Annotated in this window: 46 protein-coding genes, 3 pseudogenes and 1 other annotated feature (1 of these 50 only partly in view); of the genes and pseudogenes, 34 read left to right on the top strand and 15 right to left on the bottom strand. The window is 43.6% G+C overall.

Annotated features, from left to right (window positions below):
* Positions 1–39 precede the first annotated feature (39 nt).
* Positions 40–300 (top strand): hypothetical protein, encoded by a 261-nt coding sequence (locus R5H20_RS16100; protein WP_006637745.1) that lies wholly within the window; start codon positions 40–42, stop codon positions 298–300.
* A 383-nt stretch (positions 301–683) separates the two neighbouring features.
* Entirely contained in the window at positions 684–1049 is a 366-nt protein-coding gene (locus R5H20_RS16095; RefSeq protein ID WP_006637744.1) for a VOC family protein, read from the top strand.
* Positions 1050–1212: 163 nt separating this feature from the next.
* Here the strand turns inward: R5H20_RS16095 and R5H20_RS16090 are convergent, their stop codons facing one another.
* Positions 1213–1998 (bottom strand): thermonuclease family protein, encoded by a 786-nt coding sequence (locus R5H20_RS16090; RefSeq protein ID WP_006637743.1) that lies wholly within the window; start codon positions 1996–1998, stop codon positions 1213–1215.
* Between the two features lie 130 nt (positions 1999–2128).
* Here R5H20_RS16090 and R5H20_RS16085 point away from each other — a divergent pair, with 130 nt between their 5' ends.
* From R5H20_RS16085 to R5H20_RS16050, 8 genes are all read left to right on the top strand, one after another.
* Positions 2129–2641 (top strand): hypothetical protein, encoded by a 513-nt coding sequence (locus tag R5H20_RS16085; RefSeq protein WP_006637742.1) that lies wholly within the window; start codon positions 2129–2131, stop codon positions 2639–2641.
* 252 nt (positions 2642–2893) lie between these two features.
* The gene (locus R5H20_RS16080) at positions 2894–3307 is read left to right on the top strand and encodes a YjdF family protein (RefSeq protein WP_006637741.1); all 414 of its coding nucleotides are present in this window, start codon (positions 2894–2896) and stop codon (positions 3305–3307) included.
* Between the two features lie 681 nt (positions 3308–3988).
* Positions 3989–6796, top strand: coding sequence for a sigma-54-dependent transcriptional regulator (locus tag R5H20_RS16075; RefSeq protein ID WP_006637740.1), 2808 nt, complete (start codon positions 3989–3991; stop codon positions 6794–6796).
* A gap of 189 nt (positions 6797–6985) precedes the next feature.
* On the top strand, positions 6986–7429 hold the full coding sequence (gene levD, locus R5H20_RS16070; RefSeq protein ID WP_006637739.1) for a PTS fructose transporter subunit IIA: 444 nt from the start codon (positions 6986–6988) through the stop codon (positions 7427–7429).
* On the top strand, positions 7426–7917 hold the full coding sequence (locus tag R5H20_RS16065) for a PTS sugar transporter subunit IIB (protein WP_006637738.1): 492 nt from the start codon (positions 7426–7428) through the stop codon (positions 7915–7917). The genes levD and R5H20_RS16065 overlap by 4 nt, the downstream gene beginning before the upstream one ends.
* Before the next feature lie 14 nt (positions 7918–7931).
* Complete coding sequence (locus R5H20_RS16060) at positions 7932–8735, top strand: PTS mannose/fructose/sorbose transporter subunit IIC (RefSeq protein ID WP_006637737.1); 804 nt, start codon at positions 7932–7934, stop codon at positions 8733–8735.
* A gap of 23 nt (positions 8736–8758) precedes the next feature.
* Complete coding sequence (gene levG / locus R5H20_RS16055; protein ID WP_006637736.1) at positions 8759–9586, top strand: PTS fructose transporter subunit IID; 828 nt, start codon at positions 8759–8761, stop codon at positions 9584–9586.
* 214 nt (positions 9587–9800) lie between these two features.
* Complete coding sequence (locus R5H20_RS16050) at positions 9801–11834, top strand: glycoside hydrolase family 32 protein (protein ID WP_006637735.1); 2034 nt, start codon at positions 9801–9803, stop codon at positions 11832–11834.
* A gap of 184 nt (positions 11835–12018) precedes the next feature.
* Here R5H20_RS16050 and R5H20_RS16045 read toward each other — a convergent pair whose 3' ends face one another.
* The 3 genes from R5H20_RS16045 to R5H20_RS16035 all read right to left on the bottom strand — a co-directional run bounded on the left by R5H20_RS16045 (position 12019) and on the right by R5H20_RS16035 (position 15183).
* Complete coding sequence (locus R5H20_RS16045) at positions 12019–13200, bottom strand: Gfo/Idh/MocA family protein (protein ID WP_087962505.1); 1182 nt, start codon at positions 13198–13200, stop codon at positions 12019–12021.
* Positions 13201–13209: 9 nt separating this feature from the next.
* Positions 13210–14151, bottom strand: a complete 942-nt coding sequence (locus R5H20_RS16040) for a sugar phosphate isomerase/epimerase family protein (protein ID WP_006637733.1) — start codon at positions 14149–14151, stop codon at positions 13210–13212.
* Positions 14152–14274: 123 nt separating this feature from the next.
* On the bottom strand, positions 14275–15183 hold the full coding sequence (locus R5H20_RS16035; protein ID WP_006637732.1) for an AraC family transcriptional regulator: 909 nt from the start codon (positions 15181–15183) through the stop codon (positions 14275–14277).
* Positions 15184–15812: 629 nt separating this feature from the next.
* On the opposite strand from R5H20_RS16035, the gene R5H20_RS16030 reads away from it, so the two are divergent.
* From R5H20_RS16030 to R5H20_RS16010, 5 genes are all read left to right on the top strand, one after another.
* A complete protein-coding gene (locus R5H20_RS16030; protein WP_006637731.1) occupies positions 15813–17207 on the top strand; it encodes an MFS transporter in 1395 nt (464 codons plus the stop codon).
* A 42-nt stretch (positions 17208–17249) separates the two neighbouring features.
* The gene (xynB, locus tag R5H20_RS16025; protein ID WP_006637730.1) at positions 17250–18851 is read left to right on the top strand and encodes a xylan 1,4-beta-xylosidase; all 1602 of its coding nucleotides are present in this window, start codon (positions 17250–17252) and stop codon (positions 18849–18851) included.
* Positions 18852–19491: 640 nt separating this feature from the next.
* Complete coding sequence (locus R5H20_RS16020; protein WP_006637728.1) at positions 19492–20766, top strand: Glu/Leu/Phe/Val family dehydrogenase; 1275 nt, start codon at positions 19492–19494, stop codon at positions 20764–20766.
* A 306-nt stretch (positions 20767–21072) separates the two neighbouring features.
* Positions 21073–22797: a M20/M25/M40 family metallo-hydrolase gene (locus R5H20_RS16015; RefSeq protein WP_006637727.1), complete on the top strand. Its 1725-nt coding sequence runs from the start codon at positions 21073–21075 to the stop codon at positions 22795–22797.
* Positions 22797–24215: an amino acid permease gene (locus tag R5H20_RS16010; protein ID WP_006637726.1), complete on the top strand. Its 1419-nt coding sequence runs from the start codon at positions 22797–22799 to the stop codon at positions 24213–24215. The genes R5H20_RS16015 and R5H20_RS16010 overlap by 1 nt, the downstream gene beginning before the upstream one ends.
* A gap of 37 nt (positions 24216–24252) precedes the next feature.
* On the opposite strand, the gene R5H20_RS16005 is transcribed toward R5H20_RS16010, so the two are convergent.
* Both R5H20_RS16005 and R5H20_RS16000 read right to left on the bottom strand, forming a co-directional pair.
* Positions 24253–24420: a TetR-like C-terminal domain-containing protein gene (locus R5H20_RS16005; protein ID WP_224254426.1), complete on the bottom strand. Its 168-nt coding sequence runs from the start codon at positions 24418–24420 to the stop codon at positions 24253–24255.
* 3 nt (positions 24421–24423) lie between these two features.
* Positions 24424–24750 carry a TetR/AcrR family transcriptional regulator gene (locus R5H20_RS16000; protein ID WP_224254425.1) on the bottom strand — a complete coding sequence of 109 codons (327 nt, stop codon included), beginning with the start codon at positions 24748–24750 and terminating at the stop codon, positions 24424–24426.
* A gap of 406 nt (positions 24751–25156) precedes the next feature.
* Between R5H20_RS16000 and R5H20_RS15995 the strand changes: the two genes are divergently transcribed.
* From R5H20_RS15995 to R5H20_RS15980, 4 genes are all read left to right on the top strand, one after another.
* Complete coding sequence (locus R5H20_RS15995) at positions 25157–26395, top strand: cytochrome P450 family protein (RefSeq protein WP_006637725.1); 1239 nt, start codon at positions 25157–25159, stop codon at positions 26393–26395.
* A 247-nt stretch (positions 26396–26642) separates the two neighbouring features.
* Complete coding sequence (locus tag R5H20_RS15990) at positions 26643–27836, top strand: FAD/NAD(P)-binding oxidoreductase (protein WP_006637724.1); 1194 nt, start codon at positions 26643–26645, stop codon at positions 27834–27836.
* A 66-nt stretch (positions 27837–27902) separates the two neighbouring features.
* Positions 27903–29327 (top strand): MBL fold metallo-hydrolase, encoded by a 1425-nt coding sequence (locus tag R5H20_RS15985; protein WP_006637723.1) that lies wholly within the window; start codon positions 27903–27905, stop codon positions 29325–29327.
* Positions 29328–29878: 551 nt separating this feature from the next.
* Positions 29879–30706 carry an alpha/beta hydrolase gene (locus R5H20_RS15980; RefSeq protein WP_095259997.1) on the top strand — a complete coding sequence of 276 codons (828 nt, stop codon included), beginning with the start codon at positions 29879–29881 and terminating at the stop codon, positions 30704–30706.
* Between the two features lie 428 nt (positions 30707–31134).
* On the opposite strand, the gene R5H20_RS15975 is transcribed toward R5H20_RS15980, so the two are convergent.
* From R5H20_RS15975 to R5H20_RS15965, 3 genes are all read right to left on the bottom strand, one after another.
* Entirely contained in the window at positions 31135–31752 is a 618-nt protein-coding gene (locus R5H20_RS15975) for a hypothetical protein (protein ID WP_006637721.1), read from the bottom strand.
* Positions 31753–32085: 333 nt separating this feature from the next.
* Positions 32086–33333: a tyrosine--tRNA ligase gene (gene tyrS, locus R5H20_RS15970; RefSeq protein ID WP_006637720.1), complete on the bottom strand. Its 1248-nt coding sequence runs from the start codon at positions 33331–33333 to the stop codon at positions 32086–32088.
* Between the two features lie 44 nt (positions 33334–33377).
* Positions 33378–33591 (bottom strand) — a binding site (T-box leader).
* Entirely contained in the window at positions 33566–34099 is a 534-nt protein-coding gene (locus R5H20_RS15965; protein ID WP_006637719.1) for a MarR family transcriptional regulator, read from the bottom strand. It overlaps the preceding feature by 26 nt.
* Before the next feature lie 320 nt (positions 34100–34419).
* On the opposite strand from R5H20_RS15965, the pseudogene R5H20_RS15960 reads away from it, so the two are divergent.
* A pseudogene (locus R5H20_RS15960) lies at positions 34420–34842 on the top strand (DinB family protein).
* A gap of 404 nt (positions 34843–35246) precedes the next feature.
* Here R5H20_RS15960 and R5H20_RS15955 read toward each other — a convergent pair.
* Positions 35247–35879: a type 1 glutamine amidotransferase family protein gene (locus R5H20_RS15955; protein ID WP_006637718.1), complete on the bottom strand. Its 633-nt coding sequence runs from the start codon at positions 35877–35879 to the stop codon at positions 35247–35249.
* A gap of 75 nt (positions 35880–35954) precedes the next feature.
* A complete protein-coding gene (locus tag R5H20_RS15950) occupies positions 35955–36917 on the bottom strand; it encodes a helix-turn-helix transcriptional regulator (protein ID WP_006637717.1) in 963 nt (320 codons plus the stop codon).
* A 301-nt stretch (positions 36918–37218) separates the two neighbouring features.
* Between R5H20_RS15950 and R5H20_RS15945 the strand changes: the two genes are divergently transcribed.
* From R5H20_RS15945 to R5H20_RS15925, 5 genes are all read left to right on the top strand, one after another.
* Entirely contained in the window at positions 37219–38019 is an 801-nt protein-coding gene (locus R5H20_RS15945) for a MurR/RpiR family transcriptional regulator (RefSeq protein ID WP_006637716.1), read from the top strand.
* A gap of 129 nt (positions 38020–38148) precedes the next feature.
* A complete protein-coding gene (locus tag R5H20_RS15940) occupies positions 38149–39726 on the top strand; it encodes a PTS transporter subunit EIIC (protein WP_006637715.1) in 1578 nt (525 codons plus the stop codon).
* On the top strand, positions 39726–41087 hold the full coding sequence (locus R5H20_RS15935) for a 6-phospho-alpha-glucosidase (RefSeq protein WP_006637714.1): 1362 nt from the start codon (positions 39726–39728) through the stop codon (positions 41085–41087). The genes R5H20_RS15940 and R5H20_RS15935 overlap by 1 nt, the downstream gene beginning before the upstream one ends.
* Positions 41088–41367: 280 nt before the next feature.
* Positions 41368–41703, top strand: a complete 336-nt coding sequence (locus R5H20_RS15930; RefSeq protein WP_006637713.1) for a PadR family transcriptional regulator — start codon at positions 41368–41370, stop codon at positions 41701–41703.
* Between the two features lies 1 nt (position 41704).
* Positions 41705–42226: a DUF2812 domain-containing protein gene (locus R5H20_RS15925; RefSeq protein WP_006637712.1), complete on the top strand. Its 522-nt coding sequence runs from the start codon at positions 41705–41707 to the stop codon at positions 42224–42226.
* A 124-nt stretch (positions 42227–42350) separates the two neighbouring features.
* Here R5H20_RS15925 and R5H20_RS23625 read toward each other — a convergent pair.
* Both R5H20_RS23625 and R5H20_RS15920 read right to left on the bottom strand, forming a co-directional pair.
* A pseudogene (locus tag R5H20_RS23625) lies at positions 42351–42528 on the bottom strand (sigma factor-like helix-turn-helix DNA-binding protein); the annotation flags it as partial.
* A gap of 96 nt (positions 42529–42624) precedes the next feature.
* A pseudogene (locus R5H20_RS15920) lies at positions 42625–43528 on the bottom strand (gluconate:H+ symporter).
* Positions 43529–43808: 280 nt separating this feature from the next.
* Between R5H20_RS15920 and R5H20_RS15915 the strand changes: the two are divergent.
* The gene (locus R5H20_RS15915) at positions 43809–44198 is read left to right on the top strand and encodes a tautomerase family protein (protein ID WP_006637709.1); all 390 of its coding nucleotides are present in this window, start codon (positions 43809–43811) and stop codon (positions 44196–44198) included.
* Positions 44199–44874: 676 nt separating this feature from the next.
* On the top strand, positions 44875–46656 hold the full coding sequence (locus R5H20_RS15910) for an acid phosphatase (protein ID WP_006637708.1): 1782 nt from the start codon (positions 44875–44877) through the stop codon (positions 46654–46656).
* Between the two features lie 196 nt (positions 46657–46852).
* On the opposite strand, the gene R5H20_RS15905 is transcribed toward R5H20_RS15910, so the two are convergent.
* Positions 46853–47647, bottom strand: coding sequence for an SDR family NAD(P)-dependent oxidoreductase (locus R5H20_RS15905; protein ID WP_006637707.1), 795 nt, complete (start codon positions 47645–47647; stop codon positions 46853–46855).
* A 72-nt stretch (positions 47648–47719) separates the two neighbouring features.
* A complete protein-coding gene (locus tag R5H20_RS15900; protein ID WP_006637706.1) occupies positions 47720–48733 on the bottom strand; it encodes an AraC family transcriptional regulator in 1014 nt (337 codons plus the stop codon).
* Positions 48734–49490: 757 nt separating this feature from the next.
* On the opposite strand from R5H20_RS15900, the gene rhaB reads away from it, so the two are divergent.
* From rhaB to R5H20_RS15865, 7 genes are all read left to right on the top strand, one after another.
* Entirely contained in the window at positions 49491–50954 is a 1464-nt protein-coding gene (gene rhaB, locus R5H20_RS15895; protein WP_040348201.1) for a rhamnulokinase, read from the top strand.
* A complete protein-coding gene (gene rhaA, locus R5H20_RS15890; RefSeq protein WP_006637704.1) occupies positions 50938–52200 on the top strand; it encodes an L-rhamnose isomerase in 1263 nt (420 codons plus the stop codon). Before rhaB ends, rhaA begins: the two co-directional genes overlap by 17 nt.
* A gap of 16 nt (positions 52201–52216) precedes the next feature.
* Positions 52217–53038, top strand: a complete 822-nt coding sequence (rhaD, locus tag R5H20_RS15885; protein WP_006637703.1) for a rhamnulose-1-phosphate aldolase — start codon at positions 52217–52219, stop codon at positions 53036–53038.
* A 25-nt stretch (positions 53039–53063) separates the two neighbouring features.
* Positions 53064–53378 carry an L-rhamnose mutarotase gene (gene rhaM / locus R5H20_RS15880; protein WP_006637702.1) on the top strand — a complete coding sequence of 105 codons (315 nt, stop codon included), beginning with the start codon at positions 53064–53066 and terminating at the stop codon, positions 53376–53378.
* Between the two features lie 78 nt (positions 53379–53456).
* The gene (locus R5H20_RS15875; protein WP_006637701.1) at positions 53457–54749 is read left to right on the top strand and encodes an MFS transporter; all 1293 of its coding nucleotides are present in this window, start codon (positions 53457–53459) and stop codon (positions 54747–54749) included.
* Between the two features lie 319 nt (positions 54750–55068).
* The gene (locus R5H20_RS15870) at positions 55069–56223 is read left to right on the top strand and encodes an iron-containing alcohol dehydrogenase (protein ID WP_029419297.1); all 1155 of its coding nucleotides are present in this window, start codon (positions 55069–55071) and stop codon (positions 56221–56223) included.
* 743 nt (positions 56224–56966) lie between these two features.
* Positions 56967–57671 carry the 5' portion of an NAD(P)/FAD-dependent oxidoreductase gene (locus R5H20_RS15865; protein WP_006637699.1) on the top strand. 345 nt of this gene lie beyond the right edge of the window, so 705 of the gene's 1050 nt are visible here — the first part of the coding sequence; its start codon is at positions 56967–56969; its stop codon lies beyond the right edge, outside the window.

The following is a 57671-nucleotide window of genomic DNA, read 5'->3' as shown; positions in this document are numbered from 1 at the left end:
GCTGGTTCCCCTTGGCGACATGTTTGAAAGGCGGCGCTTATGTTGAATTTGCTGTTTCTCGTCTGTCTGTGTCCTGCTGCATCAGCGCTTGCGGGACATTTTCTCTGGCTCGTGTTGGCTCACCTGCTGTTAGTTGTTTTCACCATTATTCCACAGATTATCGTTCCCTTTGCGACCGGTCTGTTCAATGAAAATGAGAGAGGGAAGGTGCTTGGCAGCGTTGCGTTCGGCCTGGTATGCGGAATAACCCAAATCAAAAAACGTTCGTTAATAAATTTAGATACATATCTTAGGGTGTGAAACTTTATTTAAATAGAGCAACTTTTTTGTGTTTTAAGAAAATTTTTATATAATTCTACATAATTCGTTTGAATTTGACAAAATTCATGGTTTTTCACCTATTGTAAATAAATGCTTTTAAATTATAATTGAATAGTCGGAAAAGTGCAAATGTTCTAAGAGGATTGAACCAATAATAAATAATCGATCCTGGCTCTTATTAAAATCAATAAAGAAATATAGGGGCATAGACTTACAGCGTTCCCGATGGTATGTCAAGGAAACTACTATGGAATCAATTGATGGTGATTTCGTTATTCGCTTAGACAGCCCTCCTCTTCTAGAAAAGTTAACTATCCTAGTAATGATAAGAAATTTATTAATCCAGAAAGTAGGTGTAAAAGATGAAAGCCAAGGTTTGCATGGTATCCATTAAAGTAACACATATGAAAGAAGCGAAGAATTTTTATTGTGAAAAGTTGAATTTTAAATTAGAAAAAGAGTATGGAGAAAATATCATTGAATTAAATGTCAATGGTTTTCCAATCATTCTTGAGAAGGCTTCGAAACCGAACACCTTAGAGTATGGAGAAAATTCACAAATCGTTCTTGGATTACAGACCGATGATATTAATAAGGACCTGAATCATCTGAAAAAAAACGGTGTAAAAGTTTTATACGAAGAGCCGCAAAAATGTCCACCGGGTCTTTTTACGGTCATTGTGGATCCGTTCAATAATAAAATTGAGCTGCTTGAATTTTCTAAATGAATGGCAAACATTTGAAAACAAAAAATTGACTATTGTAATATATCTGAGCGATGGAGGCTGCGGCGTTGCAACGCGGCTTAATGTGCAGAGATTGGATTTTTAAGAGCGAATCTGCCATCCGCATAGAAAAAGAATAGCCCGGACCCGGGCTATTCTTTTTTAACTACCGCTCACAGGCGTAATTGTCATGGTCGCGGTCCATTTTAGCCTGGTAGGCAGGGTGGGATTTTGGGACGCCGTTTGGATATTTTTTTCTCAGTTCAGTGCAATTTGTGAACGTTTCTTTAGCGTCTGATGACGGAGCTGCATCCTTTGAATGAGCCCCGCTTGCTGCGGCATCTTTTGAAAGAGCGCTTTTCGGCGCAGAAATTGATGTTTGCGCTGTTTTCGATTTTCCGGCAGCACATCCATTAAATCCTTTGTCAGTCACATAGCCGGACTTGCTCCAAATGGCAATTTGTTTCTTCTTAGCGGCCTTTTCATCCTTTTGATATTGATCTAAGTATTTTGTATTTGGAGGATATACGTAAGCTACCCTTGCAAGGCCCTCTTTTAAAAGCTGTTCTTGGACTGATTGACCGTCCGCATACACATAAGCCAGCAATCTGCCGTATTTGTCGGTGCGGTCGCCTTTATCAAATTCCAATTCCAGCTTGCCGCTGCTGACCAATTTTTTGTTTTCGCTGGAAGCGTCTTTTCCATATGGCTGAACACATGAGTTTGGTTTTTTTGTTTCCGGCGTATCAATCAGCAAATAACGGACCGTTTTCTCTTTTCCCTTATATTTTACTTTAATCGTGTCGCCATCGACTGCACGTATAAGTGTGACAGCCACACGGTCTGAGTGTCGGCCGTCTTCTGTTTTTTTCGAAGAAACGGCGCTGGAATTGCAAGCCGCCAATGAAACACTTAATATAAGCGCAGCAATAGCCAAAACACATTTTTTCATAGCAGAATTCCCCCTGAGCTGTTATCTGAACAAAATCTATCATCGGCTAAAACAGCCGAATTTTCAAGGCGGATGTTTTATTTTAGAAATTTCTTTGGATATTCTGCGAGTTTTGCAGTAGGATCATGATATGAAGAATAATAGAAAAATCCAGCTTGAAAAGCTTCTGAAAGAAAACAAAATCAAACAGGCAAAAAAACAGCTCATCGCGGACTTGAAGAAATACCGCGGCATTGATATTTCCCAGAACGAATTTGTTGATGGCCAATTATCCAGGGAAGCCCATCAAAAGGTTTATCAGCTGGTGAAAGCCGATGAAATCAAAACGATCACATTCGCCTATCACGAAGAAGAGCTGAAGTCAAAGATTGCCCTTATATATAAGGGCTTTGAGAATTTCAGTGAAGAAACGGTTCTGTTTTATCCTTTTACATTCTGTTTTTACGTGAAGAGCAGCCATCACCTTTATCTGGAGCATCCAATTGCTATAACAATGCCGCTATATGCAACCAAAAGGATGATCGCAAAACTGGTGCCGGACATCTACGATGATGTGGTTGTTGTGTCAGAAACATTCGAATTCGGCTTTGTTCTAAGCGAAGACGAATACTCGGATGTAACCATTCATTATTGGGGAATATAAGCTGGCGAAAAAGGACGGAAACGTGCAACAGAGAGCCTTTTGCGATACATGATTTCCCGTGTGGCAAGATGCACGTTTTGCACGCTGCAAAGTGCATCTTGGAAACATCTATAAATTTTGATAAATTAATCATGAAGAATGAAAAAACACAATCCGGTTGGTAGTCCGGATGCATTGTGATAATGTCAGTAACCTTCCCCTCCTCGGGATGTCCATCATTCTTCGGCAATAAATGTAGAGGAGGGAATCGTTATGAAATTAACGATTTACTATGACGGCCAGTTTTGGATCGGCATCATTGAGATTGTGCAGGAAGGGAATGTAAAGGCATTCCGCCATCTGTTTGGCCGGGAGCCGAAGGATGTGGAAATCCTCAATTTTGTTCACCATCAGCTTTTACAGGTGATCTCCCAAACCGAACAAGAAGGGATTGGGATAAAAGCTGAAGCCAAAAAGAAGATAAACCCGAAAAGACTGCAGCGCCAGGTTGCAAAGGAAATGAAGAGCACCGGCGTGTCAACAAAGGCGCAACAGGCAATCAAACAAGGGCTGGAAGCAAAAAAAGCGATGAACAAACGGTTGAATAAAGAGCAGCGGGAAAAAGAAAAGGAACAAAAGTACAGATTGAGAAAACAAAAAGCGAAAGAGAAGCATAGGGGAAAGTGAAAAATTTGTTTTAGAGCCTCCCGGAGACACTGTGATCCTTTGGCTAAGCCGTTTAGACGGCCCTCAATACGTGAGGGCCGTCTTTATTTTTTTCAGAAATCCCCGTTTTAACTCTTAAAACCAGCCTTTAGTCAGAATTCCTGCCGCCACTTTCATATCATGAATTTCAGCTTCTCTCTTAAAATTTTTCCGTTGAGATATAAGTCATAAATCGGGATGATCCATTTAGAATGTAATGGAGGGGGAGTCTTCATTTTGTATTAGGTTTTTTGTCGCGGCTGATGAGGTTTGTTTTGATAGATATCAGATTTTTTCACCAATCAATTTCAGAGGAGTGATACACTATTTACAGGCTATGACTTTGGAAAGGGTGAAGAGAGATGTAGTGATATAAAAGCACGAATGAAGTCCTTTCCGGGGATGGGAGGCGTGGGTGATGTTGATTGCTCTGACATGTGAGAACTAAAGAGAATCGTCTCCTGAATGTCAACATACGACATCATGATGCGGGCAGCTTTTCACGGCAGGTAAAAAACATTCTGAATTTTCGGGGTATTGGATTCGTTCAAGATGGAGAGAAATGCGTCATTCAAACGTAATAAGAAGGGAAAAACGCTGTTCTATCTTGATGACAATCGTAATGTCTAACAGCTTATCTAATAAGGACAAAGGATGATATTCATGAAAAGAATCGATAAAATATACCATCAGCTTATGCACAATTTTCGGAACGTAACCTTGGATCAGCTTTTACAGGTACAGGGGCATTCAGCCAAGGAAATCGCCGAACAATTGCAAATGGAGCGTTCCAATGTCAGCTTTGAATTGAACAACCTTGTCCGTGCCCAAAAGGCCGTAAAGATTAAAACATTCCCCGTTCGCTATGTTCCGGTAGAGATCGTCGAAAGAATATTTAACATGGAATGGAATAAAGAGAAGATGGAAGTGGAAGATCTTCATCAGCTTCAAGGCAATCATAAAAGGATACGCCGGAAAATTTCTACGAATCCGCTGGAGCTGATGATTGGGGCGAAAGGCAGCTTAAAGAAAGCCATTTCCCAAGCAAAGGCGGCTGTCTTTTATCCGCCTCACGGCCTGCATATGCTGCTTTTAGGTCCGACAGGTTCCGGCAAATCGCTGTTTGCCAACCGGATTTATCAATTCGCTATCTACTCTGACATCTTGAAGCCCGGCGCTCCATTTATTACGTTTAACTGTGCAGATTACTATAACAATCCGCAATTATTGCTTTCTCAATTATTTGGACATAAGAAAGGGACATTTACAGGCGCTGACGAGGATAAAGTCGGCTTAGTCGAACAGGCCGATGGAGGCATTCTGTTCATGGATGAAATCCACCGCCTTCCGCCTGAAGGACAGGAAATGCTGTTTTATTTTATTGACAACGGCACTTATAACAGGCTTGGGGAAACAGAGCACAGAAGAACATCGAAAGTATTGTTTATTTGCGCTACGACAGAAAACCCCAGTTCCGTATTATTGAAAACTTTTTTGCGGAGAATTCCGATGACCATACATATTCCTTCCCTTGAAGAGCGGTCTCTTAAAGAAAGAATCGAATTGACAACATTCTTATTGGGAAAAGAAGCGGAGCGGATCAAGAAAAATTTAAATGTGCACATTGATGTATATAATGCGCTGATTCATTCTGCAAAGTTCGGGAACGTTGGGCAGTTGAAATCAAATGTACAGCTGGTTTGTGCACACGGATTTTTAAATCATCTTGATAAGGATGATGTTGTGGAACTGACCGTCCGGGATCTGCCGGATGAAATCAAGCAAGACTGGATTTCCAGCAGCAAAAATATTGAAAGAAGCAAAATGATTTCTGAATATGTCAATATTACAACCATCATATCGCCGATTGTAGAAGATGAAACAACCAAACTTGACGATGATCTTTCATTTAATTTGTATCATTTAATTGAAGAAAAAGTAAAAAATCTAAACAAAGAAGGCTTATCAAAAAAGGAAATCAACCAATATATTTTAACGGATATCCATTTGCACGTCAGAAGTTTTTTTAAACAAAGAACATTTCAAAACCACCACTTATTGAAATTTGTCGATGACAAGGTGATACAAATTACGAAAGAGCTTAAAGAAGTTGCGGAACACGAGCTCAATTGCAGATTTGGCCGCAAATTCATCTATTTCCTAAGTATGCATATCGATGCCTTTCTAAAACGGGGAAAGCAAATCGATGTATTAAATGAACAGGAGACTGACGAGATCCGTGATACCCATGTGAAAGAATATCAGGTCGCACTCATCTTTAAGGATAAAATTCAAGAATATTTTAGAGTCATTGTTCCGGAAATAGAAGTCATTTATTTAACAATGCTGATCCAGTCGATCAAATCATTGGAAGAGAACAAAAGAGTGGGGATTGTCGTTGCCGCGCATGGCAACAGCATGGCAAGCTCCATGGTTGAAGTCGCCATTGAACTGTTGGGAAGCACACCTATCGCGGCAGTCGATATGCCCCTGACGGTTTCCCCGTCGGAAATCATCGAAAGCCTGGCGGCGAAAATTAAGCAGATGGATGAAGGAGAAGGGGTATTAATGCTTGTGGACATGGGCTCGCTCGCGATGCTTGAAAGCAAGCTCGAAGAAAAAACAGGCGTGAACATCAAGACGATCAGCAATGTTACGACATCTATGGTGCTGGATGCTGTTAGAAAGGTAAACTATTTGAATTTAAATTTGCATGCAATATATGATTCGGTTACAAAGGATTTTATCGAGCTGTGGGATCGGCAGCCTGCCTCAGCCGGCAAAAAGAAGGCGTTGGTCTCTATCTGTACGACAGGGAGCGGAACGGCAAAAAAACTGGAAGAAATCTTGACAACAATCGTTAATAAGGCCTCTGACGAACCGATCAGCATTCTGACGGTTTCATCAATGAAATTAGCCAACAGGATAAAAGAAATCGAAAAAGAGTATGAGATTCTTGCCACGGTTGGAACGAAGGATCCTAAGATCAATGCTCCGCACGTCTCTCTGGAAGTATTAATTGGAGGAGAAGGGGAGAAGGTGATTCAGCAGGCGATTACAAAAGGCGGCATCCCGATGAGCGATGGATTTACCGGTACAAATATTATTGTGCGGGAGCTTTGCGAGGATAGCTTGAAAAAGTATCTTGTCTTTTTAAACCCGTATCATATGATAGACATGTTGTTGGAGTGGCTGCAAACCATCCAGGATGAGCTTGGCATTATTTTAAATAATACCGTCATGATCAAAGTGATTATGCACACCGCTTTTGCCTTTGAAAGGGAGGTCAAGCAGAACCCGATCGCATTTTCAGAGGAAGAAGAAATCAACGGCCAGCTGGAAAAAGTTTATCACATAACAGAGCGGACATTACACCCTTATGAACAAAAGCTGGGATTGAAAATCAGCGATGATGAAAAATTATTTATCGCCGCAATTTTTGCGGAAGAATTGCAGGGCCAGCTGTTTTAACAGCCGTTTTTAACCTTGAACCTGTATTAAATGGAGCGCCATTTTAATACAGGTTTATTTTTTTGTTTACATGTGTTTCAAAAACAAAAAAATCTGGCTCCCGCTTGATTGAAAACGCTTAATACAACTGTGTTGGCACGATACTTGCATAATAAATAGGCGAACGAAAAAGGAGAGGAGCAAACATGTATGATTTCAGTCATTATCAGTGGTCATGGCAATTTTCCCTTAGCATTAAAGGAGTCCTCGGGAATGATTTTTGGCGAAGAAGACAACCTGGTCGCGGTGCCGTTTTTAAAAGGAGAAGGCATCCAAACATTGCAGGACAAATATAACCAGGCGCTAAAGGATATTCCGGAGGAACATGAGGTGCTTTTTTTGGTCGATATTTTTGGAGGCACCCCCTATAATGCGGCCACCCCTTTCATTGTGAAGGACCAAAGAATCGATATGGCCGCGGGAGTGAACCTGCCGATTTTGCTGGAAGCATTAGGCCTGAGAGCACATATGCCGCTCAAGGAATTGCTAAATAAATTGAAAACCATCAGTCAAGAAAGCTTTCAAGTCTGCAGCGAACATTTAGAAAAAATGAAGATCACCGCCAATCATGAAAGAGAGGATGAACTACTATGAAGATTGTATTAGCCAGAATCGATGACCGCTTTATCCACGGGCAAGTATTGACAAGGTGGATTAAAATCCATGCAGCTGATCGGATCATCGTGGTGTCAGATGATGTTGCAGCAGATGACATGAGAAAAACGCTGATTCTTTCTGTCGCCCCTTCAAACGTCAAAGCCAGCGCCGTTTCTATATCCAAAATGGCAAAGGCATTTCATAGTCCGCGCTATGAAGATACAACAGCGATGCTTTTATTTGAAAACCCGAGCGACATTGTCTCTCTCATTGAAGCGGGCGTCCCCATCAAAACCGTCAATGTCGGAGGCATGCGTTTCGAGAATAACCGCAAGCAGATTACAAAATCGGTAAGTGTAACCGAAAAAGATATAGAAGCGTTTGAAACATTACATGAATTAGGTGTGAAACTCGAATTGAGGCAGCTCCCTTCAGATGCCAGCGAAGACTTTATGCAGATTTTAAGAAGCGTAACAAAATCTTAAAGGGGGATGAGATGATGTCTACTATACAAATTATTTTGTTGTTAATCATTGCAGCCATTACCGGTATAGGAAGTGTTTTGGATGAAGGGCAGACACACCGTCCGCTGATCGCCTGCACATTGGTCGGTTTGGTGCTCGGGGATTTAAAAACGGGAATCATTTTGGGCGGAACCCTTGAGCTGATGGCGTTGGGCTGGATGAATGTCGGGCTTGCCATGGCGCCGGACACAGCCATCGCTTCTGTGATTTCAACCATTTTAGTCATTACTGCCGATCAGGGGATCGGCGAAGGAATTGCCGTCGCCGTCGCTTTGGCCGCAGCAGGGCAAGCGCTGACCATTTTTGTCCGTACGCTCACAGTCTTTTTGATTCACCGCGCTGACAAATATGCCAAGGATGGAAATATGAAAGGAATTGAAATCATGCATATCACCGCTATGGTGTTTCAGGCGCTCAGAGTCATGATTCCGACATTGATTGTAGCATTGATCAGCGTCAGCGCCGTTCAGGCTTTCCTGGGAAATATTCCTGAAGTCATCACAAAAGGTTTGCAGGTGGGCGGAGGAATTATCGTTGTCGTAGGGTACGCGATGGTGATCAATATGATGAACATTCCGTATTTGAAGCCTTTCTTCTATATCGGCTTTTTATTGGCGGCATTTACCGACTTCAATTTGGTTGGATTCGGCGCTCTGGGACTATGCCTGGCGCTCTTATATCAACAAGTCATGCAAAAAAACAGCGCCCAGGGAGCAGTCGCCGCAGCAGCGGACAACAACCTGGCCGTCTATGATGACGATGACGACCTTGATGCCTAAACAATGAGGAGGGACATATAGGAATGGAGACAGAAAAAAGATTAACCAAAAAAGAAATATTCAGCATGTTTATTCGTTCGAATTTTTTGCTCGGCTCATTTAACTTTGAGCGTGTGCAGGCATTGGGATACTGCTATGTGATGATCCCGGCGATTAAAAAATTGTACGGCCCGGGGGCGAAAAGAAATGAAGCATTGCAGCGCCACCTCGAATGGTTCAATACACATCCGTGGCTGACAGCGCCCATTTTCGGTGTGTCGGCTGCCATGGAAGAAGAGATGGCCAACAAAAAAGGGATAGATGCAAAAGCCATCAGCGGCATGAAAATCGGTTTAATGGGGCCGCTGGCGGGTGTAGGCGACCCGATTTTCTGGGGAACATTGCGCCCGGTATTGGCGGCTTTGGGAGCCTCGCTCGCTCTGGGGGGAAATATAGCCGGACCTTTGCTGTTCTTTTTCTTAATCAATGCCATAAGATTAAGTACAAAATATTATGGCTTAAAGTACGGCTATGTCAAAGGCATGGAGATTTTGCAGGATTTGGTTGGAAATCGCATTCAAAAACTGACGGAAGGCGCTTCAATACTCGGATTGTTTGTGATGGGGGCGCTCGTCTCCAAGTGGACCACCATCAACATTCCGATCGTCGTCTCCAGAATTAAGAATGATTCCGGGAAAGTTGACGTTCAAACTGTGCAAAATATTTTGGACAGCATTATGCCGGGAGTGCTGCCGTTAGGATTGACGCTGCTCGTAGCGTGGATGCTGCGCAAAGGAGTGAATCCGCTCCTCATTATACTTGGCATTTTTATGATCGGTATTCTTGGCTATTGGGCTGGAGTCCTGAAATAAGCGCTTTAGTTGAACGTATAAGGCCTTTTTCTGATTATTATAATCGCAAATTTGTTACACACGCTGCCCCGGCATATGTGCTGGGGGGCGGTTATGCGGCGCAAGTACGGCGCAGTTTTGTCAGCCGCTGGTCATCACAGTAACAGTCGATATGCTTATACAACAGGAAGCGGGCCGGAAACAAGAAGGGAAAAGAAAGGAGAGAATCATGAGAATGAAAAAGAAACTGGTTCAAATGGGAGCTATGTTGATGTTTTTGCTGCCTGGAGCACTTCCTGTTGAAGCAGTCGACCCAAGCTATTATGATGAAGACCATCGGCCGCAATATCATTTCACTCCTGAAGCAAACTGGATGAATGATCCAAACGGAATGGTTTATTACGCAGGGGAATATCATCTGTTTTATCAATATCACCCCTATGGCCTGCAGTGGGGACCGATGCATTGGGGCCATGCGGTAAGCAAGGATCTGGTTCATTGGAAGCACCTTCCTGTTGCCTTGCATCCAGATGAAAATGGAACGATTTTTTCCGGCAGCGCAGTCGTCGATTGGAATAATACAACCGGTTTTCAGACCGGAGCGGAGAAGCCGCTGGTCGCGGTATATACGCAGGACCGCGAAGGGCACCAAGTGCAAAGCATCGCCTACAGCAATGATAAAGGAAGAACATGGAAGAAATACCCCGGTAACCCGGTCATTCCGAACCCGGGAAAAAAGGATTTTCGCGATCCGAAAGTTTTTTGGCATGAAGAGACAAAAAAGTGGGTGATGGTGCTTGCGGCCGGGGATCGGATCCTGATTTATACATCTCCCAACCTGAAAGAATGGGTCTATGCAAGTGAATTCGGAGAGGGTCAGGGCAGTCACGGAGGGGTGTGGGAATGCCCGGATTTGTTTGAGCTTCCTGTGGACGGAAATCCGCATCAGAAGAAATGGGTGATGCAAGTCAGTGTTGGAAACGGGGCTGTATCAGGAGGATCGGGGATGCAGTATTTTGTCGGCGACTTTAACGGAACCGCTTTCAAAAATGAAAATCCTTCAAGCCAAGTTTTATGGACGGACTACGGCAAAGATTTTTACGCGGCTGTTACTTGGTCTGACATACCGTCTTCAGACGGCAGACGGCTCTGGTTAGGGTGGATGAGCAATTGGCAATATGCCAATGATGTTCCAACATCTCCGTGGAGAGGAGCGGCGACGATTCCAAGACAGCTAGAATTGAAAACGCTTTCCGAAGGGATCAGAGTTGTTCAAACCCCGATAAGAGAGCTGCACTCAATCAGAGGAGCCTTCAGAGAGTGGAACCATAAGGTCATATCTCCTGCGAGCGGTCAGTTGTTGGCGGGTCTGTCAGGTGATGCCTATGAAATAAATGCAGAATTTCAAATAAACAGCGGCATGGCTTCTGAATTTGGTTTTAAAGTTCGAAAGGGAGATGATCAATATACGAAAATCGGCTATCATCCAAACAGCGCCGCTCTGTTTGTCGACCGCAGCCAATCCGGAAGGGCCGACTTTCATCCAGGCTTTAACACCGGAAAACAAACCGCTCCATTACGGCCGGTGAATGGGAAGGTGAAGATGCGCATTTTTGTCGACCGTTCTTCAGTCGAAGTGTTTGGAAACGATGGACAGCAGGTAATCACCGACATCATTCTCCCGGATAAATCGAGCAAAGGGCTTGAGGTGTACGCTTCAAACGGTTTTGTAAAGTTAAACTCCTTGACGATTCATCCTATAAATAAGGTATGGGGACAGTCGCCGTTTACATCCAATTTGGCCGGCTGGACGACCGTAAACGGCGTGTGGGCCGACACTATTGAAGGAAAACAAGGGCGCTCTGACGGCGATTCCTTTATTACATCTTCAGCATCGGGAACGGACTTCACTTATGAATCCGATATATTGATTAAAGATGGAAATGGAAGAGGGGCGGGAGCGCTTGTGTTTCGAGCGGATCAAGACGTTAAAAACGGCTATCTGGCAAATGTGGATGCCAAACATGACGTCGTCAAATTTTTTAAATTTGAGAACGGGGCAGCCACCGTCATTGCCGAACACCAGACACCGATCGATGTCAATCGAAAATATCATCTTAAAACGGTTGCTGACGGTTCCAACTTCAACATTTATTTGGATGGCCGCCTGGTCATAGACGCTGATGACCACACATTTTCAAATGGAAGATTTGGTTTGAACGTATGGGAGGCGACGGCAGTCTTTCAGAATGTTTACGCCAATCAATGACAAAAGGCCGGGATGTTTGATCCCGGCCTTAATGCCTTCATAGGATGCGGTCTTTACGGCTGAACCAGCTTTGAATAAAGTGATATGGCCCGGCATATGCTGGTCTATACAAGTCGTATTGGCTATAGCGCTTTGGCCGGCGTTTTTGGAAATGAATCATGGGACAAAACGCGCTTGCCTATTATTATTGAAAATCAACCCACACCGAGCCTTGTCCTGCTGAACGCACGCAATTTTCAACCCAGCGCATTCCCTCAATACCGGCATCGATATCAGGATAAACCAGGCTTTTTAACGTTTCTTCATCTCCGCGGTTTTTAGCGTCAATCGCGATGGCAAATTTCAAATAAATATTGGCCCATGCTTCAGACAGTCCTTCAGTATGCAGGGCGCCCAGCCGTTCATCCGCATTGCAGCGGCTGTCCAAATAAGGCATGGCGCGAACGAGCGTCTGAATCGGCTCTCCCTGCACTTCATATGTCAGCTCGTTCGGTTTGCTGTCCCACCATTCCAGACTTGCTTTCGAGCCGACGATTCTGATTCTGTGACCATCCATACACCCGGCGTTGATCGAGGAGGTCCACATCGTCCCGACCGCTCCGTTTTCATAATGCATCAGGACGTAGGCGTTGTCCTCGAGCGGAGCGCGATTTTTGACGAAGCTCTGGCGGTCACACAGCAGCTCTTTTATCTTTATATGAGGCATAATGAGCTGCGACATATAATAGGTATGGGTGGACAGATCGCCCAGCACAAAGCTTGGTCCGGCGATTGCAGGGTCGACGCGCCATTTTTGCGCGTCGCTTGTTTTTTCAACTTCATCTGTTGCGCTGAATCCGTGTGTATACTGCAAATCGACCACGCGAATATCGCCGATTTGCCCCTGTTCAATCATGGCACGCATTTGAAGCAGCATTTGATTGCCGGAAAAACCGTACGTCACGCCGATAACTTTTCCTTTTTCCTCCGCAAGGGCTTTTATTTCATAACCCTCTTCTGAGGTGAAAAACAGCGGCTTTTCACAGGTGACATGCAAATCCGCTTCAAGCGCCGCCTTGCAGATTTCATAATGGGTGCGGTTCGGAGTGGCAATCGAGACAACCTCTATGCCATCGTCCCGCTTGGCTTCTTCTGCAAACATCGTTTGATAGTCAGGATAACAGCGCTCCGCACTCACTCCGAGGTTCATCCCGAAGTCTTTTCCTCTTTCAGCATCGATATCAAATGCACCGGCTGTTAATCGAAAGGCTGTATTGTCTCTCAGGGCGCCTGTGCGATGCTTATATCCAACCTGGCTGAGCCTTCCTCCGCCTACCATTGCCCAGCGCAAAGGCCTTGAAATGATCTTTTCTCCATTCAGCATGATGGCAACCTCCTATTGGCTGATTGTTTGCTTTAATGCTTTGATCGATGTTCTGATGCCAGCTTCCGGTGACATCGTGAGATCCTCCATTTCCAAAGAAACTTCACTGTCATAACCCATCATTTTCACGACTGAGAAAAATTCTTTCCACCACTGCAAATCCTGTCCGCATCCGACAGCTACATAATTCCACGCCCGATTGGCCGTGTCAGTCACTTCCTTTGTTTCTAAGACGCCGTTTACGGCGGCTACTTGTCTTTCAATTCTGACATCTTTGCCGTGGACATGATGAATGGCCTCTCCCAGTTCTCTTGCAGCGATGATTGGATCTGCCCCCATCCATAATAGGTGGCTTGGATCAAGGTTCAGCCCGACGATCGGGCCGACCGCGTTTCGAAGCCGAAAGAGCGTCTCAGGATTATAGACTAATTGAGAGCTGAAATTTTCCAATGCGATTTTTTCAACGCCGCAGCTTTCCGCTTTTTTGACAAGCTTTTTCCAGTAAGGGACCGCGACTTCTTCCCACTGGTAGGTTAAGATTTCTTTTAAGACAGGCGGCCAGCTCACCGTGTATGTAATCCAGTTCGGCGTTTTGTCCTCAGGACTTCCGGCCGGCAAACCGCTCATCATGATGACTTTTTTGATGCCTAATAATCCCGCAAGCTCCATCGTTTTTTCTGTGACTTCCCTGTGTTCTCTGCCCAGATCTCCCGGATCTAAAGGATTTCCGGAGCAATTTAAGGCGCAAAGCGTCATATTCCGTTTTTCCAGCGCCTCTGCAAATTCGCGCCTTTTATCGCTGCTTTGCAGCAATTCATCGAGATTTAAGTGGGGAGCGGGTGACCAGCCGCCGGTTGTCATTTCCAGCGTATCAATGCCAAGTTCTGCAGCAGCGTCAAGCATTTCTTCAAAAGGCAAATGCCCTAAACTGTCGGTTACATAAGATAGTTTCATTGAAGTATTCCTCCTCAGGATTTGTAATCGCTTTCTTTTTAAGATTATAAAGTAACGAGATTTGTCTCGTCTTTATCAGATAGAGACATTCTTTTGTCGTTTCAGGACATCATTTCTTTCAAATCACGATTTGCCGGCGTGAAATACGGTCATTTTTGAATCTTTGTAAAGCGACCGGAAAAGCCCGGGGGAGCTTCCGATCTTGGCGGCAAATACACGTGTGAAATAGTGGACGGTAAAACCGATTTCTTCCGCGATTTCTTTGATCGATAAGTCCGTTGTTTTCAGCAATTCAGCAGCTTTAACGATTTTTTCGTTTTGCACGAATTCCGAGTAGCTGACGCCGAGCTCTGCTGAAAATAAACGGGACAAGTGCCTTCCTGAAATATGAAAGTGATGTGCGACATCTTTCAGCTTTAATGATTGTGACAGGTTGTCTTGAATATGCAGCTTGACTTCAGTCAATAGTGCTGAAGATGTTTGAATAGGCTGCTGCATCGGGTGGTGGGCAGAGGGGAGAATGGTTTGAATTAATGACAGGATTAAAGCCTGCGACAGATCCCCCAGGATCTCTTTACAAAATGCTTTTACGGGCTGCGCCGCTTGCAGCATTAACGTTTTCCAAAGCATGCACGGCGCTTCTTCATCTTTTGCATAGACTGTCACATTGCCGCTTTGCTTCACCTCCTCGATCACTTTGATCCATTCAGCGCTTGAATTTTCTTCGTTTATCTCAAAGCCGACATAAAGGATAACCAGCCCGGTCTCGCTTTTGATTTGGTGCAATATTTCCGGCCTTGACATAAAAATCGTATTCTCCTTAAGCGGATATGTACAACCGCGTTCAAGATAATAGCCGTCTCCTTTTACCACATAACAAATTTCAAAAAAAGAATGCTTATGCACCAGCGTATGATAGTGATTGGGCATAGCTCCCCAATAATGGACGTAAAATGAAGCGCCGTTTGGCTCTAAGTGATGCACGTATTGGTTTAAAACCGTTCTGCCTGAAACAAGGTGATTCACATTCATGTAAACGCCTCCTGATCCCCTTTAAGTTGTCGTTTTTCTCATCATACCAAGGCGGGGGAAAATAAAACATCCCCTTGTCAGGCAAAGGGGTGATGATGCAGCAAAAGAGAAGATATGGGGAGGAAACGGAGTCTTCTAATCGGGCGTTTTTCCGTCTCTATTAAACAAAAATTAAGATAAAAAACTAATAATTGACAACGTTTTCATGCTGGCTTACACTTAGTTTGATGAATAAACAAAGTTCAAGCGTTAGAAGGTGGTAAAAATTGACCTGCTTAACTTGTGCAGGGTCAAAATCTAATTTTATGATCCTAGTGAAAAAGATTTGATACAGCCTAGCGACATTGATTTAGCATACAGCGAATAAATTTTCCCACCAATATTCCTACCGTGGCTCAGCGTCTGGTCACACAGTTCAAGCTCTTATTCCCCAGTTTAAGAAAGTTATTTTTTCTGAAAATTCAAAATGCATATAGGCTATATTGGGGGTGGCGCAAAGGCTGTCGATTCCAACTGTTTCTCCAACAAGAGCCGGCTTGTCCTATGGTTGTGCATACTTTCAAACTTGTAGGTTTGTTCCTGAGACTAAATAAAGCCCCTTTTGAAAGGCTTTTAAGGAGGAAAGAATCATGGCGAGTGAAAATGTAAAAAAGGTGAGTATGTTTGAGAAATCCGGCTACGCTTCTGGAGATTTAGCGTGTAATTTAATTTACACGACAGTTTCAACGTATCTTTTATTTTTCTATACTGATGTTTATGGTTTGTCAGCAGCCGCTGCCGGTACAATGTTTTTGGTTGTTCGGATTATTGATGCACTGGCCGATCCTTTTATCGGAACAATAGTAGACCGGACAAACAGCAAATTCGGGCGTTTTAGGCCTTATCTGCTGTTTGGCGCATTTCCGCTGTCAGTACTTGCCATCCTCTGTTTCACAACCCCGGATTTTTCCGATACGGGCAAATTAATCTACGCCTATATCACGTATGTCGGCTTATCACTCACATATACGACGATCAATGTTCCATATGGTGCATTAACGTCTGCGATGACCAGAGATAACCAGGAGGTCGTCAGCATTACTTCTGTTCGGATGGTCTTCGCCAATCTTGGCGGACTCATCGTATCTTTTTTTGTTCCTCTATTGTCTGCCTATTTAGGTGATGCGACTGGAAACACCGCTCTTGGCTGGCAGCTGACGATGAGCATGTTGGGGATCATCGGCGCCTGTCTATTAATCTTTTGTTTTAAAAGTACAAAAGAACGGGTCACACTGCAAAAGCCGGACGAAAAAAATAAATTCTCAGATATATTCGAGCAATTTCGGGTGAATCGCCCATTAGTTGTCCTCAGCATTTTCTTTATCATTATCTTTGGCGTCAACTCTATCAGCAATTCTGTTGGGATTTACTACATGACGTACAATGTGGGCAGAGAAGACCTTGTGAAATGGTACGGCTTGCTGGGGAGCCTCCCTGCATTGGCGATTCTGCCGTTTATTCCCCGAATCAATAAATGGCTGGGAAAGAGAAAACTCTTAAATGCCGCTTTATTATTGAACATCATCGGACTTTTGGCCATTCTCATCATTCCGCCAAGCAATGTGTTTCTCGTGCTCTTCTTTCGTGTCATTGCCGCAATAGGAAGTGTTACCGCAGGGGGGTATATGTGGGCGCTTATTCCTGAAACAATCGAATACGGCGAATATAAGACAGGAAAACGTTTGGGCGGATTGATTTATGCCATTATCGGCTTCTTTTTTAAGTTTGGCATGGCGCTCGGCGGAATCGTTCCGGGGCTTATATTGGACAAGTTCGGCTATGTTGCAGGTCAGGTTCAATCGCCTGAAGCGTTGACAGGAATCTTAATCACGACAACTGTCATTCCTGTTATTTTCCTGATCTTAGCGATGATCGACATCAACTTCTACAATTTGAGCGAAGAAAAATATGCAAAAGTCGTACGTGAATTAGAGAATAGGGAAAAAGTCTACTTGGATCATATCAATGAGTTTAAGATAGATTAATCATTTGTGAAATTGCAGACAAATATGTAAGGAGGAATGAAGATGAAAATTATCAATCCGGTGCTGAAAGGCTTCAATCCCGATCCAAGCATATGCAGAGTCGGTGAGGATTATTATATAGCTGTATCCACCTTTGAATGGTTTCCAGGGGTGCAAATCCATCATTCAAAAGATTTGGTGAATTGGCATTTGATCGCCCATCCGCTGCAGAGGGTTTCGCAATTGGATATGAAAGGAAATCCCAACTCGGGCGGAGTATGGGCGCCTTGCCTAAGCTACAGCGATGACAGGTTCTGGCTTATATATACGGATGTAAAGGTTGTGGATGGAGCATGGAAAGACTGCCATAACTATTTAGTCACATCGGAAACCGTTGATGGGGATTGGGGGGAGCCGGTTAAACTAAACAGTTCCGGCTTTGATGCTTCTTTGTTTCATGATGATGACAGAAGGAAATATCTGTTAAATATGCTGTGGGATCATCGAATCGACCGCCATTCATTTGGGGGCATTGTGATGCAGGAATATTCCGCAGAGGAAAAAAAATTAATCAATCATCCGAAAATCATTTTTAAAGGTTCAGATATCAAACTGACTGAAGCGCCGCACCTTTATCATATCGGGGATTATTACTATTTATTAACAGCAGAAGGAGGAACAAGGTTCGAACATGCCGCTACAATTGCCAGGTCAAAACATATCGAAGGTCCGTATGAAGTTCATCCGGATAACCCCATTTTAACGTCTTGGCATGCCCCTGGAAATCCATTGCAAAAATGCGGACATGCATCAATTGTCCAAACACATACAGGTGAGTGGTATTTAGCGCATTTAGCCGGACGTCCCATTCATCCTGATGATGACTCGATTATACACCAAAGAGGATATTGTCCTTTGGGCAGAGAAACAGCGATTCAAAAATTGGAGTGGGAAGACGGATGGCCTTATGTGGCGGGCGGAAAAGAGGGGAGTGTGGAGGTGGAAGCGCCCCGCATATCCGAAACGAAGTTTCCGCCGACATATCCGGAAATCGACAAATTCGAAGCTTCGACATTAAATATTAACTTTCAGACATTGCGGATCCCGTTTACGAAAGAATTAGGCTCATTAACCGAAAGGCCGAACCATTTGCGCTTATTTGGCCATGAATCACTGACATCTACATTTACCCAGGCATTTGTAGCAAGACGTTGGCAAAGCCTCTGTTTTATAGCGGAAACTGCTGTTGAATTTTACCCGGAGAACTTTCAGCAAGCGGCTGGATTGGTGAATTACTACAACACAGAGAACTGGACGGCTCTTCAAATCACTTATGATGAAGATCTTGGCCGCATTCTGGATGTTACGATATGCGACAACTTTTCATTTTCACAACCCCTAAAAGAAAAAATTGTCATCCCGCCTGACATACAATATGTTTATTTAAGAGTAAATGTTGAACAGGAAAAATATAATTACTCCTATTCCTTTAATAAAGAAGACTGGCATAAAATCGAGATTGTACTAGAGTCCAAAAAATTGTCGGATGATTATATTCGCGGCGGAGGGTTCTTCACAGGAGCTTTTGTAGGCATGCAATGTCAAGATACGAGCGGTGCGAATAAACATGCCGATTTTTCCTATTTTACGTATAAAGAGCTGTAAATGGAGTCGTTGTTGGGAGAATGTCACACCATGCGGTTAACCTTCTTTTTTTAGAAGCGTATACTCAGCACGACCATCTCAACTCCTGCGAGTTTCCGGCTGTGTTTTATAGCTGTTTCCCGGAACCCGAAGGGCATCAATCGCATTGGCACGCAAAAGGATGAAATCTGACAAATTTCATCCTTTTTTTGCGGTTGTTCCGTGAGATTTTTCAATATATAAATCAATAAAGGAAATGGAATGAATAAAACTTGAAGCAGGAACGGTAAGCAAAGTCCGCGCTTTATAACCAGCCGAATCTCTCCCTTCATATCTCAGCAGGAATCGGCGAAGCAGAGAGCAGCCCCCTCGTTTTTTTGTCGTCTCGAATGTCTTTCCCAATCCCCCCTCCGTGCTGTTAAAACTGATCAAACATAGAAGTCCCGGTTTCCTTCGCGATTTCCCGCATCAGCTTTTTATGGCCTGGGGAGATCATTCCATCTTATAAAAAGCTGGCATGGATCTTGCATTATTTTTTGGTAGATTGATTCTAGAAGGAGGCCGTCATTTATGGAGTAATATGCCGCATATTGAAAACGCTTTCGTTAACAGCATATTGTTTCAGGCTTATGGATTATCAATTTTTAAGGAGAGAATTCAGATGTCACCAACTAATCCATTAACATCAGAAACAAAGGAATCTTTGAACCTACTTCATTCTACACAAACCATTATCAAAAGAGCATTGCGTAAATTAGGTTATGCCGAAGATGTATATGAACTGATGAAAGAACCGGTACGTACATTGACAGTCCGTATTCCAGTCAAAATGGATAATGGGTCTGTCAAGGTTTTTACCGGTTATCGTTCTCAACATAATGATGCGATCGGGCCTACTAAAGGGGGAGTCAGATTTCATCCCGATGTGCATGAGGATGAGGTCAAGGCGCTGGCCATCTGGATGACTTTAAAGTGCGGGATTACCAATCTTCCGTACGGCGGAGGAAAAGGAGGCATTATTTGTGATCCCAGAAGCATGTCTTTTGGTGAATTAGAAAGGCTTAGCCGCGGATATGTTCGAGCCATCAGCCAGATTGTCGGACCTACCAAAGATATCCCGGCTCCTGATGTCTATACCAACTCGCAAATCATGGCTTGGATGATGGATGAATACAGCCGTCTCAGGGAATTTGATTCTCCGGGCTTTATTACAGGGAAACCGCTTGTTTTAGGAGGATCTCATGGACGCGAAACGGCCACAGCAAGCGGCGTGACCATTTGTATTGAAGAAGCGGTGAAACGAAAAGGTATTTCCTTGAAAGGAGCCCGGATCATTATTCAGGGCTTCGGAAATGCAGGGAGTTTTATTGCAAAGTTTATGCATCATGCCGGAGCGAAAGTCATTGGCATTTCGGATGCATATGGAGCGCTTTATGATCCTACAGGTCTTGACATCGAATATTTGCTTGATAGACGCGACAGCTTCGGCACTATTACAAAGCTATTCACAGACGTCATCTCAAATGAAGAATTGCTGGAAAAGGAATGCGATATTCTCGTACCCGCTGCTGTTTCTAATCAAATTAAAATGGAAAATGCGCACCAAATTCAAGCGAAAATTGTTGTAGAGGCTGCCAACGGACCGACCACTCCTGACGCGACACGAGTACTCAATGAAAGAGGCATTCTGCTTGTTCCGGACATCCTGGCCAGTGCTGGAGGTGTGACGGTTTCGTACTTTGAATGGGTGCAAAATAACCAGGGGTACTACTGGTCAGCCGAAGAAGTCGACAAAAAGCTGCGTGAGGTTATGGTGAAATCTTTTCAAAATATATATCAAACGGCAATCACCCATCAAGTCGATATGCGTTTGGCTGCATATATGGAGGGGGTTAGAAAAGTCGCCGAGGCTGCACGCTTTAGAGGATGGGTATAAATATTGTTGTTAAACAATTCGGCCGCAGCAAGTCATGCGGCCGAATTTTACTACAAGGTGCAAAAAAATTATTCGGTCTTCCCGCAAAAAAATCTTCAAATACGCAAAATTTTTTGCATCTATATAATGCCTTTACTGGGATGATTTCGATATTTTTAAGATGAAATGCTAGTCAAAATATCACAAAAAATAGTGGGCATCAATCTTGCATGATCATGATGTGCGGCAAAATAAAATCAAAAAAGGAGGTACCATTCATTTAATGAATGAGCGAAAAGGAAATGCTGAAAATTGGAGGATTTATCGATGTATGAACAAATAAGAAGACTGACGATGGAAGAAAAAGCTGAAAGACTGACAAAATGTTTGGTCAACATTAACAGCATTAACGGAACAGCGGGGGAGGTGAACATAGCCGATTATATCAAACAGATATTGACCAGCTTTCCTTATTTCCAAGAACATCCTGAACAGGTGTGGGAGCAGCTGGTTCCAGGTGATCCGCTTGGACGCAAAAATGTATTTGCGCTTGTAAAGGGAAATCATCATAGCCGGGATACCGTCATTTATCATGCCCATTTAGATACGGTCGGGATAGAAGATTTTGGCGTTCTAAAGGAACATGCCCTTGATCCTGACCATCTTGTCACATATTTCTCCAGCTATGCATTTCATGATGATGTCAGAAAGAACGCTTTGTCGGGTGATTGGATGTTCGGAAGGGGCTCTGTCGATATGCAGAGCGGCATCGCTGTTCATTTGGTCAATATTTTGCACTTTAGCGAGCACCTTGATGAACTGCCGGGGAATATTTTATTTATGGCTAATCCTGATGAAGAAAGTCAGCACGCCGGCATTTTATCTGCAATTTCAGAATTGCGTCGCTTACAGGAAGAAAGAAAGCTTCATTATCTTGCCGCCATCAATACAGATTTTATTACACCGTTATACGATGGCGATCATACGCGCTACATTTATACAGGCGCTGCCGGCAAACTCCTGCCGTGTTTTTACATTTACGGCCGCGAAGTCCATGTGGGGGATACACTGGCAGGCATTGATCCGAATTTTATTGCCTCTGAACTGACAAGCAGAATTCACAATAACATTCACTTGGCTGAACATATTGAAGGGGAGCTGATCATGCCGCCGTCCTGTCTATATCAAAGAGATCATAAAGAGACGTATAATGTCCAGACCGCAGTCAGCAGCTATTTATATTTTAATTATTTTATCTATGAAAAAACCGCCAAAGAAGTCATAGACCAACTGTATCAGGTGGCGGTGGAAGCATGTGCCGATGTAGAGAAAAAACTATCAGAGTATTATGACGATTTTTCGGAACGAACCCGTCTGCCAAAAAAGAATCTATCCTGGAATATTCAAGTTGTCACGCTTGAAAATTATATTGAGGAATTGAAACAAAAGGGATTGGATCCGGTTTCTTGTATTCATAAAACACATCGGCAATATGAGCATCTGGAGCTGCGGATGAGGTGCTTTAAGGTTGTGGAAGCACTGCAAAAACTGGACCCGGAACAATGCGCAAAGGTCATTCTATTTTATGCTCCCCCATATTTGCCCCATAACTATTTGAGAGAGGAAGATGCCCGTGATCGCCAATTGCTGAAGAGTGTGAAGGAAGCCGTTGAGGAGACGGCCGAAAAAACAGGAGAAGTATTCGCATATAAAAAATTCTTCCCCTATTTGGCGGATGGGAGCTTTCTTTCACTCCATGAAACAGAGGAGGAAATCGCTTCATTTACACGTAACTTTCCCGGCTGGGAAACGATTGGCACGATTCCCTTTGAAGATATTCGGCAATTAAATATCCCATCAATTAATATGGGGGTTTACGGGAAGGACGGACATAAATGGACGGAGAGAGTGTACAAGCCTTATACCTTCAAGGTGCTTCCCGAGCTGATCCGAAAAACATCCGTCTATTTGCTTCAGAGTGATCATATGACAAAATCGTCTCTAAGAAGTAAATCAGTCTGGCTGAACACTGCAAATGATGGAGGGATATGATGAGAGAAGGAAATAGGAACAATGAATTGCGGCGAACAATGAAAAGCCGCCACCTGTTTATGATTGCTTTAGGCGGAGTGATTGGCACGGGACTGTTTTTGGGGTCAGGATTTACAATTAGCCAGGCAGGTCCTGGCGGAGCGATTTTGGCTTATATTCTAGGCGGTTTTTTAATGTATCTAGTGATGCTCTGTCTCGGAGAACTGGCGGTTGCCCAGCCTGTATCAGGATCGTTCCAGTCGTATGCCTCGACATACATAGGACCGTCCACAGGATTTATGGTCGGATGGTTATATTGGTTCAGCTGGGCCAATACCGTCGGATTAGAATTCACTTCAGCGGGGATACTTATGCAACGTTGGTTTCCGGAGGCGCCAATTTGGGTTTGGTGTCTGATATTTGGAGTGATGACGTTTTTAATCAATGCATTGTCGGCAAAAAGCTACGCTGAAACCGAATTTTGGTTTTCAAGTATAAAGGTTACGGCCATTGTATTGTTTATTTTGATTGGAGTTGGAGCCATTTTTGGTTTGATTGGTTTTCAAGGGGGACAGCCGGCTCCTTTTTTTGCTAACTTTACATCTGAGGGCGGACTATTCCCCAACGGCTTGCCGGCGGTTCTGTTAACGCTCGTCATGGTCAATTTTTCATTTCAGGGGACAGAAATGGTTGGCATTGCAGCCGGAGAAAGTCAAAATCCCGAAAAAACGCTCCCGCGCTCCATTCGAAATGTCGTGTGGCGCACTTTATTTTTCTTTGTATTGGCTATGTTTGTACTGGTTGCGATTATTCCATATCAGACGGCAGGAGTTGTCGAAAGTCCATTTGTTGCTGTACTGGATAAAGTCGGGATACCGTATTCGGCTGATATGATGAATTTCGTCATTTTAACAGCTGTCTTATCTGTGGCAAATTCAGGTCTATATGCGGCATCCAGAATGCTGTGGTCGCTTTCGAAAAGCGGGATGGGGCCAGAACGGCTGACGCCTTTATCAAAAAAAGGAGTGCCGATCCGCGCATTGGCGGTGACCATTTCGATTTCAGGATTTTCATTGCTGACCAGCGTCGTGGCAGCGGAAACGGTGTACTTGTGGCTCATCTCGATTTCAGGAATGGTTACCATTGTTGTATGGATGTCTATCTGCGCCTCTCAATTTTTCTTCAGGAAACGGTTTATGGCTGAAGGGGGAGACATAAACGAGCTGAAATTTAAGACGCCCTTTTATCCGGCTGTCCCCATCCTTGGATTTGCTCTGTACGGAGCCGTATTGATCAGCCTGATTTTTATACCGGATCAGCGCATCGGACTCTGCTTCGGCGTCCCGTTAATCATCTTCTGCTACGCCTATTATCATCTGAGTATAAAAAAACGAATGAACAGCAGTTCTGCAAAAACAGAGATGGATCATGGCCGATAGAAAGAAAATCTGAAAAAACCGCTTTTAAGCGGTTTTTTCATTTACCCTGCGATTCGATTTTTAAAAGCAATTGATGGATGACATCCGAAATATACGATGGCGCTTGTACCATCCCATTCTTGATCCATTCCTCAATAACACCTGTTACACCAGAAACGATAAATGCTTTTTCTATTTTTCGTTCCATGCTTAGCTCTTCAATCACATTCTAAAGGTCCTTAAATTTTTCGATCGTTACAATGTTCCTTTTCGGCTTGGTTAGCAAAGTGAAAATCTCAGCATTTTGATAAATGTATTCTGTCATTTTTTCTATAAAGGCAAGCATGCTCAGCGGATCATCACTTGGAAAGGAAGCATCATAAAAGCTCCCGAGCTGGTCAAACAGTTCATTCTCAATTTGCTCATCCAGGTCAAAAATATCTTTATAGTGAAGATAAAAAGTCACTCTGCCTAAATCAGAAACGGTTATTTTGTTGATGTCTTTCTCCTGAAGAAGTTTTAAAAATGCCTCTTTAATGGCCCGTCTGTCCTCCATTTGTGAATCTCCATTAATAGACAATTGTTTAGGTGATGTTCATTTATGAACATGAATAGCTTGATTGCCGATTGAAATTGTAATGTGCTCAACATTATAATGAACACATTGTTCATTAGTCAATAAGTGTTCAGTGCAGAAAGGAGGTGTATCAATAATTCATGTCGACGGCAGCAGTCGAGGAGTTACCAAGATGTTTTTAAAAAAATATCACTGGTGAGACTCGAGAAGAAATATCTTTCATTTGTTTTTGAAATGCATAATGACATGACAACATCACATTTTAATAGACATTACGGCTTGTATGTTGCGGGATGGATTTAAAAAGCATAATTAATCTTTATGGTTTATAATGTTAATAAAAGGTTTTGTTAACAAAATTTTCAGGGAGATGGAGGGTGTAACAATGTCTTCAAAACGTGAGTTAAGTTCCGGCATCTTATCTGAAGCACATCTTTCTTCGGCGGCATTTAAACAAGAGGCGTATGAATTATATAAAGAATTGCGCGCATCCCGCCCTGTTTATCCCGTATCTTTGGGAGACCTGGGTGAAGGCTGGCTTATGACGAGATATGATGATGCCATCCAATTATTAAAGGATGCAAGGTTAAAGAAAAACTATGAAAATGTATTTACGGAAAAAGAAGATGAGAGCCGTCCCATGCCGTTGGAAAATGAAGAACCGTTAACAAAGCATATGCTCAACTCAGATCCCCCAGACCACAGCCGCTTAAGGTCCCTTGTTCAGAAAGCATTTACCCCCCGAATGATTTTGCAGCTTGAAGACAGAATTCAACATATCGCTGATTCTTTACTGGACCACGTACAGCCCGATCATTTCATGAACCTTGCAGACGATTTCGCTTTCCCCTTGCCGATTATCGTGATAAGTGAAATGCTTGGCATTCCCCTTGAAGACCGACAAAAATTCAGAGTTTGGTCGCAAGCGGTTATTGACTTTACTGATACCCCTGAAAGCCTCGAAGAAAACAATCATAAAATAGGAGAATTCGCCGAATACCTGGAATATTTAGTTCGGAAAAAAAGGAACGACCCCGCGGAAGATTTAATCAGTGCATTAATCCAGACAGAAAGCGAAGGGACTACATTAAGCACAGAAGAGCTGTATTCGACAATTATGCTGCTGATCGTTGCGGGACATGAAACAACCGTAAACTTAATCACCAATATGATATTTGCACTGCTCCATCACCCCGATCAATTGCAGAAGCTTCGCCAAACCCCCGCTTTGATGGATTCAGCCATAGAAGAGGCGTTGCGCTTTCACAGTCCTGTTGAATTGACCACCCTGCGCTGGGCGTCCGAACCGTTTACATTGCATGGACAAGAGATCAAAAGAAAAGATGTGATCATCATTTCATTAGCCTCTGCCAACCGAGACGAAAAGATGTTTCCGAATGCTGAGATGTTTGATATTGAAAGAAAAAACAACCGCCATATTGCCTTTGGCCACGGCGGACACTTTTGCCTTGGCGCACCGCTTGCCCGTCTGGAAGCAAAGATCGCCATTTCGACATTATTGCGCCGCTGCCCAAATTTACAAATAAAAGGTGAAAGGGGACAGATCAAATGGAAAGGCAACTTTCTGATGAGAGCTTTAGAAGAACTGCCGCTATGCTTCTGATCTTTTGTCTGTTGAGTTTATGACGTAAGAGAATCCGCAGGAATTAAGAATCCTGGGCTCTTTAAAATGTTTAATGATAAAGCCGGTTGAATTTTGTTATTCCGATTAACAGACATATGGGGCTCCGCTGGAGAAACGCTCGGCATGATTGGTGAACTGCAAGCTTGTTGAGCCCTAAAAGATGGTTATAGTGCCTTCATATGATCGTGACATGTTTAACATCCCGCTCTTTTGAGGAGGTTTTAAGATGAAGAAGCATTATAAAGTGATCATAGTAGGGGGAGGTACGGCAGGAATTACGGTAGGGGCGAGGCTTCTGCGGAAGCGAAAAGCCCTTCATGGAGATGTAGCGATCATAGACCCGGCTGATCATCATGCTTATCAGCCTCTTTGGACATTGGCAGGAGCAGGCGTTGTAGAAAAAGAGCGCACAAGGCGTGATATGGGTTCCGTCATTCCGGACGGAGCAGACTGGATCAAGAAGAGCGCGGCATTTTTTGATCCTGAGAATCATCGTCTCACAACAACAGATCATCATACATTCACTTATGATTACCTCGTTGCAGCTCCAGGTATTCACATCCATTGGGAGCATGTGAAAGGTTTGCCTGAAACGCTGGGGAAAAATAGCGTGTGCAGCATCTATTCATATGAACATGTTGATGATACGTGGAACACCATTCGCAATTTTAAAGGGGGAAACGCAATTTTTACTCACCCCAACACACCGATTAAGTGCGGAGGAGCTCCCCAAAAAATCATGTATTTAGCAGAAGAAGCATTCGGGAGAGCCGGTATACGCGACCGGACGAACGTCATATTTGAATCAGCGAATCCGGCGATTTTCGATGTTCCCAAATATCGCGCAGCTCTGGAAAAAGTGCTGGAACGAAAAAGCATTCAGGCGTGTTTCCGGAGGCATCTGGTGAAAGTGGACGGGGAGAGAAAAAAAGCCGTTTTTGAAGATTTGGAGACGGGCAGCATGATCACCCGGCCATTTGAAATGCTTCATGTTTGCCCGCCTATGGCAGCGCCGGATTTCATTCAACATAGCTTACTAGCCGATGAAGCAGGCTGGATCGATGTTCATCCGCGCACGCTTCAACACAACCGTTTTGCAAATGTCTTCGGGCTTGGGGATGCAAGCAATCTGCCCACTTCCAAAACAGGTGCAGCCATTCGAAAGCAGGCACCGGTGGTTGTAGAAAACCTGATGGCTTTAATGGATGGACGTCCTTTGAGAGCGCAATATGACGGGTATACCTCATGCCCTGTTGTGACAGGCTACAACAAGGTTGTGCTGGCCGAGTTCGACTATGATAAACGGCCGAGGGAAACGATGCCATTTAATCAAGCTGTTGAACGCCGGAGCATGTATTTTTTGAAAAAAAACCTGCTCCCCATCATGTATTGGAAGGGAATGCTTAAAGGGAAAATGTAGCGTGCTTAAGGCTATAAGCCGATCAGGGCGCTTTTATTAAATATTTTTTCTGAAAGGAAAATCGATATGCTATTAAAATATTTTTATGATGAAAGATTAGCTCAAGCCTCTTATCTGGTGGGATGCCAGACGTCAAAACAGGCTGTGGTGATCGACCCGGCGCGAAACATCGCACCGTATATAGAGGCAGCGGAAAAGCATGGGATGAGCATTGTGGGAGCTTTGGAAACACATATCCATGCAGATTTTGTTTCCGGAGCACGTGAACTTGCTGAAACGCTTAATGCCACATTATACCTGTCAGATGAAGGGGGGCAAGATTGGAAGTATCAATATGTTGATCACCTTCCTCACCGTCTATTAAAAGACGGCGATGATGTTAAAATTGGCAATCTCATATTTGAGGTGATTCATACACCAGGCCATACCCCTGAAAGTCTTTCATTTATCTTAACGGATGGCGGCGGACATGCGGATCAGCCAATGGGCATCTTTACAGGAGATTTTGTATTCGCAGGTGACATCGGCCGGCCGGATTTACTGGAAAAAGTAGCAGGCGCACAAGGCGCGGCAAACGCAGGTGCCCATGAAATGTTCGAATCTCTGGAAAAATTCAGGGAACTCCCTGATTATATGCAAGTTTGGCCGGGGCATGGGGCAGGCAGTGCGTGCGGAAAGTCTCTCGGAGCGATCCCCTCTTCAACTGTAGGATATGAGAAAAGGTTTAATTGGGCTTTTCAGCATACAAGCCGAGATTTGTTTGTGGAAGCCTTGCTGGATGGGCAGCCTGAACCGCCCACGTATTTTGCTGTGATGAAACAAATGAATAAAACCGGACCTGCTCTGTTGGCGAATGTACCCGCAACAAAAGAAATGACTGATATCGTTCAATTAGAAGAAAGCATTCGAAACGGAGCACAAGTCATCGATACACGCGAGCCGTCTCTGTTTGCAAAAGACCATCTAAAGGGAACGATCAATTTGCCATTTCGTTCATCATTTGCGACCTGGGCCGGCTGGATTGTAGACTATCAACGGCCTCTTTATGTATTAGCAAACCCTGCGGAACTGGATGATATCAAAGAAACTCTGCATTCTATCGGTATTGATCAAATTCCGTATGCTATGGATGCAGACAAAGCGGTCGCCTCATCTTCAGCACGTGAATCATACCAAAACATTTCACCGAAGGAAGCGAATGCTTTGCTTCAAGAAGAACATGCACAAATTCTTGATGTTCGGTATTTAAACGAATGGAAAGAAGGGCATATTGAAGGTGCGAAACATATGATGCTTGGAACGATTCCGGATCGCCTGGATGAAATTCCTGCCGGACGTCCGGTGATTGTCCAATGCGGTTCCGGCGTTCGGTCGGCTATCGGCGCAAGCCTGCTGCAGGCGGCTGGAATAAAAGTGGTGTATAACATGACAGGCGGATACGCCCAGTGGAAAAAAGATGTTCAAGATGAAAATAAAGTAAGAAAACTTTGAAAGGAAAAAGGCATCACCATCAACCTCCGCACCCGGACAAAAACAAAAGAGGCAAGGTGATGGTGACGCCGGCCTCTTTTGTTACCAGTATCTGCAATGAACCATCTATATCGGCGTGCGCTTCCCAATCCGGACACGCGATCATTGAATGGTTATTTTGTCGATCCCTCCTATTCAGCTTCCATTTTTGTGGATTGCGCTCAATTCATAATTGTAAGTATCTTGTTTCTGTTTATAATGAATGTATCAATGTTTTCTAAATGCTATTTGAAAAGACCGCTTCTGAGCAGAGAGATTTACGACCGCATACTCCGACTAGATCTCTGTCTGACATTTACAGTCGCACGGGGGAGGCGGAATCTTTTCCGCCTCGTAGCAGGAGTTTTCTTATCCGATAAATTAAGATTTGAGCAGCATCGGAATTTTGAAGTGTTCTTTTTCTAATTGGACGTGTCTTGTATTCAACATACATTTCATGTTCTTCATATAGATCAACGTGATCCGCCAATCACATGTTTCACAACATCGCTATAGAGAAAGGTGTTTAAAATTTGAGACGAATTATCAAATGGGCAGCATTAATCATTGTATGTATCGGTTTATTCGCATGCACTGCAAACAAGAACATAAAAAATATTCATTATGAAAAAGAAGAAAAACAAATACTGGATATATATACACCGAAGACGGACAAAAAAGAAAAACATCCCGTTATCATCTATCTTCATGGAGGGGGATGGACAGGCGGAGACAAGAGCAATGTTGCTTCAAAGCCGGCGTATTTTACAGAAAAGGGATATGTATTCGTGTCTGTCAACTATCGGCTTCATCCCGATGTTCAGTATAATGATATGGCCTATGATGTTGCAAAGGCGATTCAATGGGTGACGAATCATGCTGATGAGTATCAAATTGATCAATCGAAAATAAATGTCATGGGGCATTCGGCAGGGGGGCACTTGGCGGGCTTAATCGCCACGGATGCAAAATATTTGCATCGAGTCGGTCTTGAACCGGCATTACTCAATTCTATTGTTATATTAGACGGCCCTTTAAATATAAAGCAATTCATTGAAGCGATTCCGTCATATAAAAAGGTGTTTGGCGCTGATCAAAAGGTGTGGACAGAAGCATCACCGCTCACCTACATAAACAAACCAAATATGCCGCCGGCTTACCTTGTTACGCGCTGGGGAGATCCAGCTGTGTATCATTTTGCAGAAACCTTAAACAAAGCGGCAGGTTCTGAATTTGTTTATCAAGTCAAGAACTTATCCCATAGCGGTTTAAATAAGATGTTCGGTTCTCCGGATGCGCCAAAAGAAGCACAGGATATGACAACAGCTGTTATGGCGTTTTTGCAGAAGAACAACAAATAAGCTTGAAAGGGGGGCGGTTTGCCGCGGCTTTCCTTCAAGATGTCCAGAAGCTGCTTTTCAACGAAGAAAAGAAAGGCCGGAATATAGCTGCGGCCTTTCTTTTTCTGCTTTTTACCCAGTGTTTCATGAAACTCTTCGCTTTTCGATGAGGGGCAAGTAATGCCAAAGAATTCTAAATCTACCCCAAATCGCCACTTTTCGTAAGGCAGCAGTCAAACAAGTGAAAAAGGATATGATGTTTTAGGGGAGGGGAATACCGGTGTATGCCGAGTTTGACGGAGCCCTTATTTAAAGCACTCTAAGGGGTGTTTTTTGTGCAGGGAGATACATTCCATCAATAAAAGGCAGGATCTGCTGAGTGTGATTTCGATAAGGGAATGTTTGTTCTTTTTTTCTGAGAAGAAAAGCCCTAAAAAGGGCAATCTTCGTTAATTATTAACTTTAATCGTATGTTTTACTTCTTTTCCAAGAGGCTCAAATTCGTTGTTTGTCGGAGCATCAACCCGGATTTCAATCGATTTTAAATTCTTAACAGACGATTTTTTCAGAATGTACACATTGGCGCCTTCATTTTTCACTTTTCCTAGATATTCTCCTTCGATATGTTTGGAGATAAGCATTTCAGGCTCAAGCTGTTCTTTCGTATCAGTGACAATTGTGGCTTGTCCCAAATAAAAATTCACATCATCATCTGATGTATTTTCGCCTGACATTTCAATTGTTACGGCGTTAACTGTATCGCCGACTTTCACGCCGAGCAGTTTAGCTGTTGCTTCATTTTTCGGTTGCATTTCTTTTAATTGAACACTCTTAATCGTATATTTCATTGGTCCGACAGTGCCGTTTATATTCAATTTGTTATTCGTATAGATATCTTTCCCTTTCAGGTTTTCATCTTCCTGTGTATTGTCATTATCAGACTTTTTGTTTTCGCTTGCGGCAGATTTTTTAGTATCCCCGCTGTTTTTTGCGGTTTCTGAAGAACCACAAGCCCCCAATACAATTGCTAAACAAACCGTTAGAAATAAAACTGTTGCTTTCTTCATGATTAACCCCCAGATCATATTTATGTACGTCTTTAATCATAGGGCAAAATAACTAAAATATCAATGGGGTATTTCCATTTTTGTAAAATGTTTCACTTCTGTATCCGGGCTGGCATACTGTGAATCCCAGGTTTGGCAATGGCCTCTGCTCCGATACGACGACTCTGAGTGCTCTCATTACAGGTGATCCATTAATCATGTTGTGTGTTATTCTTAGTTGTCTTCATGAGATAGCATGTATATTAAAAACAGACTGAAGTTCCTTATTCAGCGGCAAGATTGAATCGGTGATAATATTAAACAGCCTGGCGCAGTAGCCAGGCCATATATGTTTCACTCGTCTGTTTTTAACTTTACAAATGTTCGTTTTCCGATTTGAATAATCATATTCTGCTTCACGGTAATCTCCGTTTGAACATTCATTATTTTTTCTCCGTCAACTCTGACACCCCCGTTTTGGATCATGCGGCGCCCCTCGCTCTTGGAAGGGAGGAGCTCCAGCTTGTTGAGCAGATCGATAATCGATAGTTTCCGATCGCCTTTCCAAAGCGCCGCCGGGATATCTTTAGGCAGACCGTTTTCTTGAAAGACCGTCTTGAAAGACTGTTCGGCGTTTTCTGCCGCTTTCGATCCGTGATACATCCGGACGATCGTTTTGGCTAAAAACATTTTGGCGTCCCTCGGGTGAACAGCTCCAGTTTCTAAGTCTTTCACAAGCTGTTTTTTCTCCTCGAGTTCTATGTCCGTGGCCAAATGGATATACTTTTTCATCAGGCTGTCCGGCAGCGACATCGTTTTTCCGTACATCTCGTTTGGGTGTTCATCAATCCCGATGTAGTTATTTTTGGATTTAGACATTTTTTCGATGCCGTCCAGGCCTTCCAACAGCGGCATGAGAATAACGACTTGTTTTTCTTTGTTGTATCTTTCTTGGAAATGCCGTCCCATCAGCACATTGAAATGCTGGTCTGTTCCCCCCAGCTCAATATCGCTTTCGAGAACGACGGAATCGTATCCCTGCATCAACGGGTAAAAGAATTCATGCAGGGAAATCGGTTTTTGCAGGGCGATGCGCTCTTCAAAATCATCGCGCTCCATCAAGCGGGCCACGGTTATTTTTCCTGCCAAATCAATGACATTCTCTAGGTTTAATTTCTTCAGCCAGTTTGAGTTGTAATGAAGCTCGACTTTTTCTTTGTCCAGCACTTTTCCGAATTGCTGAAAATATGTTTTGGCGTTATGCCGAACTTCTTTATCAGTCAGCTGTTTTCTGGCTGTGGACTTCCCTGTCGGATCACCGATTTTCCCAGTGAAATCACCAATCAAAAGCTGTACAATATGGCCGTTTTCTTGAAATTGGCGAAGTTTGTTTAAGACGACGGTATGTCCCAGATGAACATCCGGTGCAGAGGGATCTAATCCAAGTTTGATTTTCAGCGGTTTGCCTGTTGAAATGGAGTTGACGAGCTTGGCCTTTAATTCCTCCGGCGGTATGACTTCCTGGGCGCCTGTCATGTATAGCTGAAGCTGCCTTTCTACTTCTTTTTGCTGTGCTGCTGTAAGCTGATCAAATGCTTTCATCGTTTTTCCTCCTTTTTTATAAACAAAAAAAAGAGCCCATCCCCTTAAGGGACGTGACTCAATGCACGCGGTACCACCCTGGTTGAAGACAGCGTCTTCCGCTCATTCAGATAACGGGGTTTTCCGTTCTTTGCTACTGTTGTTCACAAAGAAAGCTCCGGGAGGTAATTCACGTTTGTCTGTGTGCCGGCTTACACCTTCCGCCGGCTCTCTGAAACAGGGAGACAAGCCGCTACTGATTCCCGTCAAAGCTTATGGTATGAAGATTGTCAGCCACTTTTCTAAGCAGCTTTTTCAGGGTTTCTTGCTCCTCTTTCGTCATGCCCGAAATAAGCTGAGTTTCCCCTTTGTGAAACTGAGGGTAGAGTTCCTCGATCACTTTTTTACCGGCTGCAGTGATCGAGACAAAAACGAGTCTTCGATCTCTTGTATCAATGCTTTTGGAGCAAAACCCCTTTTTTTCAAGCGTTTTAATCACATTGCTTGCCGTAGCTGTTGAAATGCCTGACAGCTCAGCGATTTTTCTCGTTTCAAGCCTGCCCCAAATCCATAGATCGTAAAGAATGGAGAAGGCGGTCCAAGACAATTTGTATGAAGAAAGAACTTCAGTCTCCATTTTGACACGGAGCCTTTGAGCAGATCGGTAAAGATTTGTAGCGATCGAAATCGCTTCCAGATTTAGAGACTCAACATGCATTTGTTTAAGTTTGCTGAGTGTGTCGTGTTCTTCATTGCGGAGCAGCGATCTTTTATTTAAACGTTCCATGTGTCAGACCCGCCTCTAATTATCAGAATCATTAGCTATGAAATGAATTTTAACAGAGATGAATATGGATTTCAAGTATATTTTTGCATGATTCAAGGGGAATGCTGTTATAACTGCGGATGTTCAAAGAATGATGCATGTGTGAAGTCCGTTAACATGATTGCTTTCTTATCTTTTTTTGCATTGATAACTTTAGCTATTTTAGAACATAGGTACACATTTTTCTGGTGTAATCCACCTAAAAGCAAAGGGGAGGACAAATTTTAATGAGTAACAATGATTTACTTATATTGAATTTTGAAGAGGTTCGGTGAAGGAGCATAAAAGTTTGGAAAGCCATACCTCAACAAATGCTAAATTGGAAGCCAGACGCAGATGCTTTAACGTGTGCTGAAATGATTAGGCATTGATTAGAAGGCGAGTTTCTTTATCACCAAGTTCTGATCGGAAGAGGTAGTAAAGCATGATCTAATTTATCCAATCCATTTGAAAACAGAAAATTTACAGCGGTAGATGATGAACTTGCATTCGCTAAACCTTTTCGTGAAGATTTCTTGAATTACATTAAGACGCTAAGTGTAAGCGATTTAGAGAATGTTCAAATAGACCGTTCTGATGTCGGTTATGTCAGAACCCTCGGAGATATGTTAATGCGCATCGCTTACCACGAATCTGTTCATACGGGTCAGTTATTAGACTATATGAGAACAATGAGAATAGACCGCCCGAACATCTGGGATTGATAGCAGAGGAGAAGGCTTTGCAAAGTCTTGTCTTTTTATCTGGCTTAGCATTTGCGCTATTTTTAAGCGTTATTTTGCACATTCAACTTTATAAAACCCAGTTGTCTGCACATGAGAAATGAGCTGGGTTTCTTAATATTTACATGCAATCTGTTATAGGATAATTCAAATCTTCCTAGTAAAAAAGCGACTGCTTGTTATTCCGCAATCGCGCCTGATTCTTGAAAATCGTTCCATCTTTATCACCAAAGAAAAAAGCCCGCCATTGTTACCAGTCTATTTATACCAACGTCAGGATGTGCTTTGTTCGTTTTTAACTTCCATAAACATTTTTAAGTTATATAAAAAAATCCAAGTATTGATGCTTTGACATTGTCTAAAGCAGGGTAATTTTTAGACTGAGCTCATCCATTTATTGTATCCATTAATCGGAAGAAATGTTCGGGATTATGAGTCTTATTTAGGTTATACCATGAATGCAATGTATCTGGTGCAAATACATCTAATTTTTTCAGTACTTCCATTGCAAATTCCAGAGGAGCAATTCCTGATGCAGTAACCAAATTCTCATCAGATACCGCAGGTTTCATCTCATAAAATTTTTCTCCTTTATAATTAGGACAGACCATTTTAATATACTCTAAGTTATTGCTTGTATGCTTTCTGGAATCTAAGTACCCGCTATTCGCTAAACCCTCAGTTGCACCGCAAATTCCGGCGACAATAGTGCCAAGCTTTAAAGCTTCGCCAACTTTTTTCAAGATAGATTGATGAATATCTTCTCCCCAAGTATTTCCTCCAGGTAAAACTAAAAGATCTTTACTCTCAAGAGTACACTCATCAAGGGAAATATCGGGTTTTATGCTTAATCCTCCCATCGTAGTCATCATTTCTTTATTAGCTCCTGCTGTAACTACTTTTAAAGGTGCTACATCTTTTTTGAAATACCTTCCTGAGTTTAGTTCAGCAATTAAATATCCATATTCCCAGTCTGACATTGTATTAAATACATAAAGATAAACTTTTTTTGTTTGCATCCAAGAACACTCCAATCACAATTGATATAGCCCATTATAAAATAACTTCCCTGACAGCTATCGTCAGGGAAGTTATCATACTTGATGAAATTTTATTAATTCCGACAGAACTTCAATAAGTCTTTTTTTAAGACTTATTGGCTCAATAACCTGAATAGATTTACCGTACGGTAAAATTAAATAAGGCACATATGTATGGATCATATCTTTTTCAAGAAGAAATACTGCTTGATTTGAAGTCCGTTCTTGTAAATAATGTCCTAAAAACCAATGTTGGCAAATGTCATCCAACGCCCTTCGGTTCCCATTAATAACCAAAGAGGCGATTCCTTCCTTATCTTTAATAGTTGGAAGGAGGTTTTTCAAAAAAAAGTCACGTGCTGAAAAATTTTCCGGCCGGTTACATTTATTTTCGGTTAGTATTAGACTTTCAATTTGATCTACTCTAAAACTACGGATATCATTCCTAAGATGACAAAATCCGATCACATACCACCTATTATTCCAATAAATTATTCTGTACGGATCGACCAATCTATACTTGGATTGCTCTTCGCCACTTTTATGGTACAGAATTTTTACAGAGTATTCGTCAGCTACAGCCTGCTCCAACTCCTTCAAGAAAGGTTCCATAGAGAGGGGACTTGATCGGCTGATTACTTCAAGACTGGTTAAATGTTGGTTTCTCTTTGATTCCTGTTCTTGGTTTGAATATTTGCTTAACTTTGAAACAGCCCTTTTTAGTGCTTCACCTCCATAATATCCGGCTTCTTCTGCAAAAACAGCAGCGTGGAATAGTGAGGTTTGCTCCTCAAAATCAAAAAAAAGAGGAGCTTCAATAAAATTGTCCAATAAAGTGTATCCACCGTTATGTCCCGTGTCTGAAATGATAGGTACACCGCTTGTTGAAAGTGTATCAATATAACGATACACAGTCCTTATATTCATCTCTAACTTTTCAGACATTTGTTTTGCGGTAATTTTTTCACCTGAACTAAGCATCCATAGAATTGCCAGCATATTATCAATTTTAGGCATATAAACCCACCTTTATCATTGAATTAACTTATTTCTTTGAATTAGACTATGTCTTGTCAGTTTAAGTATCATTTCTTCCCAATCTATTTCCGATTTTTAGTATAACCCATCAAGTGCGTTATTTCACAACCAGTAATATTCATGAAAAAAGGCTGGAGCGGTTGACAACAACTGATTTTCCCGCAGGGTCTGCGATGACCATCCATGCTGATTGAACTGAAATCTAGCGCACGATTATAATAGGAATTGGCGAAAAAGCAGGGATTAAAACGAACATCGTGTACACGAGGGGGACTCATTTTTGAATACGACCGATAAAATATTAATGGACTATGCAATGGACAGAAACTTAAATCAGTCTGAAAAAGATATTTTGTCCTTTCTCATTCAAAAAAAGATGGAAGGGGAGCAATTAAGTATAAGAAAAGCTGCCAATAAACTGTTTGTTTCCACGACTTCCATTCTGCGGCTTTGTAAAAAACTCGGTTTTAGCGGATATACCGAGTTTATTTATAACCTGGGGCTCAAAGTTGCCAAAATGCCGGATACAGAAGCGGAGTTCCTCGAAGGGATTCATAGTCCGCTGGAAACAAAGCGAAAAGAATTTATGCAAAATTACGAACTCACATTTCTTTCACTAAATGAAACGCATGTTCAGGTCTTCCTGGAGCAACTTCAGAAATGCCAAAAAATTTATTTTTACGGCGCAGGATTTTCAACTACTTTCTCCAATTACCTTGCTAAAAAGATGGAACTGTTCGGCTACTATGTATCGAACTCCTCTACAAGCGACAGCCGCGCTTTATTTTGGAACAACATCCAGAAGTACGAATTATTCATCGTATTTTCACGCTCCGGAGAAACGAATCGTGTGATTGAAAAAGTCAAGATTGCCAAAAACAATGGATTGAAGACGATTCTGTTTACCGGAAATAAACACAGCACAAACGCTTCACTGGCTGATCTTGTCTTTCCCGTTATCGACCCGACGATTGAATCCCAGCAGGAGTTTCAGGTCACTTCTTATGAATCCAATATGATGCTGCTGATTGATACCTTGTTAAGCCTCGCTATCCAAAAAGGCATTATCAAGGAGTTTTAATTCCTGTGACATTTCACATCATTTGTTGACATGATACAGATTCGACGAAATCTCTTTTTTAATCGTGGACCCGGCGCTATACTTTGTTTGTAATTGATAACGCTTACTTTATGCGAAAGGAAGGTTGGGATGAAAAGGGTTTTAAATGGGCTGCAGCTTTTTGGCAAATCATTATTTGCGCCGATTTTGATATTGCCGATCATCGGGCTGTTTATCGCATTCGGGAATGTTTTTGGGAACGGCAATCTGGCAAAGTACGTGTCTTTTCTCAATTATCCCTTCATACAGCACTTCGGGCAATTTATATCCGGTTCAGCGGTTTCTATTCTTCAAAACCTGGCGCTGGTCTTTGCTGTCGGCATTCCGATCGGACTCGCGAAAAAAGATAAAGGCTATGCCGCGCTAACAGGTCTGGTATCCTTTGTCATTTTTATTAACGCGATGCACCAGGTGATGCAGCTGTCGAACCGCTTAGTTCCTGCTGATCAGATGCAAGCATCCGGTCAGGCACTTGTTTTAAATGTCCAAGTTCTTGAAATGGGTGTATTTTCAGGGATCTTACTAGGAGCGCTTGTCAGTGTTCTTCACAATCAATACTGTGACAAACAATTTAAAGGCGTGATGCAAATTTATTCCGGCCATCGGTTTGTCGCCATTTTGGCGATTCCGAGCGCGATGATTCTTGGCGCGCTGGCCTCGGAATTTTGGCCGTTTGCCCAAAACGGCATTACATGGCTGGCAAACAGCATTAAAGATTTAGGTGTGTTCGGATTTTTGGTATACGGTTTTCTCGAAAGAATTCTTATACCGACAGGGCTGCACCATCTCATCTATACGCCTTTCCTGTATACAGAATTAGGCGGAACAGCCCATATCGGCGGCGATATGATTTACGGTGCCAGAAATATTTACTTTGCCGAAATGGCCGATAAATCGGTGAAAGTGCTCAGCGGCACAGTAAACTGGGATGCCCGCGGGTTAAGCAAGATGTTCGGGTTGATGGGGGCTGCGCTGGCATTGTATGCCACTGCCAGTAAAAAGAAAAAGAAACAGGCAAAAGCCATTTTACTGCCGGCAGCCGTTACTTCATTTCTTTTAGGCGTAACAGAGCCATTGGAATTTTCATTTCTATTTGTCGCGCCGATCCTGTTTGTTGTGCATGCCGTTCTTGCCGGTACAGGAATGATGCTTCTCAGCATTTTCGACGTACATGCAATCGGTGCGAACGGGATCATCGACTTCCTGCTGTACAATTTGCCGCTCGGTACAACAAAATCGAATTGGCCGATGTTTATTGTTGTTGGCTTGATCATGTTCGCGCTATACTTTGTCACTTTCCGGTTCCTGATTGTAAAACTGAACTTAAAAACACCCGGCCGTGAAGAGGATGAGGTGCCTTCCGGTACAGCGGCGACACAGGAATATGCCGCACAGCGGGAAACAGCTGCAGGACATACCGCCGCCTCCGGTCTCGGTGAAACGATCATCCAGGCATTGGGCGGAAAAGACAATATTGAAAATGTAGATAATTGTTATACGAGATTAAGGCTGATTTTAAAAGATCCAACTATCGTTGACGAAGCAACCTTAAAACAAACCGGCTCAAAAGGTGTGATAAAATCCGGCAACAATGTACAAGTCGTCTATGGACTACATGTAAAACATGTTAGGGATCAAGTGGATATGACATTAGGAGGCGTTACATAATGAAAACGTACAAATTAGCCATTGCAGGAGGCGGAAGCACGTATACCCCTGGGATTATCAGAAGCTTAATGGAACGATTGGAAGACCTTCCGTTATCAGAAATTCGTTTTTATGATATCGACGGCGAGCGCCAATCAAAGGTGGTCATTGCAGCGAAAGCGGTTATCTCCGAATATACAGACAAGATTGTCATCGTGGACACAACTGATCCAGAGACGGCATTTACAGACGCAGATTTTGTGTTCGCCCAAATGAGGGTAGGAAAATATAAAATGAGGGAACTTGATGAAAAAATCCCTCTTTCCCACGATGTTGTCGGCCAGGAAACATGCGGACCCGGCGGATTGGCGTACGGGTTAAGAACGATCTCCCCAATGGTGGAATTAATTGATTTTGTTGAACAATATGCAAAAGAGACTTGCTGGATCGTCAATTACTCCAACCCTGCGTCAATAGTGGCGGAAGCCGTAAGGAAACTGCGTCCGAAAGCGAGAGTCCTGAATATTTGTGATATGCCGGTTGCAACGATGCGCAATATGAGCGCCATCCTCGGCGTCAACCGGGAAGATCTGGTTGTTGACTACTTCGGTCTGAATCATTTCGGCTGGTTTACAAAAGTCGAAGTCTACGGCGTTGACCGTCTGCCTGAGCTCCGGGAGCATATCCATAAACACGGATTACTGACAGAGGATATTTCCAAAATCGATTATCGGCATGCGGACGCATCTTGGATCAAAACCTTTAAAAATATCAAATTGATAATGGACTTTTTTCCGGAATACATCCCAAATCCTTATTTGCAATACTATCTTTTGCCAGATTTGATTGTGGAGACATCGAATAAAGAATATACAAGGGCAAATGAGGTCATGAACGGCCGCGAAAAAACATTGTTTGAAACCGTTAAGCAATATGAAGAGACGGGTGTGCTTTCCGATCAGTTCCATGTAGGCGTGCATGGCATTTTCATCGTGGATGTCACCGTATCTCTGGCGAAAAATTTAGGGAAACGGTACCTTGTCATGGTTGAAAACAACGGCACAATCCCGAATCTTCCGGATGATGCCATGGTCGAAGTGCCTTGCCTGATCAATGCCGACGGTCCGGCACCTGAATATGTCGGGGACATTCCGTACTTTTACAAAGCCATGATCGATCAGCAGCTGGCCTCGGAAAAAATCCTGGTAGAAGCGATAACAGAAGGATCTTATGAGAAAGCGCTGCAAGCCTTCACATTAAACAAAACACTTCCTTCCTCAAAAGTGGCAAAAGCCGTTTTGGACGATTTAATCGAGGCGAACAAAGCGTATTGGCCGGAATTGAAAAGCAAATACAGAGACGGCGTTTTGATTCATTCGTAAAGTACGAGTTCCTCTTTTTGGAGGAGCTCTTTTTTCTTAGAAAGTAAAAAGAGGAAAACGAACATTTGAGAATCCGGATGGAAAAATATGAGTGATAGAGCGGCCGGAGCCGGGAAAGGCGGTAGTCTATCTGTGATACCAAAAAAGTGATCTCAGCCGGCGGTGGTTTCTTTATGATGACAGAATTCAGAAAGAATATCGTATTGACAAATCAAAAGGAAAATTCTATTATATCAATAAGTGATATATTAGTTATTGATATAAGAAATGAGGTGACCACTTGCCAAAGCAGCGTTCACAGGAAATGGATCAGCTCACCGATCCAGCGTATTACATCGTCTTAACATTGCTAGAACCAAAACATGGATATTCCATCATGCAGGAAATAGAGGAGATGACCGACGATTCATTTGCTATCGGTCCGGCTACTCTATACACACTGTTAAAGAAATTACTTCAAGCAGGGGTCATTCAACTTGTAGACAACGACAACCCGCGCCGCAAAGTATACCAAACAACTCTGCACGGCCGAGAATTATTAAAAAAAGAAATTCAACGCAAAAGAGTGATGGCTGAGCACGGAGAGCTCGCTTTTCAACAATTGAAAGGGGATTAATATGAAACAAAGAAAATATATCATGTCCGATGGCTTGGCCTTTTCAGAAGAAAAAGATATGAAAAAACTCAGTGATATGGCCAGCAAAGGCTGGGTGCTCGACTCATTTGCATTTATGGGGTATAGGCTAAAAAAAGCCGATTCGAAGAATTTGACGTACAGTATTGATTATCAGGATATTGATGAAGACGGCTTTGAGGATTATATAGAAACGTTTGCAGCCGCAGGATGGGCACATATATGCTCTTACCACGGGATGCACATCTTCGCCGCTGAGCCGGGGACTTCTCCGATATATACTGATCGATCAACCCTGATTGAAAAGTATAAGAGAAGTGAAAAATCCGTTCGACATGTCACTATTACCTTGGTTTGCTTAACTCTTTTAACAGCAATGCTTCATTACATAACTGGCATATCAAAGTGGGTGCCTTTGATATGCTTTGTCGTGGCCTTACCGTTTATCCTTACATTTGTTGCGGCAATAGGAAGAATATTTGGAAAATGGGGAAAATCAGTGTGACTTCTTTTCGCACTTGACCGGTTTCCCACGAGGAATTTTTTTATTTTATGGTAGATCTATATAAATATTAGAATACAAAAAGAGCTAGGGTTTTATTATCCTAGCCCTTATTCTTATTATCTCTTCATTTGCGATTTGTCCTCTTCAGCATCTTCTCCTCAGCCCGATAAAAAAACATCTTCATCAGCGCCCGTTTTTTCGATCCGGGACACATAGCCCCGTGGGATCCCGAACGCCTTGGCGAACTCGTGCTGTGTTTTCTCTATCTTCAAAGCAAGGCCGAAGCGGCCGACGATGAATTGATCCGGCGCCGATTGATTTTATCAGGGAGTTCTTTATAAGGCTCTTGTTTAAAAACTTCAATATGTTCCGCCCGTCCTGCACTAGTTCTTATGAAATCAACAATCCCGCCAATAGGACGCAGCCGTGACAGAAAGCACCGTCGTCAAAAGCGTCCATGTTTGAAATGTCTCCTTCATAGTCAGTCCGAAAAATTCTTTTACCATCCAAAAGCCGGCATCGTTTACGTGGCAGGCAATCACGCTTCCCGCCCCGGTTGCCAGCACCATCAACCCTGGATTTACATCCCCCGCCGTCATGAGGGGAGCAGCCATTCCCGCAGTGGTCAGCGCCGCCACTGTGGCAGAGCCTAAACAAAGCCGGAGAACGGCAGCAATCATCCACGCAACTAAGAGAGGCGACATAGTTGTCCGGCTGAACAGATCGGCAACATAATCACCGCCGCCGCCGTCAATAAGCACCTGTTTAAACGCTCCGCCGCCTCCTATGATTAATAACATCATGGCAATTTGTGAAATCGACTGCGATAAAGATTCTCCAATTTCCTGCATCGAAATCTTGCGCGCATATCCCATTGTATAAATGGCAAGCAAAAGAGAAATCAGCATAGCGGTTCCCGGCGTACCGATAAATTCAATGATTTCTTTTCCTTTCGAATCTCCTTTAAATACGAAAGAAAAAATAGTTGCGACAGCCATAAAGATAACCGGAAATAATGAGGTGACCACACTGATGCCAAATCCCGGTGTTTCCTCAAGCTGAAATGTCTTTCTCGGCCCTAAAGCCGATAAATTTCCGCTCTTTTGATACGCATTCGGAAACCTCTTCATCGCGAAATAACGGACCAGCGATCACAGCCGTCGGAATTGCGATGATGATACCGAGCAGCAGCACTTGCCCGATATTCTCGCCATAAGCGACAGAGATAGCGGTAGGAGCCGGATGCGGAGGCAGGAATCCGTGAGTAACGAGCCGAAAGAAAACGCTTTCGTAGAATATCAAAAAAATATTTTATGATTATATGATTGTCACTTGTTGGTTAACTGTTATTTACATACTAATCTCCTAAGGAATTAATGTCAACTGATTTTTGGAAAACTCTTGTGGATAACAAAATGATAAGTTGATAAAATGTTGATTATATTTTGGTTATATGTTATGTTTTTATCAGTTTGATCTATCCATTGTCTTGTAAATCGAAACAATGGATCAAGGGCGGAAAAAAACCGAACCTTTGATTTCTTGAGCAAGATCAAAAATGATGAAGGAGAGAGTATACAACATGCCATTATTACGTTTCGATCTAATCGAAGGCCGCGATGAAAAAGCATTAAAAACATTGTTAGATACCGCCCACTGCGCGATGGTAGAAGCGTTTAACGTTCCGGAGAGAGACCGCTATCAAATTGTACATCAGCACCCGGCGAATGAGCTCATTATCCAGGATACAGGCTTGGGGTTGAATAGATCTAAAGATTTGGTTGTGATCAGCATCACCAGTAAAACAAGAACGAAGAGCCAAAAAGAGAAATTGTACGCTTTGCTGGCTGAAAAGCTTGAAGCGGAATGCGGTATTTCCCCAGAAGATGTAATGGTGTCCATTACCGAAAATGGTGATGCCGATTGGAGTTTCGGGCTTGGCGAAGCGCAGTTTTTAACTGGAAAGCTGTAAGCCCTCGAAAGGAATTTACCGGGGGCTTAAAAGAGACGCTTCCATCCTTTGTAAAAATTTACAGCTGCGATTAGAACCCTTTTTCTTTTCAGGGTTCTTTTTTTACGTTCACTTGCTTTTCGCTGGGGAAATGGGGGGGCTCTGTGATTTACAACATGCCGGTATTATTTTTGGCATGATGCCTTTGTCCTGGATCGTTTTCTCATCACCCGTGACCTTTTAAGGAACATATTATTGGTTGATCAAAGGTGGAAATGGATCTATGTCATTGTAGATTTTTAATGGAATGAAGAGCTATTCGTTGTGAGCTGCTGACGGGAAGTCAGCGGCTTTTCGCCCTCTATAAATTTCTTCTGTTTCTCCTTCTCAGCCTGTCAGCGTGCTTCACAATCCGGGGAAGATCCAGCGCTCCTATGCGATTTTGCGACCGGATTTTCCCTTCTTCGAATCAAGGGCCGAAGGTGACTTTTTCTAGCTCCAGGCCCGAGCTGTATGTGCCGATGACGTCTTTGTTTACCGGTTTTAAGACTAAAGGTTAATGTTGGAGGGTGAAGCTGAAAAATATAAACAAAATATTAATGAAATAACACGATTTCATTAACAAATGTAAGTTACGATCATAGATAACTAATAGCTTGTTGGAGATAGAATGAAGAGCAAGGGGGATATGATGTAAATGAAATTACCAAGGATGAGGAAGCATTTATTGGTGGCTGTATGTTCTCTGGCACTCTTGCAAAGTTCCCTGAGTGTAGGCAATGCGGGCGCAACAGCTAAAGCAAAAACAGTAGCCCCGCCGACGCCGCCCCCTGCAGGATATTTCGCAGATCATTACAAAAATAACAGCTCTGCTAATATTACAGTGAATTCTAATCCGGTGATCGGGGTACTTTCCGGATTTAATAAGCTTTGGACTCCCGGAAGTACCTGGAATAGCGGTACCAAACTGAACAGCAGCGTGTTGGATGCCAACATTCAAAAAGTTGTTGACATTGCTGAACGCCGTACTTTTAGTGAGGAAAATGCTGCATATTTTGATGATCGCAGGAATCAGAGCTACAGTGTGATTGACGGTCTTGGTCCGCTTACCGATGTATATCGGATGAATGCGGGAGCCACGACAACGATCAACAGTATCCCGGCAGATGCCTTGATTAAAAAATATGATGATAAAGGAACCAATGCAGGCAGTACGGGTTCTCATCTTGGAAACATCGTGGGCTTGGTCAATACTTTACGAGGTACTTATTCTTCAGCAAACCCGGCTAAGGGATACTTTAATTATCCCCGTCCGTTTCGCTGGAAAAGCAATTCAGTCATTGTACCAACCCTTGTTCCCGCTATAAATCCTGATCCTAGCAAAGATGGAGGGTTTCCCAGCGGACATACGAATGCCGCATATCTCAGCGCTTTTGCTATGGCCTATGCCATCCCGGAGCGTTATCAGGAACTGCTTACCAGGGCTTCGGAACTCGGCCATAACCGTATTGTTGCCGGGATGCATTCCCCGCTTGATGTAATGGGAGGACGTGTAATGGGAACCGCATTGGCGGCCGCTATCCTATCTGATCCAGCCAATGAAAGGTTGAAAAAGGCTGCTTATGCTGAAGCCCGCAGCAAGTTGTTAACGCAAACCGGGACAGCGGAAGACCGGTTCAGCGATTATCACGCGAATAAAAAACAATATATCCAACGACTGACATATGGATTTGGCCAAATTCATCGGCCAACTAAACCGATGGCGGTTCCTAAGAGAGCTGAAGTCTTGCTGGAAACACGTTTTCCATACCTTGACAACACGCAGCGCCGGTGGATTTTAGCCACTACCGGTCTTCCTTCCGGCTATCCTGTTCTTGATGATGCTGAAGGGTGGGGACGGCTTGATCTCTTTTCCGCCGCCGATGGGTATGGCGCTTTTGCCAAAGATGTTACCGTGACCATGGATTCTTCCAAAGGCGGCTTCCATGCGTTGGATCGCTGGCGCAACGATATCTCCGGTACTGGAAAGCTGACAAAAAAAGGGACAGGTGCTTTAAAGCTGGAGGGGAACAATACATATTCCGGCGGTACGCGGATTGATCAGGGAACACTTGAAGGCGACTCGAAGACAGCCTTTGGGAGAGGCGATGTTTCAAACAACGGAGGCACCCTGAAAGAAGAAGTGTCAGGAAAACTGATCATCGGGGGAGACTACAAACAATCTGCCAAGGGTATACTTGAGCTCAATCTTCGCGGTAAACAAGATCTGCTCAACATTAAGGGCAAGGCAAAAATGAAAGGGACATTGCGTCTCCGTTTTTCGGACCATTACGTACCGGCTGATGGGTCCACGATCATCACCTATCATAAGCGTCATGGCTCATTTTCCTCAATCGAGACCGTGGGGTTGCCAAGCAAGTACAAAGTGAAATTAATCTATAAGTCCAACAGTATCCAATTAAAAGTCAAAGCAAAATAAGTTTGCGTCCCAAGCACCTGCTATCCTAAAAAAGAGCAGGTGATCATGGTGTGTTGCCGAGGAGTTCACTCCATAAAGAATATGTTTTCAAGCTGGTGGTTATTGCCACCAGCTTGTTTTATGATTATCGGTGCTCATGATGATTGATGATGCCGGTGACAGGCTGACGGATCGCCTGAAAACCCAAAGCCCTTGATTAAAAAATAGTCGGCACCATTCCGCCATCCATACGGATTGGAGAACCTTTAAATGCGGATGCATAAGGACTGCATACAAATGCAGCCAGCCTGCCTATTTCAAAGGGCTTAATAAATCGCTGTATTTCAGATTGGGGCAGGTTTGCCTCCATAAATTCTTTCTCTTTTTCTGAAAAAGTCATCTTTTCATTAGGATACAAACCCTCAATGATTTGCTGCACATTTTCAGAGAGTGTCGGTCCTGGCATGATCGTATTGACTGTCACTTCTGTTCCTTTTGTTAATTTAGATAAACTTTTTGATAATGATAATAGCATTGATTTTGTCATACAATACTGAGGCATTTGTCCTGAAGGCATAATGGCTTCTTCACTCGCGATAAAGATAATGCGGCCATCATTATTCTTCAGCATTTTAGGTAAATAATATTTAGACAAGCCGTTTGCGGCAAGAACATTAGTGCGAAAGTATTTTTCCCATACTTCATCGTCAACGTCTTCATATTTCATCATTTCATAAATACCCATATTGTTAACTAAAATATCAATGGCAGGGTATTTTTCAAATAAAGCTTCTCTCTGCTTCATATCCACAATATCGGCTGCGGCATTTTGAGGAGAGGTAGCAGGGAAATCCGCTTTTATTTCATTGACAGTGCGTTCTACCTCTTCACTATTTCGTCCATTAATCAGGACATGGACACCTTCTTTGGCAAGTTCAATGGCAATTGCTTTGCCTATGCCTTTCGTTGATCCTGTGACTAAAGCTGTTTTATTGCGTAATCCCATATCCATCATCAATTTCTCCTTTTGATTATGATTTATCCTTCTTTAAATATAGTGTTGGCAAATTATTGTAGGACAAAGTCAATTGATCGGGTTTGTACCTAAATGTTCAGTGCGCCAATTTGAAGGAGTATCGCCTTCCCAAAGGCGGAAGGCCCGGTAGAATGAGTTCTGGTCTTCATATCCAATCAGAAAGGCCACTTCTTTAATATCGAGCGAGGGGTCTGCCAAGTACTCTCGTGCCTGCTCATGCCGGACTTGTGTCAACAGGTGCTTGGAACTCGTGCCTTCGTCGGTAAGCCGGCGCTGTAAGGTGCGATCGCTCATCCCCAACTCGCTTGCGACAGTCTGAATGTCGGGACGTCCTGCTGTCAGGCTCCGTTTCATGATCCATTTGACCATCTCGGTGATTGAGAGGCTGTGTTTCTGCTCATCCAGCGATTGGTCCAGCGCGGGAGTTAGAATCTCCAGCAGCTCTGCGTTGTACGAGACAAAGGGGCGGTCCAGATCTCCTCGATGCAGCGTCAACCGGTTACAATTGGCACCAATCCGGATACGGCAGCCGAAGTAAGCTTCAAGCGCCTGTACGTCGCCCATTGAGTGCGAAAATTCGACGAGCCTCGCCGTCAAAGGTTGACCTGTGCCCCGGCGGCCAAGCTCCAGAAGAAATGCCAGTGTGATACCAACCAGCATCGGCGGACCGGCTTGCTCGGTATTCAACCATTCCAGTTCGATTGTACAGTGCTCGCCTTCCTCGGTGATGCGCAAGCTTTCGGGAGGGCACAGTTGTTTGTACCGGGCCATTCTTTTTAGAGCGTCGCGGTAGTCACGAGCATGGTAAGTCGCTAAGACGGCCGGCGGATAATGTGCTGTTTCAAAGGCGGTCACAAGCTCGATGATTCCTTTGGCCGTGTCATCGATGAGATCTGAATAAGCCTGCCAGATCGCGAAATATTGGGTGGTGGTGACAACTGGTTCAGTGATAATGGTGAGCGGCAGCCGTGCTTTTCGAACCACATCATGGGCGGCAATCCCTAACTGGCGCAAGCCTGTCCAAAATCCTGCCGGGATTTTAATACGAGCATGAGACGTCATACATATGAGCCCTCCTTTTGCTTTTTGTTGTGAGTGCGTTCCACCATGTTGACGGGACAGTTTTAACTTTACCTATCCAATGTCGCTCTGTAACTAGCAAAAGGCGACATTTTACTTGCCGATTACGCCGGATATGTCTGTCAGGAACACTAAGGCGGCAACAACCAGCTTCTACCGCTATATTCGGTGCATCTATTCTATCATTATCTATTCATATAGGTTCGCCCATCTTAACTAAAGATGTCGTTAATCAAACAAGACCTTTTGTTTAATACTGATTGTAGAAGTCCAATCCCGTGTTCGGTCATGATTGCAAGCAATTCGGTCGGTTGACTTCTGCATTTAGTCTACCATTGACACTGCTTGCTTATTAAGTTAAATAAACTTGATTCCATTCACTCCTCTTATTTTCCATCGAAATGAATCTTTAATATTTCTTTGTTACATCACTTAAGAAAAAGGCAATCGATAACAAGAGGAATACCCATAGAGGATATTTCTGGATGGAAGAGGGAAAGGGGAGTTGTGTGTGTGAGACTGCCGAAACAGCATCCCATACTTAGTATCAGATCAAAGTGACATGGTTATGACTTTTAGACTGGATCACTCTGTTTTTTTCTTTGTTTAATAAAAAATACACATAAAATACAAACAAAACAAAAATAATAGTGTTGATTTATTTTTGTTTTGGGATTAATCTAGACTTGCAGGCTACAATACACATTCCTCAAGATGTGAAAGGTAAGGTGAGAGCGGAATGAATCATGTATACGTCTCTGTTGATATAGGTGCTTCCAGCGGACGACTCATACTCTCCAGCATGGAGGAGGGAAAACTGCAGCTGCAAGAGGTTCATAGGTTCGCCAATGGCTTCACCAACCACCATGGAAAATGTGTTTGGGACATAGACCACTTGTTGACGGAGACAATTAAAGGACTGGCGATTGTAAAATCTCGTGGGCATAACAGTTGTATGGTAGGAATTGATACGTGGGCAGTTGATTATCTCCTTCTTGGCGATGGTGGAAAGCGCTTGCAAGAAGCCGTTTCTTATCGGGATTCACGTACGGCGGAAACGATGGGAAAGGTGTTCAACAGAATTTCGCAGGAAGAAATTTACCGCAAGACAGGCATCCAGTTTCTTCAATTCAACACGTTGTATCAATTGTATGAAGAAGAAAAAGATAAGCTTGCACAAACCAAGCAAATTCTCTTAATTCCCGACTATCTGAATTACCGGCTTACCGGAAAAGCAGTTAATGAGGTAACAAACGCCTCGACAACGCAACTCTTTAATTTGCAAACAAAAACATATGACGAGGAACTGTTAAAGGTTATCGGCTTAAAGCCGGATCAGTTTCCTGAGATTGTGGAGCCAGGCACATTCATCGGTAAGTTGGATCCAACCTTGTTCCCTTCTTACGACCTTCCTGATTGCGACGTGTATACTGTAGCTTCCCACGATACGGCATCGGCTGTTGTCGGAACCCCCGGAGATGGAAACAATTGGGCTTTCCTTAGCAGTGGCACCTGGTCTTTGATCGGGATTGAATCGGTATATCCAATTGTAACCGAAGCGGCTTTCAAGGAAGCTTTTACGAACGAAGCCGGAATGAACGGTACGACGCGTTTTCTCAAAAATATCATCGGTATGTGGGTGATGCAGGAAATCCGGAAAATACTGCCGCAAGATTACAATTTTGATAGATTCGTTGCTGAAGCGAAAAAGGAAAAGCCATTTCAGCAATTTGTTAATTTCAATGAAGACCGCTTTTTGAATCCACACAATATGGTCGCTGAGATACAAGCATACTGCGCCAGAACAAATCAGAAGGTTCCGGAAACGGCGGGTGAGCTTGCGGGATGTGTTTACTCGAATCTGGCCATTATTTATGCCATTGTTTTGAACAAGCTTACTGAGCTGACAGGCAAATCCATTGAAACCGTTCATATTGTCGGGGGCGGGGCAAAAAACGCTTATCTAAACCAGCTGACCGCTGATGTAAGTGGAAAAACCGTCTATGCAGGACCTGCAGAGGCAACGGCGATAGGCAATGTGCTGGTGCAGATGATGGCGGCTGGCGAGGTGGCAACGCTCGAGGAAGCAAGACGGCTCATCCGGAGTTCATTTGAAATCGGCAAGTTTGAGCCTCGGGCTCTGGAGCGCGAAAAACTGATAAAACAATTTAAGGAGGTAACAAATGATGAGTACGTTGATTAATCAAAACTATCAGCAGGCAAAAGAGTTGTATGCGTCTCATGGAATTGACACAGAGGAAGTGATCAAGAAGTTAGCGGATGTCAAAATCTCAATGCATTGTTGGCAAGGTGATGATGTACGCGGTTTTATGAATCAAGACCAAGAATTGACCGGCGGGATCTCTGTTACAGGCAACTATCCAGGGGCGGCGACCACTCCAGAAGAGCTGCGGCAGGATCTGGAAAAGGCATTCTCGCTTATTCCCGGAAAGCATAAGCTGAATCTGCATGCGATTTACATGGATACAGAAGAAAAAGTTGATCTTCATGAAATCGAACCCCGTCATTTTGAAAAATGGGTATCTTGGGCAAAAGAACAGGGATTGGGGCTTGACTTTAATCCAACATGTTTTTCACATTCGAAATCGGCCGATGGGTTTACATTGAGCCACCCAAATCCGGACATTCGTTCATTCTGGATTGAACACTGCAAGCGGGCCAGAAAAGTAGGGGAATACTTCGGAAAAGAAACGGGGCAAACATGTATTACAAACGTCTGGATTCCTGACGGATTCAAGGATGTCCCGGTAGACCGTTTGGGGCCTCGGAAGCGTCTTGAATCGGCACTGGATGAAGTGTTCGCTGAAAAAATTGATGAACGCTATAATCTGGATGCCGTAGAAAGCAAGCTGTTTGGGATCGGTTCCGAAAGCTATGTGGTCGGTTCGCATGAATTTTATATGGGATATGGTTTAACCCGCAACAAGATGATTTGCCTGGATGCTGGACACTTCCACCCAACAGAGGTCGTATCCAACAAACTTTCTGCTTTGTCTCTATTCGCTAGCGGGATGCTGCTGCATGTGAGCCGTCCTGTACGCTGGGACAGCGACCATGTTGTTACGCTGGATGACGAACTGCTTGAAATCGCACGTGAACTTATCACACATGATCTGCTGTTCAAGACGGCGATCGGCCTTGATTTTTTTGATGCAAGTATTAACCGGATTGCCGCATGGGTTATCGGAACACAGAACATGCAAAAAGCGTTGCTGCGCTCTATGCTTGAACCGGCCGATCAGTTGAAGCAGATGGAGCTTGCGGGTGATTATACATCGCGTCTCGCGCTGCGTGAAGAATTGAAAATGTATCCGTTTGGCGCGGTATGGGATTACTTCTGCGAGCAGCAAGGTGTCCCAGTGCGTGGGCAATGGCTACAGGAAGTTAAACGGTATGAAGAAAGCGTATTGAAACAGAGAGCGATTTGAAGGGGGATTTAGGGTTATGCTGCTGGATATTTTAACTGCACCATTTATGAAAGAAATGACGAAAACCACCTCTAACTTGTACCGTTTGGGTTGGGATGAACGAAATGGGGGAAACATCAGTTATTTGCTGAGCGAAGAAGAACTGGCTCCATATCTTGATCTAAACAGCGTGAGACGGGTTGTTCCAATGAAATTTGACGCTTCCGCTCTGGCAGGACGTTATTTTATCGTAACCGGGTCAGGAAAGTACTTTAAAAACGTGATTGATACGCCTGCCCTGAATGTTGGAATCATCCGTATTGCCAAAGACGGCTGCGCTTACGAACTATTGTGGGGCCTTGAAGACGGCGGACTGGCAACAAGCGAGCTTCCGACTCACTTGATGAACCATGCGAAGCGTTTGTCTGTTGACCCAACTCACCGCGTAATTATTCATTGTCATGCTACCCATTTGATTGCGATGACATTTACGCATGATCTTGATGAAGTAAAGTTTACACGCACGTTGTGGCGAATGTGCACGGAATGCCTTGTGGTGTTTCCGGAAGGTGTCGGAGTCATTCCTTGGATGGTGCCTGGTACGGATTCGATCGGGAAGGCAACTGCCGAGAAAATGGCCGATATGCGCATTGTCCTATGGCCTCATCATGGCATCTTCGGGGCAGGGCCAACAATGGATGATACGTTCGGCTTAATCGAGACCGCTGAAAAAGGGGCTGAAGTATATACAGCCGTTTGCTCCCAGGGCGGTATTAAACAAACCATTACAGACCGCCAGCTTCAGGACTTGGCGGACGCATTTCAAGTTACGCCCCGCGCAGGAGTTTTAAATGTTTAATTCATTTTGACAGGAGGAATGCCGTTTGATCCGCACAGCGAGTATCATGTATCTTTTTCCGGAACATTATGATGAATATGCGAAGCGTCATGATGAATTGTGGCCTGAAATGAAGAAGGAACTGAAGGCTCATGGCGCACATAACTACAGTATCTTTCTGGACGAACAGTCCGGTCAGCTGTTTGCTTACTTGGAAATTGAGGACAAAGACAAATGGATGCAAATCTCTGATACGGCAATCTGCCGTAAATGGTGGGATTACATGGCGCCGTTAATGAAGACGAATGTGGACAACAGCCCGGTTTCGACAGATTTAAAACAGGTATTTTATTTGCGGTAATTTATTTTCCGTGTTCCCGCTTCGTTTCGGGAACACATCTCTAGCGAATAACAATTATTCCTGAAAGGGGAAAGAATCATGTCCGAATCATCGAAAGGCAGTTTGAAATCGACGATCACTGTCGCTATGTCGAATTTTTTGGAAGCCGGTTCGATCGTTGCTGGAGCTGGCGGACTGTCGCTATGGGTCAATTATTTGCACTTGTCCGATTATAAAGTAGGCCTCCTTGGAGCTCTCAGCGCCAACGGATTTGGTGCGGCAGTCGGAGCATTGATCGGCGGGGCGCTGGTAGACAAATACGGCCGGAAATTCATTTACAAGTATGATCTGATTGTCTATATGCTGGGTGTTCTGCTTATTGCATGTTCATTTAATTTCCCAATGCTTTTAATTGGTTATGTCATTACGGGTATTGCCGTTGGTGCGGGTATTCCGGCGGCATGGACTTATATTGCAGAGGAAGCTCCGGACGGTGAAAGGGCAGCACGCGTAGGATGGGGACAATTGGCATGGTCAGTAGGACCGGCGATTGCTCTGTTTCTGTCTGTGTTTCTTGCTCCGCTCAATCTGCTGGGCAGCCGCATCATTTTCTTGTTACTATTTGTAATCGCTTTAATTACCTGGATCATGCAACAGCAAATCAACGAGTCCAAGATATGGTCAGAAGAAAAAGCGCGTGAACAAGCAGGCAAATTAAAAGGCAATGTGGAGTCAAGCGGCATTAAAGAGCTGTTTACGGTTAAAGCAAACTTGAAAGCGCTCGTTTTGCTTGTGGGAATTTATTTTTTCTGGAACCTTGTAGCAGGAACAATGGGATATTTCATGCCGTTTATTTATGAAACCGTCGGCGGACTTTCAGCCGCACAGGCCAACTTGCTGCAGGGAACTCTCTGGATATTTACGGTGCTGTCGACATACATTATTTTTATAAAGCTGGGTGACAAGGTAAACCGGAAGCTTCTGTTCTCAATTGGAGCGATCATGGGGGTGGCAGCCTGGGCTGTACTTGTATTCGGCGGCATGGGCATAACAGAACTTTGGCTGTTTGTCTTCCTTTGGGGGGTGGCAGCCGGCTTCGGAGCGCAAGCTTTTTACGGTTTGTGGTCTAGTGAATTATTTCATACCCGCTATCGCGCCAAAGCGCAAGGCTTCATGTTTTTCCTCGTCCGCATCGGCGTGGGTCTGATTTCTCTCGTCGTTCCGGTTATGATTTCGCAGCTAGGCTTCAAAACTTCCGGACTGATTATGATTGGTTTTCTGGTTTTGCATTTCATCATCGGGGTACTTATGGCTCCTGAAACACGTGGAAAATCGTTGAAGAACATTCAACAGGAACGCTATGGAATGGATGCTGCCGGTATCGAAAACTGAACAAATACTGCTCTGATAAGTTCATAGGGTTCAAGCTGTAGTGCTTATAGATAGATAAACCAGGTTGCCGTAGGATTGTATTCGTTTGAAATCTGGCGTTCTTATTTCAAAATGTCACCGACATCATTCATCGAGATGTTTTCCCCCATGTTTAGACAAAGCCAAAACGGCCGGCGCTGTGCGGTTGGTGTCAAGACTAAAGCTTTTTCTCTAATACTTTGCTATTTTGAAATAACTAGAAAAGACGTACTGTTTGTCAATTGCGATTTATGGTTTTAAATAGCTATAAGTCAATAACAAACTAGAAAGGCGGATAAAAATGACTACAAGTAGAACATTCTATGTTCCATCCGTTAATTTAATAGGTCAAGGATGTCTTCAAGAAATGGGAAATTTCGTCCAGGCAGCTGGGTATAAAAAAGCATTTGTCGTTACGGATAAAGTTTTGGTGAAAACGGGAATTGCGCAAAAGGTGCTGGATGTTCTGGATGGCATCAATGTCTCTTATAGCCTGTTTGATGAAGTAGAGCCGAATCCGACAAGCGCTATCGTGCATCGCGGTCTTGAAATGCTCAATAAGTCGGCCAGTGACGTTATTTTGTCGATTGGCGGCGGTTCTCCCCAGGACTGTGCGAAAGCGATCGGGATTATCAAAACAAACGGGGGGCATATCTGCGATTATGAAGGGCTGCATAAATCAGTCCACCGTTCGTTTCCGGTTATCGCGGTTAATACGACTGCCGGCACTTCAAGTGAACTAACGATTAATTATGTAATTACAGATGAAGAGCGGCAGGTTAAGATGGTTATGGTCGACAAAAACAGCTTGGTACAGTTGTCGGTTAATGATCCAGCCCTTATGGTCAATAAGCCAAAAGAGCTGACTGCGGCGACGGGAATGGACGCGCTTACCCATGCGATTGAATCGATTGTTACACCCGGCAGTTATGCGGTAACCGAAACACTGGCACTAGGAGCCGTTGAGCTGATTTTCGAATATCTGCCCCGCGCCGTAAAGAACGGTCAGGACATAGAAGCGCGTGAGCAGATGGTGCATGCTATTTTCCTTGCTGGACTGGCGTTTAATAACGCAGGATTGGGCTTTGTCCATTCTATGGCTCACCAGTTGGGCGGAGTATATAACATGCCGCATGGCGTCTGCAATGCAATGCTTTTGCCGATCGTCGAAAGAGAGAATGCCAAATATGTTCCGCATAAATTTCGGAAAATAGCCAAAACAATTGGAGCGGACGTGAAGGCGCTTAGCGATGAGGAGTGTGCGGAATATGTTATTATGCAAATTGAACGCTTATCGGAGGAAGTCGGTATCCCTAAAACACTGTCTGAAATTGGATTGACAGATGTTGATTTGGATAAACTGGCGGAAAACAGTTTACTGGACGCATGCGCACCGGGAAATCCGTTTATGCCAACCAAAGAAGAAACGATCAAAATGTTTGAACAAATCCTATGATATGATCAGATATTAAGGCGCTAATGAAACAGCGTACTAATTTATGAGCAAACAGATCCCCACTCCTGCTAGATGGAGGCAGCCTTCGGCCCTTGGTATATATTTGTCTGGGAGTTAGAAAAAAGGCTGGTACGGTAAGGAAGCTGCCTTTTATAGAAAATATCCTGAGTTGATGCACCGTGAATCAGCATGTAAGAGGAAAAACAAGAAGTTTGATATGCTGCTGGATAGAGGAAGTATCGAGTGGATAGCCATGATGGTTACCCAAACACGCAGAATTGCTCAAGGATGATGATGAAAGCCTTGATATAGCGAAAAAGTCGGTTTTAGATGAACAAAAAATGGAGAGTTTAAAACAACATCTGTGAAACGATGGAAGAGAGAGGCCGTTGCAATTTTTCTTTCATCAAAAAAGAGAGATGAAAAACCTGCTCGTCGTAGGTAGCTGAACATTATGAGTCATATAGATGAAAAATGAATGATAAGTTTAAACGAACGCAAATATCGAGAGAGCCAGCGGCCGCTAATCCTTTGCACATTGATGTTGTGCAGCTGATTGTCGGCCGCTTTAATGATTCGGCGGATGCTTCAGTTGGGAAATGACCGAAAGATGAAATTTATCACAAAAATTGATTGTAAAAATGAAGAAGTCAAAGTACACTAGATGATAATGATAATCATTTACAACATGGAGATTGAACTTTTAATAAGCCATGCACTATATATACTAGGAGTGAAGAGCCTTGTGCAGGAATGAAGTGTTTGATGTAACCGTTATCGGCGGAGGTCCGGCCGGATTATATTCCGCCTTTTACAGCGGACTGCGGGGAATGAAAACAAAGATTATTGAATATCAGCCGATGCTCGGCGGAAAGGTTCACGTTTATCCGGAAAAAATGATCTGGGACGTCGGAGGGCAAACGCCGATTCCTGGAGCAAAGCTGATTGAACAGATGGTGCAGCAGGGGTTAACGTTTGATCCTGAAGTGCTGCTGAATGAGAAAGTCGAATCGATTGCCCGCAATGAAGAAGGGCTGTTTGAATTACATACGGCTGCCTCAGGGGTGCATCTGTCCAAGACGGTCATCGTTGCCGTGGGCGGCGGCATCCTCAATCCGCAAAAGCTTCAGATTGAAGGGGCAGAGCGATTTGAAGTGTCCAATCTGAATTATACGGTCAAGTCACTGCAGCATTTTAAAGATAAAACAGTCATTGTATCAGGCGGCGGCAATTCGGCTGTCGATTGGGCCAACGAGCTCGAGCCTGTCGCGAAGAAGGTCTACCTCGCTTACCGCAAAGAAGCGCTCAGCGGGCATGAGGCCCAGGTGGATCAGCTTCTGAACAGTTCGGCGAGCTGCTTCTTCCATACACAGATTACCAAGCTGATCGCTTCGGAAGATCATGAGGTGATCGAACGGGTCGAGCTCACGAACGTTCAAACCGGTGAG

Origin of the sequence: Bacillus sp. KICET-3 (assembly GCF_033261025.1) — a bacterium.
GTDB classification, from domain to species: Bacteria; Bacillota; Bacilli; order Bacillales; family Bacillaceae; genus Bacillus; species Bacillus sonorensis.
Note: the sequence above shows the minus strand (reverse complement) of the source record. Positions and strands in the feature narration are given on the sequence as shown.

Coding starts and splice junctions, on each gene's coding strand:
- rhaB (WP_040348201.1), top strand. CDS start 49,491: ATGAATCATGTATACGTCTCTGTTGATATAGGTGCTTCCAGCGGACGA.
- R5H20_RS15955 (WP_006637718.1), bottom strand. CDS start 35,879: ATGCAAACAAAAAAAGTTTATCTTTATGTATTTAATACAATGTCAGAC.
- R5H20_RS15950 (WP_006637717.1), bottom strand. CDS start 36,917: ATGCCTAAAATTGATAATATGCTGGCAATTCTATGGATGCTTAGTTCA.
- R5H20_RS15925 (WP_006637712.1), top strand. CDS start 41,705: ATGAAACAAAGAAAATATATCATGTCCGATGGCTTGGCCTTTTCAGAA.
- R5H20_RS15965 (WP_006637719.1), bottom strand. CDS start 34,099: ATGGAACGTTTAAATAAAAGATCGCTGCTCCGCAATGAAGAACACGAC.
- R5H20_RS16015 (WP_006637727.1), top strand. CDS start 21,073: ATGTATGAACAAATAAGAAGACTGACGATGGAAGAAAAAGCTGAAAGA.
- R5H20_RS15915 (WP_006637709.1), top strand. CDS start 43,809: ATGCCATTATTACGTTTCGATCTAATCGAAGGCCGCGATGAAAAAGCA.
- R5H20_RS16075 (WP_006637740.1), top strand. CDS start 3,989: ATGAAAAGAATCGATAAAATATACCATCAGCTTATGCACAATTTTCGG.
- R5H20_RS15935 (WP_006637714.1), top strand. CDS start 39,726: ATGAAAACGTACAAATTAGCCATTGCAGGAGGCGGAAGCACGTATACC.
- R5H20_RS16065 (WP_006637738.1), top strand. CDS start 7,426: ATGAAGATTGTATTAGCCAGAATCGATGACCGCTTTATCCACGGGCAA.
- R5H20_RS15985 (WP_006637723.1), top strand. CDS start 27,903: ATGCTATTAAAATATTTTTATGATGAAAGATTAGCTCAAGCCTCTTAT.
- rhaD (WP_006637703.1), top strand. CDS start 52,217: ATGCTGCTGGATATTTTAACTGCACCATTTATGAAAGAAATGACGAAA.
- R5H20_RS16035 (WP_006637732.1), bottom strand. CDS start 15,183: ATGAATGTGAATCACCTTGTTTCAGGCAGAACGGTTTTAAACCAATAC.
- levD (WP_006637739.1), top strand. CDS start 6,986: ATGATTTCAGTCATTATCAGTGGTCATGGCAATTTTCCCTTAGCATTA.
- R5H20_RS16080 (WP_006637741.1), top strand. CDS start 2,894: ATGAAATTAACGATTTACTATGACGGCCAGTTTTGGATCGGCATCATT.
- R5H20_RS16095 (WP_006637744.1), top strand. CDS start 684: ATGAAAGCCAAGGTTTGCATGGTATCCATTAAAGTAACACATATGAAA.
- R5H20_RS15875 (WP_006637701.1), top strand. CDS start 53,457: ATGTCCGAATCATCGAAAGGCAGTTTGAAATCGACGATCACTGTCGCT.
- R5H20_RS16085 (WP_006637742.1), top strand. CDS start 2,129: ATGAAGAATAATAGAAAAATCCAGCTTGAAAAGCTTCTGAAAGAAAAC.
- R5H20_RS15900 (WP_006637706.1), bottom strand. CDS start 48,733: ATGACGTCTCATGCTCGTATTAAAATCCCGGCAGGATTTTGGACAGGC.
- R5H20_RS16040 (WP_006637733.1), bottom strand. CDS start 14,151: ATGAAACTATCTTATGTAACCGACAGTTTAGGGCATTTGCCTTTTGAA.
- rhaA (WP_006637704.1), top strand. CDS start 50,938: ATGAGTACGTTGATTAATCAAAACTATCAGCAGGCAAAAGAGTTGTAT.
- R5H20_RS16030 (WP_006637731.1), top strand. CDS start 15,813: ATGGCGAGTGAAAATGTAAAAAAGGTGAGTATGTTTGAGAAATCCGGC.
- R5H20_RS16090 (WP_006637743.1), bottom strand. CDS start 1,998: ATGAAAAAATGTGTTTTGGCTATTGCTGCGCTTATATTAAGTGTTTCA.
- R5H20_RS15870 (WP_029419297.1), top strand. CDS start 55,069: ATGACTACAAGTAGAACATTCTATGTTCCATCCGTTAATTTAATAGGT.
- R5H20_RS16100 (WP_006637745.1), top strand. CDS start 40: ATGTTGAATTTGCTGTTTCTCGTCTGTCTGTGTCCTGCTGCATCAGCG.
- R5H20_RS16060 (WP_006637737.1), top strand. CDS start 7,932: ATGTCTACTATACAAATTATTTTGTTGTTAATCATTGCAGCCATTACC.
- R5H20_RS16050 (WP_006637735.1), top strand. CDS start 9,801: ATGAAAAAGAAACTGGTTCAAATGGGAGCTATGTTGATGTTTTTGCTG.
- R5H20_RS15975 (WP_006637721.1), bottom strand. CDS start 31,752: ATGAAGAAAGCAACAGTTTTATTTCTAACGGTTTGTTTAGCAATTGTA.
- R5H20_RS15990 (WP_006637724.1), top strand. CDS start 26,643: ATGAAGAAGCATTATAAAGTGATCATAGTAGGGGGAGGTACGGCAGGA.
- R5H20_RS16000 (WP_224254425.1), bottom strand. CDS start 24,750: ATGGAGGACAGACGGGCCATTAAAGAGGCATTTTTAAAACTTCTTCAG.
- tyrS (WP_006637720.1), bottom strand. CDS start 33,333: ATGAAAGCATTTGATCAGCTTACAGCAGCACAGCAAAAAGAAGTAGAA.
- R5H20_RS15910 (WP_006637708.1), top strand. CDS start 44,875: ATGAAATTACCAAGGATGAGGAAGCATTTATTGGTGGCTGTATGTTCT.
- levG (WP_006637736.1), top strand. CDS start 8,759: ATGGAGACAGAAAAAAGATTAACCAAAAAAGAAATATTCAGCATGTTT.
- R5H20_RS15940 (WP_006637715.1), top strand. CDS start 38,149: ATGAAAAGGGTTTTAAATGGGCTGCAGCTTTTTGGCAAATCATTATTT.
- xynB (WP_006637730.1), top strand. CDS start 17,250: ATGAAAATTATCAATCCGGTGCTGAAAGGCTTCAATCCCGATCCAAGC.
- R5H20_RS15995 (WP_006637725.1), top strand. CDS start 25,157: ATGTCTTCAAAACGTGAGTTAAGTTCCGGCATCTTATCTGAAGCACAT.
- R5H20_RS16020 (WP_006637728.1), top strand. CDS start 19,492: ATGTCACCAACTAATCCATTAACATCAGAAACAAAGGAATCTTTGAAC.
- R5H20_RS15905 (WP_006637707.1), bottom strand. CDS start 47,647: ATGGATATGGGATTACGCAATAAAACAGCTTTAGTCACAGGATCAACG.
- R5H20_RS16010 (WP_006637726.1), top strand. CDS start 22,797: ATGAGAGAAGGAAATAGGAACAATGAATTGCGGCGAACAATGAAAAGC.